Origin of the sequence: Terribacillus sp. FSL K6-0262 (assembly GCF_037977385.1) — a bacterium.
Lineage (GTDB): Bacteria > Bacillota > Bacilli > Bacillales > Amphibacillaceae > Terribacillus.
Map to the genome: position 1 here is coordinate 1,269,264 of NZ_CP150277.1, position 57,671 is coordinate 1,326,934.

Below are 57,671 nucleotides of genomic sequence, written 5' to 3' on the forward strand. Positions count from 1 at the left end.
AGCATCTTACGGCTCAGCCTTATGAATTCATTCTTTTCTTCTTCCGTCAATTTATCCAAGAAAGAGCCAAATGCTTTATCCCTTGCACCTGAGAAGCTTTCATAGAAATCGGATCCTTTTTGCGTAATCGCAAGCATGACCACTCGACGGTCCTTCTCTGAATGAATACGTTCCAAATAGCCTTCCTTCATCATGCGATTGCCTAAATTTGTCGCGCCGCTATAGCTGATACCGACTTCTTCAGCCAAATCAGACATGCGCATAGGACCATTATTTTTCAGCAGCCTCAGCAATACAAGCTGCGGACCGGAAATCTGGAAATCCCATTCCTTTCGCAACGCTTTATTGACATTGCGTACTAATTCGATAAAATCTACCATGTCTCTGTTTTCCACAGCCAAACCCCCAATTGGTGCTTTCTACTAGTATTAGTATACATCAATATTTCATACATGTGAAATAAATTTCATTAAAAAAATTCCAGCCGCCCTGACAGCAGCTGAAACTTTTCCTTAACCTCTTCTTTTACTTGTTTTTTCCGTCTGTTCATTCACTGCTTGCCTGATATGATAAAGTTCAGCATACATACCTGCTGCGAATGCCCCGATGATACTGAGCAGCACACTTACGATCATTGCCATGAAGTCTGAATCGAAGCCAAGCATAGCGACCGCGCCGATGATGAATCCGATCACCAAGCCGATGGCAGTGAATTGGAGTATCTTACCGAATGTTACGGAATGCATCTATCCCCATCCTCTCATCTGCCTTTTTATCTATTTTTCTTATACCCCAAACGCAATGAGACTATTCTTCCATTCGATCGTTTAGTATAATAAGCCAAAAAAACACTGGGGGAAATGGCATGCAATACCGTATCGCAGAAATTCATGATCTTCCTGCAATTGTTTCCATTTATAATTCCACAATTCGGGGAAGGATGGTGACAGCCGATCTGGAAGAGATATCAGTCGAAAGCAGATTGGAATGGTTCCAGCGTCATACTGAGCTGAGACCGCTTTGGGTGGTAGAAGAAGATGGGAATATATTGGGCTGGATCAGCCTGGAGCCGTTTTATGGCAGGGCTGCTTATCATAAGACTGTGGAAGTCAGCATCTATATCCATGAGGATGCCCGAGGCAAAGGACTAGGGAAAAAAATGCTGCAGTTCGTCCTTGATCAGTCCAAGGCATTGGATTTCAAGACTGTTTTAGGTTTTGTTTTCGGACATAACGAACCAAGCATCAAGCTTTTCGAGCACTTTGGATTTGAGCGTTGGGCCAATATGCCGAATGTTGCGGAACTCGATGGCATCGAGCGGGATCTAGTTATTCTAGGCAAGCGAATTCGGCCATGACAGCTATCCACTTGTGGATAAGTTCCTCTCAGCATCAATCGTCAAATTTTTCTGTGTATAACTCAAGTTACGCACAAATTATGTGAACAAACAGAATCTTTCTGTGTACAAGCATCTCCTTACCCACAAAAAAATGTGCATAGCCTCTAAGCTATGCACATTTGCCATATCTCTCATTTCGTCCTTCGAGCAAAATCGACAAAGCGGAACTTGTCAGGGCGATGTTTCGACTCCGTGTATTGGAATAAAGTCGTATCCTCCAGATAAACAGCACTGCGCACCACCACAAGCTGTTGATAACTTCCCATGTCCAATATCTCTTTATCTTTTGCATCTGCCTCTTCGACGACAACTTCCTTCCTTGCGTAGCTGATCGAAAGCCCCAATTCCTTTTCCAGATAATCATAAATAGAATCAGCGGCAATTTCTTTCGTAAGCCCCGGGGCCAGCTCCTTCAATAGCAGATCTTTATCATAAATGACTGCTTCCCCATCAAGCTTGCGCAACCGGTGCAGCTCCCATACAGGAGCACCCTCCCCGCATTGCAGCACCTGCTGCCTGAACCCACGCGCTTCCTCAGTGAGAAGCTTGATGACACTCGTTTCCACCTTCTGCGACATCGAACGGGCCAACTCCTTGAAGCTTGTCAAACCACTGACAGGCAGAGGCAGCTTGTCCTGTTCAAGCACTACCGAGCCTTTGCCTTGCAGCTTCTGGATATATCCATTTTGAGATAATAGCTGCAACGCTTTTCTCACTGTTTCCCGGGATGTTGCAAATCTTTCCGTCAATTCATTTTCAGAGGGCAGCAATTGCCCTGCCCTGATTTTCTCCGTCTGAATTTCTTTAGCCAATAAATCATAGATTGCTTGAAATTTCTTCTCCATCCCATCAGGCCTTTACGCTTTACTATGATAAATGACCGCTTCGTACGGGCGAAGCCGAATCTGTCTGTATTCCGATGGACTATCCTGATAATTGGAAAGCAGGATTTCAGCTTTTGCCGTTTGTTCTTTCGGATAGGAAAATTCGGCTTCCTCTCCGAAGAAATTCGCAACGACCAACAGTTTCTCACCGTTCCACCTTCGCTCATAACAGAAGATGCGCTCATCATCCATACATAACGGTTCATAATCTCCATGGGTAATGATAGCATACTCCTTCCGTAATCGAATCAGCTTTTGATAGTGATAAAAGATGGAATCCCCATCCTGGAGTGCTTTTTCCACATTGATGTCCGGATAGTTCGATGCGGCTTCAATCCATGGCTTCCCTTCAGTGAATCCGGCATTTTTTGAGCCATTCCATTGCATCGGGGTCCTCGAATTATCCCTGGAGCGAAGCTGGATGATCCGCAGCACCTGTTCCTCTGCCATTCCCGATTCTCTTAATGCCAGATAAGCATTATGTGTCTCGACATCCTTATAATCATCCAGCTTTGAGAATTTCGGATCTGTCATCCCTATCTCTTCTCCCTGATAGATATAAGGAGTCCCTTGCATCATATGGAGCACGGTTGCCAGCATCTTGGCGGATTCTTTCCTCCATCGACCGTCATCACCGAATCTGCTGACAATACGAGGCTGATCGTGGTTGCACCAGAAAAGCGCATTCCAGCCGCCCACTTCCTGCATACCGATTTGCCAATCAGATAAAATCTGCTTCAATTTGATGAATTCCAGTTTACCATCAGTCCATTTCCTTCCGTTTTCATAATCCACCTTCAGATGGTGAAATTGGAACGTCATATCCAATTCCTCGGCATCGGGTTTCGTATACTGCTGGCAGGCAGCCAAACTCGTGGATGACATCTCGCCGACTGTCACCAAGTCATGCGGAGCAAACACTGCTTGATTCATCTCATGCATAAATTCGTGGATACGGGGGCCATCTGTATAATATCCCTTGCCATATTGACCATCCGGAGCATTCCGATCATCAGGAAAGCTCTGTACTTTTGACACTAGATTGATGACATCCAGCCGGAACCCATCAAGACCCTTTTCGGCCCAAAAATTCATCATCTTAAATAAGTCTTGCCGTACCTTTTCGTTTTCCCAGTTAAGGTCAGCTTGGGTCTTGTCGAACAAGTGTAAGTAATACTGATTCGTATGTTCCTCCAATGACCAGGCACTGCCGCCAAACTTGGATACCCAATTGTTCGGCTCGGCGCCATTTTTGGAATCCCGCCAAATGTAATAGTCGCGATATGGATTATCGATCGAGGAACTTGCCTGGCGGAACCATTCGTGATCGGTCGATGTATGGTTAATCACTATATCCATCATCAATTTCATATCACGATCATGCAATTCGCTGATTAACCGTTCCACATCTTCCATCGTGCCGTATGCTGGCTCGATCCTGTAATAATCGCTGATATCATATCCATTGTCTTTCTGCGGTGATTGATAGATAGGGGTCAGCCACACCATATCCACACCCAGCTCCTTCAGATAATCAAGCTTCCCGATGATACCTTGTAAATCTCCCACTCCATTGCCTGTCGTATCAAGGAAGCTTTTTGGATAGATTTGATAAACCGTACTTCTTTTCCACCATGGTTCGTGCATTATCACTTCTCCTCCTGTTTACACATTCCTTTTCTTTTTCGCCACTAAATAGGTTGTGACGAATGGCACAACAATGACAATCACCATCCCGATAGCAAATGCTCCCCAGCTTCCGGGAAGAATCGAAAAGATACCCGGCACGCCTCCGATCCCCACCGAGCTAGCCTCCACGCCTCTCCAGGCAATGAACATTCCAGCTATGGCCGAAGCTCCCAGTGCCAGGAAGAAGGGGTAGCGAAAACGCAGGTTGACACCGAATACCGCTGGTTCCGTGACACCGAGCCAAGCGCTGATCCAGGATGTCAGCGACAATCCGCGCAGCTTCTCATCCTTTGTTGCCAGCATCACACCAAGTGTGGCTGACCCTTGCGATATATTGGACAAGGCTAATATCGGCCAGAGGAATGTGGCACCTGTATTGGCGATCAGCTGTAGATCGAGCGCCAGGAATGTGTGATGCAAACCGGTAACGACCAATGCTCCGTATAATGCCCCGTACAGCAAACCACCAAGCGGGGCGACCATATCAAAAACAGCAACGAATCCATCAGTGATGGCATTTCCGACGATGAACATGATCGGGCCGATCACGACGAAACTCACAATTCCAGTAAGCAGGAGCGCCACAGGAGCTACAATGAGGAGCTGGAAACTGTCAGCCACTTTACGCCGCAGGAATATTTCTATCTTTGCCAGCACCCATGCTGCAAATAGTACCGGCAGGACCTGCCCTTGATATCCGACACGCTGGATTTCCAGTCCAAACAGATTCCAGACCGGTGCATTTCCTTCCAGGGCCGCACTGGCATAATCAGTCGGATTCAATAGGGATGGATGGATCAAGGCCAATCCCAGCACCATACCGAGCAGCGGACTGCCGCCGAACTTTTTGACAGCCGACCAGCCGATCAAAGCCGGCAGGAAGGCAAACGCCGTGTTAGCGATTACATAAATCATATCGGCAATGCCTGCCCACTGCGGATAAACCTGTATGATCGATGCTCCATCGAAGATGATGCCTTCATTATTCAAGATGTTATGAATGCCCAGCAAAAGACCCGCTGTGACGATGGCTGGCAAAATCGGGATGAAAATATCGCCAAGTGTTTTCAACGCTCGCTGCAGCGGGTTCCCTTTACCGCTTACAGATTCTTTGACCTCCTCTTTGGTGGATTCGCCGATATCGGCAACCCGGATGAAATCCTTGTATACTTTATCAACCGTACCTTGTCCGATGACAACCTGATACTGGTTATTTGCCGAAAAAGACCCTTTTACAACATCGATCTTCTGCAATGCCTCTTTGTCCACTTTTCCTTCATCCATCAACGCTAACCGCAGCCGCGTGACACAATGCGTCGCAGCTTGGACGTTCCCTTTGCCGCCAAGGGCCGCCAGTATTTCCTCCGCCTGCTGTTTTAAATCCACTTCGGACACCTCACCTTTTGTATGATGTAAGCGAATACATTTTCATCATAACTTGTATATACAAGTCATGCAAGCTATTACTACCATTCTATACCCCAAGATTCCACTCTGGATTATTGAATTTTGTCGTAGTAAAATGGAAAAGTATTTGTAAACGTTTTTACTTGGCACACTAATTCTCAAATTCGCAGACAAAAGTTGAGGGTAATCATGCATACATACAAACCTTACTATCATTTTTCCCGGGAAGCGTGGGCTGCTCTTTCGGAAACTGAAACACCGCCCCTGACGCAATCAGAACTTGAAGAAATCCGCGGAATCAATACACGGATTTCCCTGCCCGAGGTGGAGAGTGCTTATATGCCGCTGACGAAGCTCATTTCTTTTTATCTTGAAGCGGCAGAAACACTCCACGCCAAAGCAGGTGCTTTCCTTGGAACAAGCGAGAAAAAAGTACCTTTCATAATCGGCATCGCTGGAAGCGTGGCAGTCGGCAAAAGTACAATTGCACGATTGCTTCAATTACTGCTTTCCCGTGTACTGCCTCATAAGAAAACGGAGCTCGTGACGACAGATGGCTTCCTTTATCCGAATGCAGTCTTGCAGGAAAAACAGCTGATGAAACGGAAAGGTTTCCCGGAGAGCTATGATATCAAGGCATTGATCGATTTCATGGGGCAGGTGAAGGCGGGCACGACGAATATCATGGGCCCGCAGTACTCCCATCTAACCTATGATGTCCTGCCGGAGCAGGCAGAATTGGTATCCGATCCAGACATCCTGATCGTCGAAGGAGTGAATGTGCTGCAAGTGAAGGAAGAATATCAGTTCTTCGTCAGCGACTTCTTCGATTTCTCGATATATATCGATGCCGAAGAAACCAACATCGAGAAGTGGTATAAGGAACGCTTCCTTATGCTGCGGGCAACGGCATTCCAGGATCCGAAATCCTATTTCCGCCATTATGCGGAAGTTTCCCTTGAAGAAGCACTGAAATCAGCGGATACGATATGGAAAGAGATCAATGCAAAGAATCTGCACGAAAACATCCTGCCGACTAAAGGCCGTTCCGATCTCATCCTCCGCAAGGGAAATAATCACGAAGTCGAAGACGTATATTTACGTAAACTCTGAAGCGAAAGGGGTCTTTTTCCGTCATGCCGGATATATACCACCGTATTTCCAGTCAGCGGGAGCAGATGTCAAAGTCCCAAAAGAAAATTGCTAATTTCATCATCGAACATCCGAATCAAGCACCCTTCCTCAATGTGGAAGGCTTGGCGAATGCAGCAGGGGTCAGTGATGCGACAATCGTACGCTTTGCCGCTTTTATGGGGTATCGCGGCTTTCCCGAGATGCAGCTCGCCTTGCAGAATGCCATGCAGGAGCAGCTGAATGCAACGGAACGATTCAAGCATCCTTCGGAGGAAATCGAGACAGAGGATCAGGATTTATATGCCATCTTCCTGCGTGACCAAGCGAATATCCAGGAAACGATGGAGGGAATCGATATGCAAGCATTCCATGAAGCTGCCGATACAGTCATCAATTCCAAACGAATCTTCATCCTGGCGAATCGGAGTGCAGTCAGTGTAGCGGATTTGCTGCATTATCATCTCTCCTTCATATTCGAGAATGTGGAGATCGTCGAACCTTCCGACAGGGCAATAGACCAAATCTCCACCATCCGGGAGGAAGATGCGCTGATAGCCTTGAGCTTCGTCCGTTATTCGAATCACACACTGCGATTATTCCAGATGGCCAAGGATCGCGGCGCAAAAGCCATTGCCATTACAGATGGTTTATCATCGCCTCTGCTCACAGCAGCCGATTATTCGTTCATGGCTTCCAGCAAATCTCCTTCGCTGACGCATTCCCTGACGGCCCCGATCAGCCTGATTCATGCTTTCATCGCTCTGATCGGAAAAGAAAAGGCCGATGACGTAAAAAAACGCCTTCGCACAATCGAACAGGCGTGGCGTGATTTTAAAGTGTTTTCCAATTTCAAACCCCCGACATCTTGATCGGGGGTCATTTTTTATTTATAAGCAGCCTCTGCTGCCGGCAAGTAACTATAGACGGCTTTTACATAATGAATATCTCCGTAACATGCATCCAATTCCTCCGATTCCGGACGTATACAGCGATAATCTTCCGGATTGTCGAGCTTTGCATATTGTTCTTGAGAAAATTGAATTGCCAGCTCTTCACTGAATACCCCGCCATTCTCATTGACAAAACCAATGAATCCCGGACCGAAATTATAAGCCTGGATCGCAACATCCTGTTCTCCATTTGCTTTCTTCAGCATATCAAGGAAGTGGTCGATACCATAGGCGATGGACTCTTCTGGATCCTGTATACAGCCCGGCTCTCCACACTTGCTTTCAGAAGCTTGCATCGGGTCGTCTCCCCTGCCGCCCGACTCCTGCATCATGATGGAGAGCACAAGCGGCGCCAGCGATTCCTGACCTGCTCCGGCTAATTCCTGCTCGATTGTATCCCGATAAGCTAATACATCCTCGGAAAGCATCCTCCCCTCTTTCTGCTCCCTGCCGCTGTTGTCCACCACGACAGACAGGAAAAACAGAAAAAAGAATAAGCCCAAACCGAATAAAAGCACTGTACCGAAAGCATATAAAAGTGATTGCTTTTTCCTGTTACGCTTCTTTTTCACCCTTCTCACCCGCCATATGACGTTTTCGCAGAAGCCATCCCCATCCCAGTGAAAGAAGGAGGCTTCCCAGACAGAGAACAATCAGTATATTCCAAAACGGCGGTCTGTATGTGAAGACTATATGGTTTTCCCCATCCTGGAGCTTCACTCCCAGAAACGCATAATCAGCCTTCAGGAGTTCCTGCTTCTCGCCATTCACCGATACTTGCCAGCCCTTTTCGTATGGCACAGGTATTTTCAAATAGTCCTCACCATTCTGCTGATTATCGTAGTCTACTATCACCTGGTTATTATGGATCAAAAATGGTATCTCCTCAGCTTCCGCTGCAGTCTCTTCAAGTTTTTGGTAGTCTTCATGCTGCAGCTGAAAGTCTTTGATGGTATAATTCCCCTTCGGCAGTCTTATCCGAATCGTATCAGCTGCCTTGACCCGAATGGTCAAGTCATCGACTTTCGTACGGTAAATCGATTGCTGGGATTTCCGGTCTGTTTTGAACTCATTGACTGCCAAATCATATAATGGCGCACTCGGATCATTATTCTTCAGGTAGAAGCTGATGTAATAATCCCCTGTCTGTGGCAATCCTTCATCGAGCCGCAGATCGAGACCGCCTTCCTCTTCATCCACCTGGAGCTGTCCATCCTGGTAAGTGCCTCCTGCAGCCTCCACCGTCACCTGATCCATCAGATCCGGAAGTGAATCTGCATCTTCACTCGATTCACCATCAGCGAGGACGATCCCATCAAGCATTGCATGCTCCCGCTCCAGCGGTGTATGACTTTCCAGATCCTTCTCCTGGAACACATCATCAGAAACCTTCGCAAATGGTAGCATATTGTCATTCCGATAAACGACATAATTGCTGCTGGCCATGTACGGCTCAAATCCGTAAGGCGCATCAATCGGTTCCTGTTTATCGTACATGATGTATTTCCCATTCAGCAAACCGTACAGATTCGCTCTGTTTCCAAAGCCTGAATAGCGGCTCACGCTTTCTCGTTTCATATCAATATTCAGGTCATAATAATAGAAAAACAGCAGTTCCTTATTCAAAATGCTCGAATAGATACTGACACCCGGAAAACTTTGAACCAAATTCGTATTATTCCGATTATCCGTCTTCCATTCGAGTCTGGTAAAGGTCCCATCCGATTCGAGTACATCCTGAATCAATTCCTGCTGTTCGCTGCTGGCATACTTGTCACTTTTCAGGAATTGGAGCGTGGAATCCTCCACATTGCCAGCACCGGACAGCTGCTTTTCCTGATGGGCATTGATAAGGGGAATGTAAGTCGCAAAGACAACAATAAGACAAAGTCCCAGCATCCATGCTTTCCTTTTGAACGTATAAATAAGGAAAGCAGCCATTACCAGCGCAACACCCCTCCAGACGTACCTCGCCCAGTCGTCCTCCCAATCCAGCGTCACATCATGGCGCAGATGGAGGCCGTACAATAGCACCGCAAGTCCAATCGCCAATAGCAGATGCGCTTTCCTCACCTTAGGCAAAAGTGTCAGACCGACAGCAATGGTTCCGGCAATGACAAACATGGACAAATATTCGAAACGATATTGCGGAGCGGAGAAGCCATTGAAAATGCTCGCGATACGGGGGCTTCCCTGGAAGAAAATGAACAAGATGCTCAGCAGCGCAAACAATCGGAATAGCTTGTTCCTATAGAATCCTGCCACACATACAAGGATGACAAATAAAGCAGGCACAAGCAGCGTCCTGCTCGTGAACAGGATATTATCCTCATTCCCATAAAACGGAATCGGGTCGTCAAAAGCCGGCCGGTAATTATTCAAAAATGCATAGACAGACGGTATGAATGAAATCGAACCGATTCCGAAACCAAGCAGTAAAGCAGGAATGAAATAGAGCAGCTGAGACCTGATTGGCAGCTCATCCTCTGATAGCTTGATAACCCAGCGAGCTATGACATAGATTCCGATAAAAATGAAGTTTATGTATGAAAAGTAGAAATTATCGAAAACGGATATCGCCACAGCAGCAATGAACCAATAAGGTTTCCGTTCCCTGATGATTTTTTCCACCCCCAGCACAAGCAGCGGCAGCCACAAAAAGGCATTGGAGAAAAACTCCCAATATACGACATGCCGGAAATAGATGGCGCTGCCCGCATAAAAACACGCCCCGGCAAATGCCGGCAGAAACGGTATGCGAATATACCGGAAGACTGCAACTGCAAGCAAAAGCGCTGTTGTAAGACGGATGATGCTGACAGGCAGGATGGCTTTCGCCCAGGTAATGACATCCGGATTTCCGATGACATTGGCAATATCGAGAACCTTTATCACAAGCATTGTCAGCAGATACACGATGCTTGTAGAAAAATAATAAGCCAGCTGACTGTATATGCCCCCTCCGAGTCCGAAAGAGAACGAATAGAAAAGGTTCCCCTGTGTATATTGCTCATACAAGTGCTGCTTGAACGGCAGCATCTGCGCCATTCCATCATTCGGTCCGAGCATGATGCGGCCATCCAAGTATTCCCTGATGAAATGCATATGTACCAAAATAGCAAATGTGAGCGCTGCTGAAACAAGCAGCACCACTTTCCACCTACGCTTCATTTGTCACATCCTCACGTCCACTCTTCATGATTTTACTGGTGATGACAAACGTGATCGGCACAGTGAAGAAAACAGCTGCGATTGGTGCCACTGTACCATTCCAGCCGAAGCCCTCGATGAAAATGTATACGAGGACGGAAGACACTGTGATATTGACAGCCTGCGTCAGCGGAAACTGGAAGAATTTCCGCCAGGTCGGTCTTACACCGTACGTAAAGTAACTATTCAAGAAAAATGAAAAAACCATGCTGATGATGATCCCGATCCAATGGGATACAAGATAATGCACATCCGCCAGCTGATAAAAGAGCAAGTATACCAGATAATAACAGATTGTGTTCAGCACACCGACAATGATAAAACGAGTGAATTCAAGCTTCCATATTTTTTTCATAATGTTTCCTAGCCTCGATATTTGTATCTTTTACTAAGTAATGCGGTCTCCGTTTGGTTTCATTGTAGATCCGGCCGATATATTCCCCGATGACACCCAGGCTGACCAACTGCACTCCGCCCAGGAACAGGATGGCAGTGATCAAAGTGAAATAACCCGGTGTGACGACTCCGCGGACCAGCACTTCCACGAATGTATAAAGGATGTATGCCAGTGATAGGAATAACACGATGAAGCCGGCATACAAGCAGGCACGCAATGGTTTTGTGTTGAAGGATACGATACCATCTATGCCATAATCGAGCAATTTTCCAAACGACCATTTTGATTTACCGTTTTGGCGGCAGACATTATCGTAATAGACTGTTTTCTGTTCGAACCCGATCCAGGAAAATAAACCTTTCGAAAACCTATTGCCCTCACTCAGGATCAATAAGGCGTCGATAGCCCTGCGGCTAAGCAAACGGAAATCACCGACTCCATTTTGGATCCGGACATCAATGAATCGGTTGATGATTTTATAGTACATCGTCGAAATAACTTTACGCGGGAAGCTTTCCCCTTTTCTGTTTCTCCGGGCGATCACTTGATCATACCCCTCTTCAAATCCGGCCAACAACTCATGCAGCAGGGAAACAGGATGCTGTAAATCAGCATCGATGACGACCGCACAATCCCCTTGGGCATGCTGAAATCCGGCCAATATCGCCGCCTCTTTTCCAAAATTCCTTGTGAATGACAAATACCGCACATTATAATGCATATCCGCTAACTCTTTCAGTTCCAATAGCGTGGTGTCAGAACTGCCATCATCCACATAGATCACTTCATAATCATAGGATGAATATTGTAATTCCTTGGCAAGTTCATCATAAAAAACCTTTACATTTTCCGCTTCATTAAACGAAGGCACAATTACGGATAGTAATCTCCCAGCCATTCTTTTCCCTCCATTTAGGTATAAACCATTCTCTATGTATTGTTAAAATTGTGAGCGGCTTGACTCCTTATTATACTTCACTACCCTTAATTCGTCAGTTTACATCCTGTTCAAAAGAGGAAATATGTGTAAAAGATAAGTAAAAAAGCTGCCGAAGATGCGTAAATTAGCAGCAATAGACCTGGATGGAACTTATCTCCATGCTGCATGCTGATGCTGTTAAAAAATCACAGCAAAAAAGGGGCTGGAATCATCGGCAGCAAAGCATCGAGGGAAAATGCACTGAAAAACCCGCAAAGAAATTAGACTTTAGTAAAGGCGAGATCATTGCCGTCGGCGACAGCATGAATGATCGGATCGTGCTTGAGACCGCAGGGACAAAGGTCGTTCTGGGCAATGCAGCTGAAGAAGTGAAACAGCATTGCGATTAGACGACCAACACCAATGAAAAAGACGGCGCTGCCAGTATGCTCGAATGGGAAACACAAAAATAGAGGCTGATTTCAGCCTCTATTTTTGTGGTATTCGATTGTACTATATACTTGCGCGCTAGCTGATGGATCCAGATACAGCTTCGCACTATTGACTGCAGTGATCGCCTCAGCGAACCCTGTCGCAATCAGCATATTCTTATTGGGATACTGAACAGCGTCCCCGGCTGCATAGATACCTGGCACATTGGTCGCCATCGCTCGATCAACGATGACTTTATTCTTGTCCGTCTCGATTCCCCAGCTGGCAAACGGTGTTTGCGTCAGATTGACATTTTCATAATAAAGCAGGGCGTCCGTTTCATGCATCATCTGTAAACCTTCCTGATCCACCAGCAATGTATGCAATCCTCCGCTGTTCCCAATCAGCTTGGTCACTTTATGATTGTACTTGACCTGTATCGAGGTTTCCTCCAACGCTTCGATCACATGAGGAGGAGTATATAGGAAATAATCCTGCTGATTAAGTAATGTTACTTCCTTCGCTGTCTTCTCTAGTGCCATCGCCCAGTCAATGCCGGTCCTATTCATTGCATAGACAGTGACGCGCATATCACGGAATCGCTCAGCCGACTTCAAATAATAATGAAGATTCTTTCCTTCATAAAGCGGCGCCTCCGCAAGCCGCAGCGGTTTCATCTGATAAGTTCCCATTCCGCAGGCAAGGATGATTGTCCGAGCCATATACAGCTTGCCGGCAGTCGTTCCCACTTCAAAAATATCGTTTTGCTGTTTTCTCACCTGTTCGACAAATTCTCCACTCACGACTTCAGGCTCTGCCGATCTGCTTTGCTCAAGCAATTTGCCGACCATCTCCTCTCCCGTCGCGACCGGGTATGCACCTACATCATAAATTTGCTTTTCCGGATAAAACTGCGCCACTTTCCCGCCAAAATCCGATGAAGCTTCGATCAATAATGTCGTCATCCTCCGCAGCTTTGTATAAAAGGATGTATAGAGACCGGTTGTGCCTCCTCCTATGATGATCACATCGTATATAAAATCATTTCGCAATTGGCTATCCTCCCTGCTGCTTGATTTCCATGATAATTCCTCTGATAGAGGGTTACTTTTTCACACTCACACACAATGTATCCAAGCCTATTTTACTGTAAAAAAACTTAAAAGTTATTCACAAAGTATTTTGCCGGGTCGGATACTGTCACCCTTGCTGCATGCTTCCTATTCATTGCAGCTCCCTCAAGCTATATCGCAATTGAATACGCGCCCAGCAGGTTAAACTGCGCGACAGCAAGATACAAATACGGCTTTAGACTCAACTTCGGCGAATCAAAAGCCAGCCGATTACAATATATCGCAAATCATGACGAGTTGACGAATATACCGGATCGCCGCTGCTTCGAACAGCAGTTTTTCACTATTCGACAAAAGCTTACAAGTGAGCGTGCTCCACAAAAAAAGAAGACGCCTCCTGCATAACAGGGTCGCCTTCTTTAATATTCTGCTCTATCTTCCTTCTCCATCCAGGCCTTCATCGGATCTGATGTTTCCTTGTCACGGAGCTGCACCGTATGAATCTTCCGCTTCTCATATGGTTTCCCGATTTCCTGATAAATGAAATCATCATCAAAACCGATTGCAGCAGCATCCTTTTTCGTATAAGCGAAATACAACGCCTTTGGGCGAGCCCAATAAATTGCTCCCAAACACATTGGGCATGGTTCACAGCTGGAATAAATGATGCAATCCTTCAATTCGAAATGCCCAAGATTGCTCGTTGCATCGCGTATGGCCTGTATTTCGGCATGGGCGGTCGGATCATGAAGACTCGTGACCAAGTTCGTTCCTTGTCCGATGATTTCCCCATCCCGGACGATGATAGCACCAAATGGTCCTCCTTTACCGCTATTTACGTTCTCAACAGCAAGCTTACAAGCATAATCTATGTAATGATGATGATCCACTTTCATCTCCTCCTACAGCATACTTACTTTCAGTATAGAATTTTTCATAATTTTTAGCCAGTAAGTCTGGATAGAATGCCGCAGAATCAGGAACAATAAACTTGTTACTTTTCGTAACCTCATATATAATGAAACATAAAAGATTAAGTAAACAGCGCTTTTGAAGAGGTGATGATAGATGAAATCCGCAGAATTATGCCCACGCTTTGAATCAGGAATGGAGCTTCTCAGCAAACGTTGGACTGGGCTTATCATTTTCCGCCTCTTAGAAGGATCACAGCGATTCTCTGAATTGGAATCTTCCCTGCCGATCAGCGGCCGTTTGCTCTCTGAGCGTCTCAAAGAGCTGGAAGCAGCGGGTATCGCAACAAGAACAGTATATCCGGACACACCTGTCCGTATTGAATATGAACTGACAGAAAAAGGTCATGCATTGCGCCCTGTGATTACTTCTATAAGAGAATGGGCGGAAAAATGGGTTACATTGGATGAAAGCGCTCCAACAAAACACTAATTTTTTTAACAGCCTGTCCCAGACATAGGACAGGTTTTTTTGTGTGATTTTATTCCGAATTGTGAAAATATTACTAAAAATCATTTACATTTTTTCTTAACGGGTATATACTTAAGAGATCATACTGGATAGGAGGTGGGGAGGAAATGCAACGTAAAGCTGCTCTTTTGTTTATTGGCCTTGTATTGTCGATCACATTGCAAGTAATGGTGCTGCATCCGATGTTTCATTTAGGGACAAATGACATCCAACCACAGCACGTCGTCATCCATAAGGCCGATTTACCGGATGATGAAAAACATTGGTTTCCGATCATAACACAAACAGCAGTCCTGACTTTTCTGCCATTGCTGCTTGTCCCGATTATGTTACAAGCACGTATGCTGCAGACCAAGCAGGCAGTCCGGCATTTCCTGCTGGCCGTCTTCTATCAATCGAGTTATCGCTGAATAGTCCTCCTTTTGCTTTAGGTTGTTTTAGCAATCCAAAGGAGGGGACGAAAATGTTTGTGGCAAGAGCGATCATGGTCATAGCACTTTCTGTTAGCGCACTATCCATCCTTGCATACCAAGGTATTGAATTTGTGCATGCGATTTCAGACCTATTCAGCAAAAAAGGATAATAGAAAAAGAGCGTATTCTTGAGGGGGAATACGCTCTTTTTCTATATTAATCGATTAACTTGCCGGGATTCATGATTGCACGCGGATCGATCGCCTGCTTTATCGTGCGCATCAAATCGTACGCTGCCCCATGTTCCTTTGATTGATATCGCTTCTTGCCTACTCCTACCCCATGCTCGCCTGTACAGGTTCCATCATGCGCCAGCGCATAGTCCACAATCTCTTCATGAAGCTGTTTCGCTGCAGCCACTTCACTCGCATCCGCAAAATCCGCCATTGCGATGATATGGAAATTCCCGTCACCCACATGTCCTACAATACCAGCTTCCAAGCCGCTTTCATCCACTGCCCGTCTTGCATGGAGGATTGCCCCGGCAAGCTCGGATATAGGCAAGCATACATCCGTGACAAGCATTTGTTTAGTCGGCGCTCCTTGTATGTAGTAATAAGCAAGATTATGTCTTGCATCCCATAATCTCTCCTGAGCACCCATGTCTGTCTCGGCAAGGAATTCTACTACCTCAAAAGGCTTTAATAGCTCCTCCATCCGTTTAAGCTGATGCTGGAGATGCTCAGTTTCCCCGTTCAATTCGAAGAAAATCGTCGGCTGTTCGATATAGGCTGTCTTGGCGAAATGGTTGACGTGCGCTACAGAGGGTGCATCCACGAATTCAATCCGCGCCAAATCCAGCCCAGCGGTACGAAGTCTTACGACAGCCGTGACTGCTTCTTCAAAATCACGGAAGACTGCACGTGCAGCCACTGTCGCCTCCGGTATCGGATACACACGGAGTGTAAGCTCCGTAATGATGCCAAGGGTGCCTTCCGAACCGGTAAATATCCCCGTAAGATGTAATCCTGAAGAAGATTTCAGCGCTTTTGAACCTGTATGGATGATTTCCCCGCTTGGCAATACTACCTCCATATCCAGTATATTATCCCGCATTGTGCCGTATTTCACTGTATACGAGCCGCTCGCATTCGTTCCAGCCATTCCCCCAAGCGTCGCTTCCGCCCCGGGATCGACACTGAAGAATAATCCATGCTTCTTCAGGGCATCATTCAATTGGAACTGCGTCAGCCCTGCTCCGACGACAACGTAACCGTCTTTATCTCCAATGGCCTTCAGATCATTCATCAAACCAAGGTCCAGGGAGATTCCTCCGTCATAAGGAATTGCATGTCCCTCCAAGCTGGAGCCTTTCCCAAAAGGAGTGACAGGAATCCCATATTCGTTGGCAAAAGAAAGGATCGCGCTGACCTCTTCCGTGTTTTGAGGGAAGACAACAGCATCGGGATCTGCCGCAGGGTGATAGGATGCATCATGATTATGCTGACCGATGACTGCAGCCGCTGTCGATATCCTCCCTGGATTCACAATCTTACTCAGTTCTTTCACAATGTCCATACCTAGCTGCACCTTCTTTCCATATATAAATAAGCTTAACATGAAGGCTGCGAATTAAAAAGCAGAATAGTTAGAATAAACAAACGCATTATAAAAAAACGTTCATGTATATTTTTCTAAGTAAAAAAAACAATAAAAAAGTAAAAATCAAATTTATTTCACATCTGTAAAATACTTTGATGCCGCGGTTTTCCGGAACGCCAATCAGTATGTGAAATATCACACAAACTCGATAAATGCAATAGTTATTTTAAATACTTTGTTAAAATTGATTAACAATTGATTAGTGATAGAATTATTTATGGCAGTTACAAAAGGTAAGTAATCATTCGAAAAGGTGGAATCTGATATGAACACATATCGCAATAATGAAGATGGATCCATTTCCACTTCTCTAAGAGGTAAGAACTTAATTTCAAATCCTTTTCTAAATAAAGGTGTCGCTTTTACAAAAGAAGAACGGGCAGAGCTTGGTCTTGAAGGCGTATTGCCAGCGACCGTATTGACATTGGATGAGCAAGTGAAGCGTGCTTACGAACAGTTCAATGCACAGCCTAACAACTTGCTGAAAAACAATACATTGAACCAGCTTTACAATCGTAACGTGGTTCTTTACTATCGTCTTTTGACTGATCATCTAAGCGAAATGCTTCCTGTCGTTTATACTCCGACTGTAGGACAAGCCATCCAGGAATACAGCCATGAGTACACACGCCCAGGCGGTGTTTATCTTGATATCAACAATCCGGACGGCATCGAGCAAGCATACGAAAATAATTTGCTTAATTCAGATGAAATCGACTTGATCGTAGTCACTGACTCCGAAAGCATCCTTGGAATCGGCGACTGGGGTGTCGGCGGCCTGAATATCTCCATCGGTAAATTGGCTGTATACACAGCAGCTGCTGGCATCGACCCTAACCGTGTACTTCCAGTCGTAATCGATGCTGGTACAGATAATGAAAAATTGCTTAACGATCCGCTTTATGTCGGTAACCGCCATAAACGTGTACGCGGCGAGCAATATGATCAATTCATCGATGCTTTCATCAGCAAAACAGTAGCGAAATTCCCTAACGTACTTCTACACTGGGAAGACTTCGGCAACCGTAACGCTCGCAACATCATTGATAAGTATGGCGACAAGATCCTTACTTTCAACGATGATATCCAAGGAACTGGCGCCATTACACTTGCAGCTGTGATGAGTGCTTGCAAAGTAGCTGGCACACCAATCAGCGAGCAGCGCGTCGTTGTATTTGGTCCTGGTTCTGCAGGTATCGGTAACGCAGACCAAATCGCTGCTGCCATGGTACTTGATGGCATCTCCAAAGAAGACGCATTGAAAAACTTCTGGGCTATCGACCAACGCGGTCTTTTGACTGATGACATGGATGGCATTGCTGATTTCCAGAAACCATACCTTCGTTCTGCTGATGAAGTAAAAGACTGGAATAGAGAAGATGGCATCATCGGACTAGCTGAAGTCATCCGCCAAGTGAAACCGACTATTTTGATTGGTACTTCCGGTCAAGCTGGTGCATTCAGTGCCGAAATCATCAAAGAAATGGCAAAACACGTAGAGCGTCCAGTCATCATGCCTATGTCCAATCCGACTCCGCTTGCTGAAGCAATTCCGAAAGACTTGCTTGAGTGGACTGACGGTAAAGCATTGATCGCAACAGGAAGCCCGTTCGACCCTGTTGAATACAAAGGTACGACTTACCACATCGGTCAAGCGAACAACGCCTTTGCTTTCCCTGGTCTTGGACTTGGCTCCATTGCTGTAAAAGCAAGCCGCATCACTGATTCCATGTTTGCCGCTGCAGCCAATGCAATCGCGGACATGGTTGAAAGCAATGTACAAGGCGGTTCCTTGCTTCCAGCAATCGACGAACTTCAACCTGTTTCAACCGCTGTTGCAGAAGCAGTTGCCAAAGCTGCAATCGAAGACGGCGTATCTGATGCAAAACCTGAAGAAATCAAAGACCTTATTGCTAAATCTGTATGGAAACCAGAATACAAAACCATCAGAGGCTAAGATTTTAAAGAATTTCTCATGGTGCAGGTGACTCCTTCATAAGGAGGCACCTGTATTAATTTTGACAATTCGAGCAAGATAACTACTGTAGGGAGTGGAATGAACATGAGTTTTGGTGAAATTTTCATCATTCTAATACCGATCTTCTTCGTAATCCTTCTTGGATTCATCGCAGGGAATCGGGGCATATTCAACAAAGAAACATCCAAAGGGATCAACACACTTGTAACAAAAATCGCATTGCCAGCACACTTATTCGTCGGGATCACAACTACTTCCCGTGAAACGATTTTCGATAAAGCTTCTTTCCTTGGAGCATTGATCATCGGTGTTATCGGATTCTTCATCGTTGTACTTCTTGTCACTAAATGGACTACTAAATACGATTTCGTACAATCAACGATGCTTTCCTTGAACTCGACTCAGCCAACGTTCGCCTTCATGGGTATCCCGGTTTTGGGAAGTCTGTTTGGCGCCGAAGCAATCGCTATTCCAATTGCTTTGATGGGTATCATCGTTAACGCATTACTTGATCCACTGTCCACCATCCTTGGTACAGTAGGTGAACGTAACCGCGGTACAGGATCAGATGAAAAACAAGAAAGCTTGTTCAAAGTAACAATGAAATCCATCCTGCATGGTCTCAGCGAGCCGCTTGCTTGTGTACCTATCATCGGTTTGCTTCTTGTGCTTATCTTTAACTTCCATCTGCCTGAATTAGGCGAAAAATCACTAGATCAAATCGGTGATGTCGTATCCGGTGTTGCATTGTTTGCAGTCGGTGTCACAATCGGTATCAATAGAATCAAACTAAGCTTCTCTGCATTCTCGATCGCAATCCTGAAAGCAGTCGTTCAGCCGCTTGCTATGATTGTCATCGCGCTTGCACTTGGTTTGAAACATGATGATCTTGTAATGGCAGTATTGCTTGTATCCTTCCCAGGTTCCGCGGTTGCATCCATGATCGCAATTCGCTTCAAAAGCTTGGAAACAGAGGTTGCTTCCGCTTTCGTAATCAGTGCCATTATGTCCATCATCACCTTGCCGTTCCTGATCACGGCGATAATGTAAAAATAAAAGGAGTATCCCCTGATAGAGGGGATGCTCCTTTTTTTATTTGACGGCAGGAAGGTCATCTGATTTCGACATTTCGTCTCGCAAGTAATCCATGTATCGTTCCAGAGTGGTCAGAATTTCATCTCGTTCATCATCCGACAAGTCACCGGCATGCTGCAACTTTTTATATGGATATGCACTCACTTTACTTCCTTCCTTTCATTATAAGTTGATTATATTTATAACTACTGTATACCCCGCTCCCAAGGCAAGAAACATATGTAATACAAATGTAACGGAATTTTCAAATAATTATATCTAAACAAAGCGCTATTGTCCACTTCAGACAATAGCGCTTTGTTTTCGTCTTATTTAATGATCCTTACACGCTCTTCCAATGGTTTGAATTCTTTATCACCAGCTGGCATTGTCGGTTTACCGAATGGCATCTGTCCACGAAGCTTCCAGTTGGATGGGATATCCCACTCTTTTTGAATCGCTTCATCAACCAATGGGTTATAATGCTGCAGGCTCGCGCCAAGTCCTTCCATTTCCAGCGCAGTCCAGACAACAAGCTGATGCATACCAGAGGTCTGTTCAGACCAAATCGGGAAGTTGTCTGCATAGAGTGCGAATTGCTCCTGCAAACCTTTTACAACCGTCTCATCTTCGAAGAATAGCACTGTGCCATATCCATTGCGGAATGATGCGATTTTCTCTTCTGTTGGTGCAAAGTTGTCAGCCGGCACGACTGCACGAAGCTGTTCTTCTGTTATATCCCAGAAACGGTCATGCTTGTCTCCAAGAAGTACGATGGCACGTGTGCTTTGGGAGTTGAACGCAGATGGCGTGTATTTAACTGCAAACTCCACAATCTCCTGAATACGCTCATCAGAAATAGGAGACTCCTTAGCTAATCCATAAATGGATCGTCTGTTTTCTAATGCCTTGAAAAAATCCTGAGTCATTACTTATCCCTCCAAAAAATTGTATTACCGTTAGATAGCTTACCCTTTTTGATAACCAACCATTAGTTACCTATGATAATGGGGTTACTTTCAGTAATTAATTTAACCCATTCCAAAGAATCCGTCAATAAAAAAGCGCTGCAAACAAGCAGCGCCCGACTTCCTATAAATGAATATCGACACCAGGACCAACCTGCAGTCCAAGCAAACTCCAAATAACGAACATAATGATCCATGCAGCCAAGATGATGACCGCAAATGGCAGCATGAGCGACATCAGCGTACCTAGACCAGCCCGTTTATCATACCGTTTCATGAAGCCAAGCAGCATGACCACATAAGGGCTCATCGGGGATAAAATATTGAAAGCCGAGTCCCCGATACGGAAGGCTACCTGCGTATAAGCGGGGTCATATCCCAACTGGTAAAACATCGGTACGAATACTGGCGCAAGCAGCGCCCACAGCGCGGAACCGCTTGTGATGAACAGATTGACGATGGCACTGATCAGCGTGAAGCCGACCATAGCCCCTACACCTGTCACATTCATATTCTCCAAAGCCACACTGCCATTGACAGCAATAATCGTACTGATATTCGTCCATTCAAAGTATGCAATGAATTGAGCAGCTGCAAATACCAGGACGATGAATCCGGACATCTCCTTCATTGCAATGCCCATCTTTTCCGGAATGTCCGAAACCTTCTTCAATGTACCAGTAGTAAATCCATAGGATACCGCCAGGATGATGAAGAGGATCAAAATCAAAGGAACGATATTACTCAAAAACGGTGATGGGATGACTGTCCCCTCTTCTCCGCGCAGGATACCGTTGGAAGGGACGATAAGCAAAGAAACCAGAATGACATAAATCCCCGCAGCAATCAATGCATTCCGGACACCGCGTTTCTGCTCCGGCCGCAATTTTTCAATCTGTGCATTGAGTATGCCTTTGTCGGCAAAGGCAGGATCATAATCACCAAGCCGAGGTTCGATCAATTTCTTGGAAACGAACGCTACGACGAAAACGAGCATGATGGTAGATGCAGCCATGAAATACCAGTTATCTAGCGGGGAAACTGCCCGCGCATCACTATACTGTCCTTGGATGACTTCCGTGGAAATGCCTGACAGCAAGACATCTGTTCCCGCTATCAAGAAATTCGCTGTAAAACCAGCAGATACAGCGACGAACGATGTCAGCAGTCCCGCAATCGGATGCTTGCCGATGGAATAATAGATCATTGCGGCAAGCGGCGGTATGATTACCATTGCAGCATCCGAAGCAATGTTTCCCAAAACACCGGTAAAGATGATCATATATGTAACAAGACTCTTCGGGATATTCATCACCATCCCGCGCATGACCACTTCAAAGAATCCGACGTGCTGCGCAAGCCCGATACCGAACATCATGACCAGCACAAGACCTAACGGGGCAAACCCAGTGAAGTTTTCAAGCATAGAGGATAAAGCAAATGTCAATCCCTCTGTCGATATCATGTTGTTAACTTCCACAACCTCATTTTCCGGTGTGGTGACGGATACGCCAAGCATGCTCATGATCCAGGAAACAATGGCGATGATTACTGCCAGGTAAATGAAAAGCATGAATGGATCAGGCAGCTTGTTCCCAGCCCGCTCTATTGCCGAGAGAAATCTCAGAACCTTCCCCTCTTCCTTTCCAGGCTTTTGCGAGCCGCCATTTCGAACCTGATTTTCCATCTCTTTACCCCCGATCTGTTAGTTAGGTTAATATAGTCGGCTTCACACCATCTGGAATAGGGTTTGTATATCCATTCGGTCCCAGTCGCCTTTGCATTTCAAGCTTTGCAGCTTCCAGCTGCTCTGGCTTTTCGAATAAAGATAGTGCTGTAGCAGCCATCACTTCGCTTGCATACAGCATTCCTTTTTGGGCCAGTGATGTTTTCCCTTGTGATACCACTTGCCATGTATGCAATGGCGTCCCAACAGCGAAGCAGGCCGCATGGAACTGAACAGTTGGTGTGATTCTGCTCACATCGCCCACATCAGTCGAACCATATTGAAAATTCTCCGAATCATGGTATGGAATCGGCCTCGCAAGGATTGGCGAAGCATCCATTTCCTCTTCCCATAATGGTGCATCCTTTCCGATCAGCTGCAGAATCGATCGTTTATCGGAAGCAATATCTTCTTCACTCAAGGTCATCTGAATACCTCTGGCAAAATCAAGCTCCTCCGTTGTATAGTCAGGGACTTTGATACGCTCCACCTGTTCCTGCATGATTTGCTCAAGGACTGTATTGCGGATGAATCCGGAACAAGCTTTATCGAATGTTATCTCCAGCTCGGTTTCTGTCATCAGTGCTGCCCCCCGGGCGATCTTTACGACCCGCTGATAGATGCTCTCCACCTGTTCCGCCTCTGGTGCCCTGACTAAATAAAGGACCTCAGCTTCAGGCTGGACAACATTTGGAGAGACACCGCCTGCATTCGTAATCGCATAATGCAAACGCGCGTCCTGCACAACATGCTCACGGAGGAAGTTAGTGCCGATATTCATCAGTTCGACAGCATCCAGTGCGCTCCTGCCTAAATGAGGCCCTCCTGCTGCGTGTGCACTTTTCCCCTTGAACTTGAAATATACTTGATAATTGGCCAGCGTCTCCGCTCTTTGCACCCCGCTGTGCGTATAAGGATGCCATGTAATGGCTGCATCGGCATCATCGAAAATCCCCTCTTTCGCCATGAAGGTTTTACCTGATCCACCTTCTTCTCCCGGACAGCCGTAATAACGGACAGTTCCTCTCAATCCGTTTTCCTTCATATATTCCTTGACTGCCAATGCAGCTCCAAGCGCACTTGTACCAAGCAGATTATGTCCGCATCCATGACCCGTCCCTCCCGGAACGATTGCTCTTTGTTCAATGACTCCTGCCTCTTGGCTTAAATCCGACAGTGCATCGAATTCCCCCAAAAAGGAAATGACCGGCTTGCCTGCACCGAAATTCGCCACAAAAGCCGTCTCGATTCCCGCAATACCGCGCTGGACTTCAAATCCTTCTTCCTCCAGCACATCCGCAAGGAGAGCAGCAGATTGTTTTTCTTGAAAGCGCAATTCCGCGAACTCCCAAATCCGTTCACTTACCGCGCATAGCTTTTTTGCTTTATCCTTTAAAAGGCCATCGATCGAAATTGTCTCCATTAACTATTCCTCCTTGGTACGCGAATCACATGTTAGCTTTCCTCACCTGTGATGTTACATGTAGATGAGGGAATTCGCAATAGAATATCGTCAAAAAAGTCTAATAATTCAATTTTTATTGTAAGTTATCTTAACATACCTTAAGGAAAACGCTTACATATTCGACAAAAAAACAGGAAGTCTCCTCTTCCTTTTGGAAGAAAACTTCCTGACCTGCACATCAATGAGTGAATTGCGCATCATAAAGACGGCGATATGCACCTTCTTTTTCTAATAGCTCACTATGCTTCCCTTCTTCTGCAATGCCTTGCTTTGTGACCATGATTATCTTATCAGCGTGTTTAATTGTAGCCAGCCGGTGCGCGATGACCAATGTCGTCCGCCCCTCCGACAGCTCATCCAGCGCTTCCTGTATCTTCACTTCCGTCTCTGTATCCAGCGCAGATGTCGCTTCATCCAAAATAAGGATCGGGGGATTTTTCAGGAATACACGCGCAATGGATATACGCTGTTTCTGTCCGCCGGAAATCATCACGCCGCGTTCGCCGATGACGGTATCCAAACCATCCGGCAGTTCTGCAAGGAAATCTGTCAGCTGCGCCCTTTGCGCCGCTTCCTCTATCTCTTCATCCGTTGCATCAAGCTTACCGTAAGCAATATTCTCTTTGATCGTGCCACCGAACAAATAAACATCCTGCTGCACAATCCCGATTTGACCGCGGAGGGAGGCAAGCGTCATCTCATCGTTCGGTATACCGTCGATGGTGATCTGGCCTGCATTCCGTTCATAAAATCGCGGCAGCAAGCTGCATATCGTCGATTTACCGGCTCCTGATGGACCGACAAAAGCGACGGTTTCTCCAGCATTGATGGAAAAACTGATATCTTTCAGGATCGAGCTCCCCTCTTTATATCCGAAAGATACATTCTCATAGCGGATATTCCCGGCCAATGAATCCACATGCTTGGCATCTGGGGCGTCTTTTATATCCGGATCAAGCCGCATGATATCCATATAACGCTGAAAACCAGCAATCCCCTTCGGATACAGCTCAATGATTGCACCGATTTTCTGAATCGGCTGGAAGAATACATTCGTCAGGAGGATAAAGGCTACCAAATCGCCATATGACATCCTGTCCTGGATGATGAACCATGCCCCAGCCACCAACTGGAATACTGCTATGAATCGCATCAACATATAAGTAACGGATAAATTCAATGCCATGATCTTATAGGATAGCAGTTTTGTCAGGCGGTAGCGTTCATTATTGACCTTGAACCGTCCTTCTTCATGCGCTTCATTGGTAAAAGCCTGGACAACACGGATACCGCCGACTGTGTTTTCGATACGGGAACTGAAGTCCGCTGTATCTTCATTCATCCTCCTGGAGGCTTCTGTCATTTTCTTATTACAATAAAGGACAATCCAGAATAAAATCGGTACAACAAGCATTGTCATCAATGCAAGCGGCCAATTGATGAAGAACATGATCAACAGCGCACCAGCAATGGTCATCACCGCTATGAACAAATCTTCCGGTCCATGGTGGGCCATCTCACCGATCATGAATAAATCGTTTGTCAGACGGGAAATCAAATTCCCTACCTTTGTATTATCGAAGAAGCGGAAACTCAATTTCTGCATATGTGTAAACAGCTGCTTCCGCATATCACGTTCAATATTGATACCAAGCTTATGTCCCCAATAGGTTACGATGTATTGCATGACTGTACTCAAGCCATATACGATGAACAGCAGGATACATGCAGTTACGATCCAGCTCCAGTTCTCCGTCGGAAGCAATCGGTCCACCATCATATTTACACCGATCGGAAAACCAAGCTCCAGTATAGCTACAAAGACTGCGCTGCCGAAATCCAGCATGAACAGCCGTTTATACGGTTTATAAAAAGCAAAAAAATCCTTTAACAAGAACCAACACTTCTTTCCAGGAATGATTATCACTCTATTTTACATAAAACAGCCCGACAGCGCATCCATTTATCAGAATTCAGTACACAAAAAAACCGGCGCACCCGTGCACCGGTCTCCCCCTCATACTCCTTCTTCGACTCGCCGGAGCTCTTCTTGCTCCCCGGCAATCAATTTATCCAGGAAGTAAGCAACGCCCAGATCATCGTTTGATTTCGTAACATGCGTGGCAATTTCCATAAGCTCTGTCATCGCATTTTCCATGGCAACACCGTTGCCGGCAACCTCGAACATACTGATATCATTCGGACTGTCCCCAACCGCATAGATATCTTCCTTTTGGATTCCATACTTTTCAGCAAGCATGGTAACGGCATAGCCCTTACCTGAATTACTTGGTAATATCTCCAAAATATGCTCTCCGGAAGAGGTCACTGTGATTTTGGAATTCTGGCTGATTGCCTTATACACTTTAGCGAGATTTTGAAGATCGAAACTGAAGCAAAGGATCTTGAAAATCGTATTTTCATCAGTGAAAATATGATCTATATTCGGTACAAAGCGAATGCCGGATTGCTTGAATTGAGACATGGCACCGATCCAGAGCTGCTCCAGGTTTTCATCCGGATTGGCCGAAACCACCTTATCCAATTCCGCTTTCAGCTTCTCTTCCCCATTATATGGAGACAGCAGCTCCGTTTCTGTATACACTTCAAAATAGATGTCCTGTTCGACAAGGAAATCAGCAATTTCCTTCGCCAATTCTTTCTCAAAGATAATCTTGTTAAGTAATCTATAGCCTGTGTCATGAATCGTGCCGCCATTGGATGCGATGATCGGGATGTCCAAATCATCGCCTACAAGGGATTTTACATCGAATGTCGCACGGCCGGTACTGATGGCTACCAGCATATCGGCATCCACGGCGCGTTTGATGGCCGCTTTATTTTCTTCGGGGATTTGACTCTCGGTATTCAATAATGTTCCATCCAAATCGATCGCGATCATTTTTTTAGCCAAGTAAAATCCTCCTAATAAGATTTTTATGTAGTCATTCCTGCCATTATTAAATTATAATGGTTTATTGTGGGACTTTTCAATCGAGAGCAGATGAAGAGGTTTCATCTTATAACGAAAGAGGAAAAGGCTTACATATTATAACACAATAATCATACAACTCAGGAGGTACAGAATATGCAGAAAAAACAATCAAGCAGCTTATTGTATTTTTTTGGTGCATTAGGCGGCTTGCTTTATGGCTATGATACCGGAGTCATTTCTGGTGCGTTGCTGTATATTGATGAAGATCTCGGCCTTACTTCCTTTACAGAAGGATTAGTCGTCAGTTCCCTTTTGGTCGGCGCCATCATCAGTGCCGCAATCACTGGAAGAGTCACGGATAAAATAGGACGTAAAAAGACGATAATCAGCGCCGGTATCCTGTTCCTTATCGGTGCATTGACTGCTGGATTGGCTGTCAATGTAACGATGATGGTCATTGCCCGTGTCATTCTTGGTTTAGCCGTCGGATGTTCCACTACTATTGTACCACTATATTTATCAGAGCTTGCTCCGAAAGAAAAGCGCGGCTCTCTTGCTTCATTGAATCAGCTGCTGATCACAATCGGTATTTTATCCTCATACCTGGTGAACTACGCTCTATCCGATGCAGGCGCATGGCGCTGGATGCTTGGACTGGCCGTCATTCCCGCAGCGATCCTGATCATCGGCATGATTTTCATGCCAGAAAGTCCGCGTTGGCTTTTAACGACCGGTAAAGAAGATCAAGCACGCGCCATCCTGAAACGTGTGCGCGGTGAGAATGCTTCCATTGATGAAGAGGTTGCCGAAGTCATGAAAACAGAAGAAGAAGACGAAGGCGGTATGAAAGAATTGCTCTCCAGCTGGGTGCGGCCTGCATTGATTGCCGGCGTGGGAATTGCCTTTTTCCAGCAGTTCATCGGCATCAATACAATCATCTATTACACTCCGATAACGTTGGAGAATGCTGGCTTTGGAGATTCCGCCGCCATACTTGGTACTGTCGGCATCGGGGCAGTCAACGTATTGATGACGATCATCGCCATCCGTTTTGTCGACAAGATCAACCGTAAGACTTTGCTTATGGCAGGTAATATCGGTATGGTTGCCAGCTTGATCGTCCTATCCACCGTCAACTTGCTTGCACCTGATTCGACAGCTGCAACATGGGCAATCATCGTTTGCCTCGGCACATTCATCATCTCTTTCTCGACAACCTGGGGACCAGTCGTCTGGATCATGCTGCCGGAACTATTCCCTACCAGCGTCCGCGGAATCGGAACAGGTGTGGCTACCTTCGCTTTGCACGGGGCTAACTTGATTGTTTCCTTGCTATTCCCGATTTTGCTCCGCACAATCGGTATCAGCTCCCTATTCTATATTTTCGCCGTCATCGGTATCCTAGCCTTCCTGTTCGTGAAATTCTTTACTACGGAAACACGCGGGAAGAGCCTGGAACAAATCGAGGAAGATTTGCGCAAACGCAGTGCAGTTTAATCCAAACGAAAAGCCGCCCAGCCTGGGCGGCTTTTACTTCGATAACTTTTTCTTTTTAAATGTAAGGAGGGTTACCGCCAAAGCCGCAATGGTCCATCCCCCAAGCCAAAGGATATCTCCGCGATAGGAGGAGAATGCCTCGCCATTGATCGCTCCCATACAAGCTTCCATTATATAGTTACCAGGCGAATAGCCTAAGATGTCAGCTATCACACTATCCGAAAAATACATCTCAATCATCGGACTGAAACCGAAAAGGAAGCTAAGCGGCAAAATATACATTGACGTTTGTACCAGATTTTCACTTAGTAAGCCAACCAAAGTGCCCATTGCAGCAAAGAAAATTACAGCCAATAGCAAGATGATACAAAATAGGAGCGGACTTTCCATTCGAACGTCTATGATCAGTATAGGTACAACAAAAGTAATGACGGTCAAGATAACCGAGATTATACTTTTTCCGATCATGATCTCAGCGGCTGTTGCAGGTGAAAGCAATAAAACTTGCAGTGTATTCTTCTCTTTCTCTTCCCCAATCAGGACTGCCTGTGCATACATCGTTACAAACGCAACGGCCTCTAAAAAAATAAACGAAAGTGCGAAGTCTTGCTCCCCATCCAGCCGGCTAAAAATCACAGCCAAAAATAGAGGCACGAATAGGACAGATAATATTGTGAAATTCGACTTTATATCGTGGTATTCCTTTACAAGCATGGCGGATAAACGAGCCGTATTCATGCTAATTCCCTCCCTGTCACTTCGATGAATATATCTCCCAGAGTCGGCTGATCGGAGTGAACGGCAGCTACTTCTTCTGCCTGCATATACCTATATAGGCGATCTGCACCGACAGGATCATTTTTGATTATTTCTTTACGTCCATCTTTCAGCTCAAGATGTATGGTGTTTTTTGCATACTTACGCTGAAGCAGACACGGTGCATCCAATTCCCGGATTTGTCCTTCATTCAGGAATGCAACTCGATCACAAAGCTGCGCGGCTTCTTCCATATTATGTGTTGTCAGGAAAATCGTCGTCCCCTCCCGGTTCAAATCCCGCAAAAGGTCATGCATCTTCTGCACATTACCTGGATCCAAAGCCGATGTCGGTTCATCCAGAAAGAGTATTTCCGGCTTGTGCAGGACAGCCCGGGCAAGCAGTACACGCTGCTTCATTCCTTTGGACAGTTTTTTTACTTGCTTTTTCTTATCATTTGCCAATCCCACCAGGTGCAGTACCTGTTCCACTCTTCCTGCAGCAACATTATAAAGCTTTGCATAGAAATCCAGATTGCGCTGTACAGTCAACCGGTCATACAACCCACTGTTATCCGTCAAGATACCTATCCTTCCTAAATCTGCGTCTTTTATTTTAGCTGCCGGCTTGCCCAAAATAGTAACATCTCCAGCAGTTTGCAGAAGCTGACCTGTAAGGATCTTGACAGTCGTTGTTTTCCCAGATCCACTTGGGCCCAGGAAACCAAAGACCTCCCCTTTTTTCACATTGAATGAGACTTGCTGCAGTGCACGCTGCTGGCCGAAGACCTTGGATAAATCATTTACCTGTAATGCGTACTCCATGTTGCTGCTCCTTTCCGTTTGTAACGGTTGATAATCACAGCTTAACGCCCTTTACGGAAAAACGCTGTAAAATCAAGCTTAATGGAAACCTAAAAAGACGAATGGAGCAAATGAAGGGATGAATGCTGCAATATCCAAGCTGAGTGGGGCACTTACAGACCGAGCATTCCCTTCAATTCCTCAAAGCGGTTTTTGGATAGCGGGACCGAGCTGCGTGAATGATCATCCAGAATCAAACTGAAGCTATTCCGTGTCCAGGTGACCACTTCCTTCACCTGCTGCAGATTCACCAGATAGGATCTGTGACAGCGAAAGAATCCGAATGCCCTTAGCCGCCCTTCTAATTCCTGAAGCGTATATGTACATGGAAATACTCCATCTTGAAGGTGCAGCTGTGCCATTCCTTCGCTGCTTTCAATAAAGTTGATATCAAACGGATTGAAGAGAATGATCTTATCATCGATTTTTGCTGGGATCTTTTCCAATTTGACTGGCTGAAGCACCTCTTCTTCTGCGGCATCTTCATCCTCTTTCTCTTCGATAGCTATTCGTTTACAGCTTTTATCCGTCAGCGAATAGACATGATCTGTCAACGCCAATGCATTTTCCAAATCTATAGTGGTAAGGAGGATGGTTTTATCTTTCTTTTTGAGCTCATCGATGATGCGATGGATGATCAAGCTCGTTTCCAGGTCTACATTCTGTTCCGGTTCTTCCATGATGACTATTGGCTGATCCTGCACAATCAGCCTTCCGATCTGCAGTCGGCGTTCCTGTGAAAAAGTCAGCTTGCCGATTTTGGTCGTTCGCCATTCGCGCAAGCCGACTTGCTGCATCACTTCTTCCAGATCCACCTTGCTTCCATGGATTTTCCGAAAGAAAGCAAGGTAATCCTTCACTCTCATCCTCGTGTAAGCTGCATCTTCCAGATACAGAAAGCCGATTCTATCATTCACGGAATGCAGGTTTTCGATATTTTCACCGAATAGTAGTACACTACCGGTAGAAGGATTTTCTTTTTTGTTAATTATTTTAAGAAGCTGATTCCCGATCACTTTATTGCAGCGAATCACATAGCACTCCCCTGCTTTCAGCTCTATATCGATTGGAGGCAGGAGCATCGTATTACGTGATGTCTTGCTGAGATTTGCAAATTGCAATGTCGTCATTTATGTATCGCCCCCCATTTTACTTTTATTGTAAAGCTAACGTCATGAATTGGAAATACCGAATCGGAGGTGAGGAGCATTGAAAAAGAATATTGATGATTACCTTAACGAAGGCATATATGGAACAAAAGAAACAAAGGCAAGTGAAAGGAAGGAATATCTGGGAACTTTGCGGGAGCGGACCATTCTGGCAATGACTGAAGGGGAGGTCGTCCAGCAAAAGGGACTGCAGCAGCTGGAAACAGCGATGAAAAGCTATCCGGATGCATCCTTGCGTTTATCTGGCGAAGTGAATATGCGCTTCTTCAAGCCCTATAAAACACTCGCGTCATCCTACCGTATCCCCTACACATCCGTCACCAATCAAGGAGTCGATGTGGATATTGCACTCGTGCTGCATGTCGACCATGCAATAGATAAGCAGGAAATCTTCTTGGAAGAAAAAGAAGCCCCTGCAAAGAGCATCGAAAAAACGGACCATTCTTTTTCTTCCATGCTTAAGAATATCTTTAAAAGGTAATAGAACTGTTAAGCGCTAGTAAGATTCATGTGATAGCCCGACCGAAAGGAGTAATAAATTTGTATACATTCCATGCAAAAGATCTATCCACCAAGACACATTATAAAATACTCACAGGAAGCATCATCCCTAGACCGGTAGCCTTCATCACAACCAAGTCCGAGGAATCGGATGCCGTGAATGCTGCACCTTTCAGCTACTTTTCAATCGTCAGTGCAGCGCCTCCGATCATCAGTATTTCCATACAGCGCGCAGAGGGCAGACAGAAAGACACAGCACGTCATGCCATTCGCTCGGGGGAACTTGTCGTCCATATCAGCACCGAGCCGATCGCCGAGGATATCAATAAGACCGCAGCTACCTTGCCTGCCGAAGAAAGTGAGCTTGATCACACCGGTTTGACGCTTGTCCCGAGCACATATATCTCGGTTCCCGGAATCAGCGAAGCTTCCATCCGGATGGAATGCACTTTATATGATCATATCGAAATAAAGGATGAGGAAGGAGCTGTCACAGCAGACCTATTGCTCGCCAAAGTGGCAGGCTATCATCTTTCTCCGGAAGTTTATGATGACAGTACCGGGTATCTAGATGCAAAAGCAATCCAGCCAATCAGCCGTTTGGCTGGCAACGATTATAGTAAGCTTGGTGAGCTATTTACACTGAAACGCCCCAAATGACAAGGAGAGTGGAATATATCCATACGTATGCGACCTGGCATCATTCACCAGTATTCATGCCTGTGCAGAAGCGTTGAAAACACACCTTCCTGTGATCGACATACTCATCAACAATGCCGGCATCATCACACCAAAAAAGCAATATACCGCTGATGGCTTGGAAATGATGATGGGAGTGAATCACTTTGGACACTTCCTGCTGACCAATTTGCTGCTGGGACAGATCAAGGCAGCCCCACAAGGGCGGATTGTCGTCGTGTCCTCCGGTGCTTATAAAATCGGAAAAATCAACCTTCATGATTTAGACGGAACGGAATCCTATACGCCTTGGCGGAATTATGGCCACAGCAAGCTTGCCAATCTTTTGTTCACCAAGGAGCTCTCCCTGCGGCTGCATCATTCGAATGCCACAGTGAATGCGCTGCATCCAGGAGCCGTCAGTACGAGTCTAGGCGTGGACAGACACACCGGTTTCGGCAAAAAAGTCCATCAGTTGCTCCGTCCTTTTTTCCAATCACCCGCCAAAGGAGCTGATACCGCTTTGTATTTAGCAGAAAGCCCTGAGGTTCAGCATGTATCCGGCGGATATTTTTATAAACGGCGGATACAGGAAGTGAAGGGACAGGCGGATAATGAGGAATTATCCAAACAACTATGGGCAATGAGCGAAAGAAAAGTGGGATTGACTGTATAGTCAATCCCACTCTGGTACTAATAAGCCGCGCTCCCTCAACAGCTCGATCGCCTCGTCCATTATCGACTCATCATCTGCAGCCAGGGTATGGAGATGGATGCCCTCCGTCAATTCAGATAAATAGCCTGCTCTGCTGTTTGCAATCCTTTCAATGAACTTCTTGACTTCCCGGCGGCTGGAAACCATGATGGAGGCTGTTATTTGTCCGTAAACAGGATGTTCCACCCGGACATCCTTCACTGTCACTCCCAAGTCGACAAGCAATTGCAGCTCTTCCTCTGTTCGTCCAGGAGCATGCTGGCAAGCTACGATTCTTTCCACTGAATAAACTGGCTGCTGCTGCAGTATATATCCTTCACTGGTAGCAATGATCGGATGCTGCTCTGCTTTCAGGAGCGTGACATCGCCTACGATCACTTGCCTGCTGACATTCGCTTCCTTCGCCAATTCACTTCCCTTGAGCGGGCCATTTGCTGACTGCAGCTTTTCCAGCAGCCATTTTCTGCGCGTCTTCCCCAATAGCTTCTTTTTTTCTTGAACCATTCTGATCCGTCCTTTTTTCTGTTTCCTGTATTATAGCAAATAAAAAAGGCACAGCCATACCAGCTGTGCCTTAGTCTGCATACACTTCCTGTTCTTTTTGTCCCGGAAGCACTTTCCATGGGGTCTGCTGCAGGAATTCGAAGTAAAGAGGAGCAAATGGATGTCCGACATCCGAATTCCATGGTTTATTTGCACCTGTGAAGTGGACGATGGCCGGGGATTGACGCGCCTCCTTATAGCGTTTCCGTTCCGCAAGCTCCGGCGGTGTCTTGGTCTTGAGTATGATGAAGGATTGAGCGTTCCATCTTGGGTGTATCGGCTTCCACTTATCCCAAAGGATGGCATTCAAAGCATCCTGATCATGCAAGTAAAGGAACTCTGGATCATTGTTTTCATCAATGAATTGCAGTACCTTTTTTGAAATATCCTGTTCGCGCCAGCCTTCCATGTCGATGACCATCATACCGGAATTGAAATATTTACCCTCCGTCGTGATGTTCATCTTTTCCAGCCTCCGCAGCTGCCCGGCATCCTCCACTGCCGCCAGCAATTCACCATCCAAGTCCATGTCACACAACTCGGAAATGTCTGTAAGGACCAATGTATCGCAATCGATATAAATGACTCGCCCGACAGCTGGATCGGTTATGATTTCCGGAATGGAAATGCGGTAATAAGCTGTTTTATTGATATATCTGCTTTCTGTTGCATTCTTATATGATTCGGTATCTATGGTCAGAAAACGGATCGGGACACCGAATTGCATCGTCGTCTTCATCAGCCTCCGCTTATTCGGCTTGGTAATGCCTCCGTCGATTACATATAGCATGACTCGTCTGTTTCGATTGACATTTGTAAGCAGTGATGCCAGCATCACACCAAGGTGGTGGGCGTAATTATCATCCGCACTGGAAACAACATGAATTGTATCTTTGTGATGCAAGACGTTCATCCTCCTTTGAAATCGTATCTTTCTGTACCCCGCATTCCATTCCTGAAAACTTTCATCAGTGAAAATAAGCAGATAGGACCCGTTAATTATTTGATAATTAGGACAATTATCAGGTTAAAAAGAGCTATTACAACAAATGCAATTGCAATAGCTCTTAGATCAAGTTCCTGATCACGATAGCGGCTGATGGAGTTCCCATCCCAGCTTCAATATTTCTACGATATAATCTGCAACTTCTTCCGGATTCAGATCATCAGTTGTAACGCGTGCATTATGCTCTGCATAAATCGCCTGCCGTTCATCGAAAATCCGCTGAACCTCATCCACCGACTTATTATGCAGTACCGGGCGATTCTCGATCAGCAGATCCATACGTTCCTTCCACCGATCCCAGCTTAAATCAAGGAATAGCACAAGACAGCTGTCGAGGCATTTCTCACGGATGGCTTCCTGCTTGAACGCACCGCCACCGAGGGAAACGATATTGCATTGTTTATTATCACAAATATCGATGACCGTGTTCCGTTCGATTTCCCGGAAATATCCTTCCCCATGCTGAGCGAATATCTCCGGGATCGTCATGCCGCAACGGCGTTCGATCTCGATATCGATGTCGATAAAATCCCTATACAGTTTATCGGCCACCAGCTTGCCGATCGTCGTTTTCCCGACACCCATGAATCCGATCAGGACGATATTTTTCGCCCGCACGGGTATATGCTGTCTGCTCATAGTCCGCACGCCTTAACTCCCCTCTTTCATACCGTATACTTTGTGATATGTTCTATTGTATACGATAAGTCAAAAAATCGTAAGGGAGAAATGCTTTATTCCACTTTGGCATCCTCCAGCTCCAGATTCAGCCATTTCACTTCCTCCTCGGTCAATTGAATATCGATCGCCGGTAGGGCTTCTTCCAGCCGCCGCACATTTTTACAGCCGACAATGGCGCATGTCGGAAACGCTTGATGCAGGACATATGCGACAGCAATCTGGTTCGCCGTCACACCTTTCCTGTTGGCTATTTCGACAGCACGGTCATATCGTTCCCAGTTATCATCATTGTAATAGACACGCGCGATTTCTTCATCCGTCACATGATTGCGATCATATGTACCGGTGAAGAATCCTCCCGCCTGAGCTGCCCAGGAAATGACCGGCATTCCCGTGCGGCGATGCCAAGCAAGATATTCATCATCCAGCGCGACCGTCCCTGCCCATCGCACTTCATTCAGCTGCGCAAGGCTGAGATTCGGACTGTTCACCATCAGCCTGTCATATCCTTTGCTATCGGCATAGGCATTGGCCTCCTCGATACGATCCGGCTGCCAGTTGGACACTCCGTATATGCCTATTTTCCCAGCCTGCTGATGCTCATGCAGCATATCCATCAGTTCCTGGACAGATACACTGCGGTCATCCCGATGTATGAGATAGATATCGATGAAATCAGTCTGCAAGTTCCCCAAGCTCTCATGCAGATCCTTCGTAATCTCGACAGGGTCCACCCGTTTCAATTCCGGATGATGCGTGCCATCCCGATCGATATGATAATGGCCGCCTTTTGAGATGAGGATGACATCTTTGCGGGTGCCGCGCTCCTGCATCCATTGCCCGATCAGTTTCTCTGCCTGGTATTTTGCGTATTTCGGACCTGTATCGATCGTATTGCCGCCTGCCTGCAAGAAGGCATCCAAAACAGAGAATACATCTTGTTTTTTATCTTCGAAGAATTTTGTCGTTCCCAGGATCAATTTTGAGAGCGGGCGCTCGATACCTGGTATAGCTGTGTATTTCATCCTGAAAAGCCTCCCTTTTATTCTGAAAAGTAAGTCAGCAATTTGCATTCCTATTCCCTTATTCAGTGAAAAAGTATTCTTTGCTGCTGCAGAAAAAACAGAGTTCTTTGATCGGAAGAAGATATTACGAGGTTGTTTCCTATGCGGGTGTATATCCACTTTAGCATTATGTACATGCTGACAGCAAATAAAATGAGCAGGCTGTATGCCTGCTCATTTATTATCAGCCATTCATGGCTTCGGTCAAAACCGGTACGATTTGTTTCTTGCGGGATACAACACCTTTAAGTGTTGCCGTGTTGTTTGATAGTGTCACGTTGAACGCTTTTTCGACTGCTTCCGTATCTGCTCCCAAGGCAATTGCTGTGGAATCATTTGTCAGGATATTCGTGATGGCGAACAGATAGAGCTTCAGACCTTTATCCGTGATCTTCTGCTTCATCGCAGCCTCCACTTCAGCCTGACGGACAAGGACATCCTGTTCATCGACGACATTGACCTGTGCGATTTCGACAGTTGCATCGCCCATTTGGAATTCCTTCGCATCAAGTGTGATCAATTCCTCCGCGGTTTTCTTGCTGACATCGGCGCCTGCTTTCAGCATATCCAAGCCATATGTATTTACATCGACGCCTGCGATTTCTGCAAGCTCCTCCGCGGCCTTCACATCTTGTTCCGTGCATGTAGGAGATTTGAACAATAGGGAGTCGGAGATGATCGCACTCAGCATCGCACCTGCGATTTCTTTCGGGATCTCCACTTCATGTTCTTTATAGATCTTTTTGATGATGGTAGCTGTACAGCCTACTGGCTCCGCACGATAATAAAGCGGATCCGCCGTCTCAAAGTTCGCGATGCGATGATGGTCGACCACTTCGATTACGGAAACAGTATCGATGTCCGAGACACTTTGCTGCTTTTCATTATGGTCTACCAGGATGACTCGCTCGGCATCTCCGTCGATTGCCTCAATCATCCGTGGAGCCTCCAAGCCGAAAGTTTTCAAGGCGAATGCCGTTTCTTCATTCAATTCTCCCAGGCGGACTGCTTCAGCTTCCATACCTAGTTTATTTTTCAGATGTGCGTATGCAATTGCGGATGTAACCGCATCTGTATCCGGGTTTTTATGTCCGAAGACGAGTACTTTACTCACTGCCTATCTCTCCTTTTTGCATTGTCGGCTATTGCCGGACATGATGTATTCATTTTACATGATTCGAGCCGTTTTAAAAAGGGACTCACCTGGAAACATATCTATTACCGTGCACCCAGAAACGCCAAGGATAATCACGCGCTTCCTGTGCATTCGGAATTCCGATTCTCGGCCCTATCTCCACTTGCTCAGGTTTATAGCCTTGCGTAATATATAGCGGCGGTTTGGTGAAATGACCGCCATATTGCGCTTGCATGATCCCCATTGCCTGACACAGCTTGCCCGGGCCATTCGTCAGCTCTCTCGGCTTTCGCCCCGGCCTGCGCGTCTCCATGAGCGGAATCCCTTCCTTCGGTTCAAGCGCCCGGATGAGGACAGCCTCGGGTATCCCGGCATCTGCACTGACGACATTCAGCAGCACTTGCCGATGCATCGTGTACGTGTAGATATGGCCCGGGGCATGGAACATGATTTCCGTCCGTTTCGTCCGCCGATTATTGAAGCTGTGCGCAGCCCTGTCGAGTGCGCCCCGGTATGCTTCGGTCTCCACGATATATCCGGCGGTGATTCCTTCCGTTGTTTCATGTACAAGCAGGCAGCCCAACAAGCTTGGAGCCAGCTCCAATGTAGGCTGCTCATAGAATGACTGCGGCAGCGGCTGATAACTTGTCATTTAACATGCTCCTTTTTCAAAACAGGCTTCGGTTTTTGCTCCTTCCCTTTTAGCATTACCCAAACCTGGAATAAGAATGGGGCACCGATGATGACGAGGATGGCTATGATGGTGAATATCGGTATAGGATGGACAGCGCTGAAATGATCCAGCAGCATCCCTCCAACCAGCGGTCCCGCCACGCTCCCAAAACCTGTAAATCCCATTGCACCGAAATATGTCCCCTTCATATCAGGATTGGCAATCTCATCGATGAACATATCCGACATCGAGAATAACAGCACTTCTCCGATCGTGAACAAAATGACAGCTCCGGCAATCCAGATGATGTCATGCAAAAAAGCCATACTAAGCAGACTGACTGCAATCATGACATTCCCGAGCATCAAGGACAACACCAGCGAATACCGCTTCGCTACAGCGACTATCGGATATTGCACAATGAGGACCGTCAAAGCATTCAGCGTGAGCATCATGCTGAAAAGCTTAGCACCGTCCTCGATAGCGGGCGTGGCCGCAAAAAATTGCGGTAAGGTGGCGCTGAAATGTGAATACCCGAAGACACTGATCGTCACTCCTATCAGCAGGAACATAAACAATGTGTCCCTCCGCGTTACACGAAATGCTTCACGGACACTGATCCTGTTCGCTGCAGTGGTTGCTTCCACTTTGACTCGCAGGAATTGAAAGATCAAAACAAGTCCATAGACAAAATACACGGCAGCAGCTATCAGGAATGGCGCCGTGGAAGAAGCTGAACCGAAGTACAGGCCCAAAAGCGGCCCGAATACCACACCAATATTGATCGCTGTATAGCGCATATTGAAAACGAGCAAACGATTTTTTTGATCCGTCACATCCGATAAAAGCGCTTTGGATGTAGGTTCGAATAAAGAGCGGCATAATCCATTCAGTGCATTCATGACAAAAAATACCCAGATGGCATCCGCCAATGCGAATCCAACGAATACACCGCACCAGCCAAATATACTGATACCGATGATTTTCTTTCTGCCGAACCGATCGGAAAAATATCCTCCATAAAAGCTGGATAGAATACCGACCAAGGAACTGACGGCAATGATCAATCCCGTAAAACCTGCTGATGCCCCCTTCTCCTGTGTCAAATAAATGGCTAAAAAAGGAATACTCATACTAGTGGCCATCCTGCCGAACACTGTCCCTATGATGATCGTCCAGCTAAAAGGATGAAGTGAACGCAAAACCTGCATGCTGTCTCATCTCCTCGCAATCCAAATTATAGCAGATTACAAGGCTCTGTTCCCTGCTTTCCCGAACCTCAAAGAAAATAATCAAAAAGGATCAGACTCATGTCTGATCCTTCATTTTCCCTTCACTTTTCAATAGATCGCGAATTTCCGTGAGAAGTTCCTGTTCCACGGTCAGTTCCTCGACTATCTCTTCTGTCTGCGGCTGCTTACGCTTCAGCTTATTCATTACCTTGACCACCATGAACATCGCTGCAGCAATCAAAAAGAAATTGATTACAGTTTGAATGAATGCACCATACTTCACTACAGCATTGCCAACAGTGAACTGAAGCCCGCTAAAATCGTGCCCGCCTGTGATGATGCCGATAAGCGGCATGATGATATCATTGACGAGCGAAGTCGTGATGGCACTGAATGCAGCACCAATGACCACGGCAACCGCCAAGTCCACGACATTTCCCCGTAACGCAAACTCTTTGAATTCCTTGAGCATCTTTTATATCCCTCCTGCGGATAGTAACATTTTTGCGCATATATCTATCTTTTTCAGGTATGGATAACATAAAAAAAACAAGACCCGCCTGGGGTCTCATTCATTTTACAGTTCCTTCCACCAATCATCATGCATGGATGCTGGCTGCTGACGTTTATGCGTCGTTTTGAAATAACGATCCTCAAGCAGCTTGGCCGTCTTCTCGTCGATGATTTTACCTTCGAGATAATCATCGATGTCCTCGTATTTCAATCCAAGCTCCGCTTCATCTGCTTGTCCAGGCTTCTCGTCAAGCAAATCAGCAGTCGGCGCTTTTTCATACAGACGTTCCGGCGCGCCGAGCTCCATCAGCAGCTGCTTGCCTTGACGCTTGTTCAGACCGCTTAGCGGCAGAACATCCGCACCGCCATCCCCATATTTCGTGAAGAAACCAGTGATTGCTTCCGCTGCATGATCTGTACCTATGACAAGCAGCCCCTTCTGCCCGCCGATTGCATATTGGGCAATCATCCGCATCCGCGCTTTTATATTGCCTTTATGATAATCGGCAAGTTTTTCGCCAACAGCATCTTCATAGGCATCGGCAGCGTCGACTACAGGCTCCTTGATATTGAAAACATAAGATTCGGCCGGATCGATGAATTGCAATGCCAGCTGTGCATCCTCTTCATCCGCTTGCACGCCATATGGCAGACGAACAGCAGCAAAGGTCACATCCTTGCCTTCATTTTTCAATTCTTCGATTGCCAATTGCGCCAGGCGTCCGGCCAAGGAGGAATCCTGTCCTCCGCTTATACCAAGCACATATCCATTGGCACCTGTTTTCAGCAAATATTCCTTCAGGAAGTCGATTCGGCTGCGGATTTCCTGTTTTGCGTCTATTGTAGGTTTCACTTGCAGCTCTTCGATGATTCTTTTTTGATTGGACATGATTTTGCCTCCTCGATTGTCGATAGTAATACTCTTTTCCCTCTCAAGCTGGAACGTAATCTATATATGTATCATGCTCTCTTCCTCTAGTATAAACCAATCACCTGATAAAAGCCGAAAAATAAAACCCACGGGTCAGTTCTCCGCGGGTTTCCTATTCAGATATGCTTCTATTTCCTCCATCGTCTTTTCCATACGCTGGATATCTATATCAAAATCAAGATCTGTCGAACGAAAGAATGGATCGTCAAAAGTGAAAAGCTCTGCAATGTAGTCTTCATACGCACGCATCGCAACCATCTCCTTTCCATTTCCTCTTTCGTCTATTCTAGCTCAAATCCCTGCCGAAAAAAACCCATTCAAAGGAACTTATTCATCCCCTCCGCGTTTTAGAACGTCCTATTATTGTCAATAATTCCTTCTATGGAATAGAAGGAGGCAGAGTCAAGATGGATTTATATGATTTCATGAAAGAAGGCAACCCCGGAAGAAAGCAGACCCGGCAGCCTGGTATCCAGCACGAGATGGATCCCCTCCCGATTGAGGAATTCGACCATTGGAAGGGCAGCGGAAAGCTGCGCGGAAAGGTGGTCTTAATTACCGGCGGGGACAGCGGTATCGGACGCGCCGTTGCCATCGCCTATGCAAAAGAGGGGGCCGAAGTTGCCATTTCGTATTTGGATGAACACAAGGATGCGGAATACGCCAAAAAACGCATCGAGCAGGAAGGGGCCAAATGCATCCTCTATCCAGGGGATATAAGCGATGCCGCGTTTTGTGACAAACTTATCGAACAGGTTGTACAGGACTTCCATAAGCTCGATATCCTGGTGAACAATGCCGCCCGCCAGGAAGTGCAGAATGATCTGACCGACATTACGCCGGAGCAGTTCGAGCAGACGTTTCGGACAAATTTCTTCAGCTATTTCTACCTGACACGTGCTGCACTTCCGCATCTGGGGAAGGGAAACTGTATCATCAATACATCATCCGTCACCCCGTATATAGGGAACCCGACATTGATCGATTACACATCGACCAAGGGGGCCATCGTCGCTTTTACTCGTTCCTTGGCAAAAGGATTGGCTTCTAAAGGGATAAGGGTGAATGGCGTCGCACCCGGACCGATTTGGACACCGCTCATCCCGGCCACCATGCCGCAAGAGACCCTCCAAAGCTTCGGCACCCAGACACCGCTTGGCCGCCCAGGCCAGCCGGTTGATCTTATTGGCAGCTATGTATTGCTTGCTTCCGATGAAGCAGCTTATATTACCGGCCAATTCATTCACGTAAATGGCGGGGACTATATGTCATCTTAAGGAAAATAGGGAAGCTGCAGATGCAGCTTCCCTATTCTTTGCTTTTCCATGCTTGGGTTTTATCATCTTCATCGAATTCGATGATGACATCCGTGACGCCTCTATGCTTCATGATTTGAGCCTCCAGCCGATCCTTGATATCATCGGCGGCAGCCACAGTTATGGTCGGATCGATTTCCAGTTTCGCTTCGACGTGGAAAGATTCCCCTTCTTTCACCACTGTCATTTCCTGCACATCCCGCACATCTTTATCGGCAAATAAGATATTCCCGATCTTATCAGCCATCTCTTCGTCCGCTTCCCCGATGACACCAGCGGCATTATCAAGGAAAACACGCCCGACGACCAGAAACATCATGGCACCGATTATGATGGATGCGATACCTTCCGCTTGGTAAAACGGTGTATAAGCGGCAATAAGGATAGCGATGATGGCGATCAATCCCCCGCTGGTTGCAACCAAGTCTTCCATGAAGACCAGCTTTGTAGCTGGCTTTGCCCGTTTCACATGGGCAAAGCTCATAGGAATGACCGCCAGTCCCTTTGCACCCGATTCGCTCTCATGGGCAATCTCACGCATAGCTTTCAGCAGCACGTACCCTTCCAGGATGCAGCCGAGAGCAAGCACGGTGATACTGATCCATAATCCTTCCGACTCTGACGGATGAGCCAAATGGGTGATTCCCTCACGGATCGTTTCATAAGCAAGTATCCCGACGATCAGAACAGCTCCCAGGAGAACTAAGTTGACAGCCCGGCCGAACCCGCCAGGGAAACGCTCCGTCGGTGCTTTTTTACTAAGTGCGGATCCGACATAGACGAATAGCTGGTTGGCAGCATCTCCGAAACTATGCATCGTTTCTGCGAACATGGCCACATTTCCTGTCAGTAAGAAAGCTCCTCCTTTTACAAGCGCAATAACCAAATTGACCAATGCAGCCAACGCAGCTGATTTACTTCCTTGGCGCAACAGACTTACATACTCTTTCATGCTGTCTCTTCCTTCTTTGTATATTTATATGTAGCAGTTTATGGTAACAATAATTTTAGCATAGCATACATTGAATGCAACACTGCCCCTTTTGCTCTCTGTCAGGCTGTATGTTTTAGTTTTAGTAGAAACGGTTATTCCATATACATGCATTTCAATTTTTTTTACTTGCAGTCTTCGGCCTGACGTGTTAATATCTTGAACAATATACTTTTACAAAGGAAGGAGACAAAAAATGAGAAAAGTAACGCTGGAACAGATTTATACCCACCCCATTGCAGTGAAATACCTCGGGCGCTCCGGGCAGGCCCATGCGATATCGGTAGCCGAAAAAGCCTTGGTCATCAGCGATAGGGATCAAGTCGATCCAGACATGGCGGTCAAAGCCGCATTGCTGCATGATATCGGCCATTATGAATGGTACCGTGACGGGAAGTGGGACTATGATCTTTATAAACAGAATGATATCCATGCCATCAAGGGCGCTGCACGTGCACACAAGCTGCTGATCCGATTAGGTGAAGATCCTCGGGCGGCTAAAGCGATTTCCTTGGCCATCCTGCTCCATACCGACTCGTACCTGCCTGATCAAAACCTGAAGCTTGATCCCTTACAAAAAGTGGTGGCCGAAGCAGATACGGCTGATGAAGAAGCAGGCGGCGCGCATCATTATAAAAGCATTTCACAGCAAGAAGCACTGAAACGCATCCGGAAATTGGACGCAAGCATCGAGAAGCGCATGATGAGACAAGTCCAGACAAGCTGATCATGACCGCTTCCTTCCCCCTTCCTTATATCCCCTATCTTTCCTGTTAAATCTACTCTTCAAAACGTGCAATCTGCCTCTCATTCGGCTATGCTAGAGTATAGTATAAGAGATTACAAAAGGAGAATAGAGTTTGCACTGGAAAAGGATTATAGTAACCACCCTACTTATGACAGTTGCAGCGTTGATCCTATTCGGCTTTTTGCATATAGAGCAGCTTCCGCCAAATCAATCCAACCCTGCTGATTCCATGGATGCAGAAGACATCACCGGCCTTCATCCCACAGTAGAAAAGAATATGCATAAACTGATCGAAAAGTCTGCTGATATCGGAATCCCGATCATCATCACCGATGACTACCGTTCCAATGAAGAACAAGACAAGCTGTACGCTCAAGGACGGACAACAGAGGGACAGATCGTCACCAATGTCCAAGGAGGGGAATCCATGCATAATTATGGACTCGCCATTGACTTCGCCTTGGAGCCGGAACCGGGAAATGTCATTTGGGATATGGAATACGATGGGAATGGCAATGGGGAATCCGATTGGATGGAGGTAGTCGAAATCGCCAAAGAACTTGGCTTCGAATGGGGCGGAGATTGGCAAGGCTTCAAGGATTACCCGCATCTGGAAATGCATATCGACCAATGAGAGGCTGGGACAAAAGTGTTTTAGCCAAATAAAAACCGAACTATATTGCAAATCTTCATACGAAAATTTGCATAAGTTCGGTTTTTTGATTAGTTATCTCCTAGCGCAGGGAGAACACGGAGACTCCTGCGGGAACAGCGCGAGCTGAAGACCCCGCAGTGGTGACCTTTCCACGAGGAGGCTGAGGCCGGGTCCGCGGAAAGCGGTGTGTCCTGCCGAAGCAGGGCTCAAGAATAAGATTCGGTTTTAAGCACTGGGGAATTAGTTATGTCCCAACCTCTTTGTTTTCATAACGAAGAAAAATTGAAGTAAACCACTAATAACGTAATATAAATTTCTGCTATCTCTTCCTATGATAAGCTTGCTTCCTTGTGAATCGAGCTGCTCTTCCACATTAAGACGGTTCATGGTTTATGTGAAGGAGGGAGGAAATGAAAAATCTATCAATCATCTGTTTCACTATGATTGCGGAATGCTTATAGCTACCATCTTCCAAATGGATCGGATGGAGATTTCCCTTCTGGCAAGTATAATGGTTTTCGCTGTGATTTGGCTGTCATCCCTGCTCAACAGAAACGCGAATAATCAGTCAGTCATATACTATGCCTCCTATTTATAACAGCCATTCGTAAGCTCAAAAAAAGCACCCTAAAGGCGCTTTTTTAGTTAGCGATAATAAGATAGGCGCTAAAGCAGATGACGTAGATGGCAAAACAGAAAACCGCTGCGCGCATGTAATTGCTTGTCAGGTCGAACAATACCTTCAATCCATTGGATAGGATCGCAGCTGTCGTTAGTACAAAGGTAATCCCAAGCATCAGCATAGCGCTGACGAAAGTGATCTGCTCCATTTCCACCCTCTCCTTCACTATTACTTACACTCATAATAGCTGGAATCGGGGACGCACTCCTGTTTTTCCGGTAACATTATCAGCAGGGAAGTGACTATTTTGTCACCTATCACAATTCAAGCTGGGAAGGATACAGTGTCATACCGCCATCGACGAAAAGAGTCGTGCCGGTTACATAGCTTGATTCCTTGGATACCAGCCATGCCGCTGCCGCTGCAATTTCTTCTGGTTTGCCAAAGGATTGCATCGGTATCTTTTTCATTTGCTTTGCTTCATTTTCCGGCTTTGTATCTTCGTTCCGCTCCGTGGCAATCGTTCCTGGTGCAATGGCATTCACCCGGATGCCCTTGTTTGCATACTCGAGAGCCATCGTCTCCGTCAGAAGCTTGATTCCGCCTTTTGATGCCGCATAATGACTATCCGATGGCTTCGGTATCTGCTGATGAACACTGCTTATATTGATGATGCTGCCTTTGATATCATTATCCAGCATATAGCGGAGAGCCGCTTGCCCGCCCAGGAAGGTGCCCGTAAGATTCACATCCAGGACACTTCTCCACGTATCCTCATCCATTTCATGGAATGGCTCCGGTTTACTGAATCCAGAATTATTCACCATTACATCGACTCCGCCGAATTCCTCCAATGCCCCCTCAAGCAGTTGCTGCACCTCGTCTTTCTTGGATACATCCGCTTGAATGACGATAGCCTTCCCGCCTGCCTGACGGATATTTTCAGCTGCTTGTTTGGCACCGTCCTCATCTCCGCGGTAGTTGACAACAATATTCATGCCCTCTTGTCCGAAACGTTCCGCAATTGCCCGGCCGATTCCTTTGGATGAACCCGTGACGATGGCAGTCTTTCCCTTCAGATCATTGTACATATGAATAACCCTCCCGAATCGTTCTTCTCTGCTTTTCCCAAAATTCAATGGATGAAAACTTTTCTACAAATTATGACAAAATAAGACTTGAAGCGCTTCACTTCCTGGTCCTTCTTACCGATATAAGAAGAAACCATGTGCAGAGGAGATCGTTCAATGAATTCTACGATTCAGGCAGTAGTCAATATTGCCCCCATTATAAAGGACACTCTAGGACCGACAGCCGCAATGGGCGTACTGGATACCGAGAAGTTTGTATACTATGCCCCATCGACAATCTTGACTCTAGACATCGAAGCGGGAAAAACAAGACTGGATGAACATGACGTTTATCTTCGCGCCATCAAAGGTGAACAAATCGTTTTTGCGATCACTGAAGATTATGAAGAACTTGGTGCACCAGTCGTCACTTCCATAACTCCGATCCGCGATATGGAAACGAATGAAATCGTTGGCTTATTATCCTTATCCCGTACATTGGAGCATCAAGCGAAGCTGGATAAAGAGCTTAGCAAATTGAATGATGTGATCGATGCACTTCAAGGTAAGGTACAGCACGTAGCTGCCCAGGCAGAAGAGCTTTCGGCTACAAGTAGTGACATCAACGAACAAGCCAACAGCGCCAATCAAAACTCACACCAAATTGGGGAAGTGGTTCAGCTTATTGAACAAATTTCCACACAGACGAACCTTCTTGGATTGAATGCAGCCATCGAGGCAGCCCGCTCAGGGGAAGCAGGAAAAGGCTTCGGGGTTGTGGCAGATGAAATCCGAAAGTTATCCGATAACACGAAGGAAGCCGTCCAAACCATCGGCAAATCCCTATCGGAAATCCGTTCCAGCATCGAGAATCTCACACTGAGCATCAACGAAGTTTCCACTTCCTCCGAGGAGCAGTCGGCCATCATGGTCGAATTCATGGATGATATCCAGGCTTTGGACGAAAAGAGCAAACAAATCATCGAAACAATGAAAAAAGTGACGAATCAAGGTTAAGGAGGTTGACTGATAATGCATCCTACAATACAAGCAATGGTCCACTTAGCACCGGAAATCAAAAAGAATATCGGGGAAAACAATGTTGTAGCAGTGACAGACAAGGAGAATTTCGTTTATTTCTCCCCTTCCAAGGATTTGGATGTGGGCATCAAGGTTGGGGACTTTGCCTTCACAGAGGATAATGATTTGCTGCGACGGGCGCTGCAAGGCGAAAAAGTGCAGGTCCATATCCCAAAAGAACGCTATGGTATCGGCATGCAAAATACCGCCAATCCAATCCGTGATGAAAATGGGGAAATCGTCGGCGTCATCCAGATTACCAAAACCCTGAAAGATGAAGAACTTTTAGACGAAGAGCTGGATGAATTACGCGCCATTGTCAGCAGTCTGCAAGGAAAAGTACAGCAAGTGGCAGCCCAAGCAGAGGAGCTCTCCGCCACGAGCATGGATATCAATAATCAAGCATCCCATGCGAACGCCAACTCTCAGGAAATCAGCAAGGTGGTTCAATTAATCGAAGATATTTCGACACAGACGAATTTGCTAGGCTTGAATGCAGCCATCGAAGCAGCTCGCTCCGGCGATGCCGGCAGGGGCTTTGGTGTCGTGGCAGATGAGATACGCAAGCTTTCCATCGGAACGAAGGAAGCTGTCGGAACGATCGGTCAGTCGCTTCAGGAGATTCGGACAAATATGGAGAACCTGACATTAAGTATCGGCGAGGTATCCACCGCCTCTGAAGAGCAGTCCCGCGTGATGGTGGAATTCATGGAGGATATTCAAAACCTCGATAAACAAAGTAATGATATCGGACAATACATGAAAGAAATCACCAATTAAAAAATCGCCTCCGGATTGGAGGCGATTTTTTAGATGGATTGTTTATTGTTGGGAGCTGCTGGAGTTGCTGTTGCCTTATCGGTTGGCTGACTCTTTTGTTCATCTGAACCATCGGCTTCATTCTTCGGCTTTGTCATTGGGTCATCAGGGGCACTTTCCGGTTTTGCTTCCATCAGCTTAGTGGAAGCTTCCTTCGCTTTGCTGCCTGCATTCTTCAAGTCATCTTTTGCTTCTTTTACTGTGCCAAGAGCCGATTTGGAATCTTCCTGAACGTCCTGGACAGAGGACTTGATTTCATTTTGCGCTTTGTCATAGACGTTTTTTACGTCATTGGCTGCATCCTTGGCAAGCTCCGTCGCATCCTGTACCTTGCTCATGACTTGCTCTTTCGTACCCTGAGGATCTTGTTTTGCTTCTTTTACAAAGCTGACGACCGTATCCTTTGCCATGCCGACATTCTGGAATACTTTCTGACGCGTCTGTTTGTTAAGCAAGACGATTGCTGCGCCGGTAACCGCTCCAGCGACTGCGCCTGTCAATAGTTTGGAGCCAGCTTTAGCCTGTTCTTTCACTTCGTTCTTGTCTGCTGTTTGTGCTTGTACCATCATGAACACTCCTTAGACTTTTTTGTTTGCTTTATTGGTGTATACATACCCCTTCCCAATGAAAGTAAACAAAAAACAGCCTTACAACGGAAGCGATTTTTTCTGCTTTTGGACAAAGTAGACCATTTCCTTGAATCCAATATCCTTCAGTCGCACTTTCACCTTATCAAAATCCTCGCCGATACGGGATGGTATATGTGCATCTGAACCGAAGGAAATATCCACTCCATAATGCAGCGCCCGCTCAAGGATGCGATCGGAAGGGTACCACCCGCCGACTGCCTTCGTACTTCCCGATGTATTCACTTCAATGGCGACACCAGCTTCCCCGATCACTTTCAAGGTCTGTTCGATGGCATGATCTGCAGGAATATCAGAAAAAGCAGGATAGAAGCCCTTCATTGCATCGATATGGCCAAGCACTTGGAAGATGCCGCTTTTTGCCGACTGCTGGATCAAATCATAATAGGTTTCTTTCACTCTGATATGCTCTGCTTCCGATAAGCCATCCCATCTTCCTTTCTTGAAGATATTCACTTCATCCACGTAATGCACCGAGCCGATGATATAATCGAATGGATATTTACGATAGTAGTCCGCATATAATGCAGCATGCTGCGGAAAGAAATCACTTTCCACTCCCAGCAACACATGGATTTGGTCCTTGTATTTTTCTTTCAGCTGGAGCACTTCCTGCACATAAGCTTCAAAGCCGCTGATCGGCATCGCAATGCCAGGATAAAGCTGATCTTCCTCACTATAGAAATACGGAGAGTGATCGGCGATTCCGATATACTCCAATCCTTTTTCTATCGCAGCTTTGATGTAGTCTTCGATTTGACCCTCCGCGTGCCCGCATCGATAATGATGTGTATGCAAATCGAACGTCATACTCCTGCCCCCTCTGCTACTCGGCTTGTCTCTTTCAAGAATTCTTTTAGCAGCCGATTGACTATTTCCGGCTGTTCGTGATGCACCCAGTGCGTCGCATCATCGACATATACCAGCTCATAATCCGTACAGAATTTAGTGGATTCCTGTGCCAATTTCTTTAACAGGAATTGATCCTTGATTCCCCAGATGATCTTTGTCGGCACATGGACCATGACTGCATCCTTTTCGGCGTACCTGGTGAAATTGTTCTTCTCTGTCAGCGCACGATACCAGTTCAGCATACCTGTCAGCGCCCCAGGCTTAGCCCACGCCTCCTTATAATGATCCACATCCAACGGAGAAAACGTGCCTGCTTGGCTGAATTTCGTCAGCGCCATTGTCAAGCCACGATAATCATTCGCTGCCAAAGAACGTTCCGAAACGTCCTGTATCTGGAAAAAGGCCATATAGGAACTCTTGAACCATTGCAACGGCCGGGTTGCAAATATCCTCGGCATGGCAGCAGGATGGGGCATATTGATGGCTATGAATTTTTCTACATGCTCAGGTCGTGTCACTGCCAGGTGCCAGCCGACAGCCCCTCCCCAATCATGCCCGATGATGATGGCCTTTTCCCTTTGAAAAACGCGCATGACGGCCAAGACATCATCACGCAGCTCGTCCAGTACATAATGATCAGCGCCCTCCGGCTTATCACTCAGGTTATATCCGCGCTGATCGAGCGCCAGCACACGGAAACCTTGCTCTGCAAGCGGTACGATCTGTTCCTTCCACCCATACCAGAATTCCGGGAAGCCATGTAAAAGCATCACCAATTTACCATCATTCGGACCTGCTGCAGCCATATGCAAATTCAGTCCATTCGCTTTCACTGTCAAGTGCTCGACTCTCATTACAATCCTCCCTACATATGATATTAACTGCGGGTCAATCCATATTGCGCCAATGCCTGCTGTAAAGAATGATAGAAAGAAATATCCTGCACTTCCCTGTTTCCTCCTAAAATCATCACCGAATCGGGACGCAGACCCGAGATGGCACAATCAACTCCAAGCATATTCAGGATCTCCACCATCTGCTTGAGCTTTTCCCTCACACAAGTCTCCTTGAAACTTGCTCCGGACAAGTCTATGAAAAGCGTTTCGATGCCTTTCTCCTTGCAAAGCTGCGGTATATATTGAATGATCAGCTGCGCCCGCCGCTCGCTGATATGTCCAACCAGCGGAAAAACTCCCATACCTTTCATGATCGGGATGACAGGCGAACTAGTCTTATGAATTTGTTCGCGCTGACTCTTTATTTTCCTGTCGATCAGCTCATAATAAAATTTCGTAAATTTATTTAAAACTTCATCTAATGCACAATGGAGATTTTTCGACCAGCCGATGACCATGGCCGGTGTCACATCCTGCTTATGCATTTCCGTAAAGGATTCGATGAATTCCAAAATGACTGTGCCTGATTTACCGACTGCCTGCAGCACTTCATGAATCGGAGTATTCGTCTGCACTCGGCTCTTCGCCACTTTATCCACCCATGCCTTAACATTCTTCTCATATCGTTTTTCATCCCCCAGGATTGCACAGGCCACTGTATCAATGGTCATCCGATGCTGTTTCCGAAGTTTCGCACGCATCTCTTCACCAGCGTCCTCCGCATAAATCGAATTTCTATACTCATTCAGCAAAGAGGCCCAACGATCCGTTATTCGAGGAGCACTATCCATGATGTAATCGTAGAGTGCTTTATTTATGTCCGGCATGCGAATCACCTTCATCTTCATGATTTTCCTCCATTATATCCGAACAGCGTTAACGCTTCTATCGTGAATATATAAAAAAGAGCCTGCAGACGCAGACTCCTTCTATCTAACTATGCGGAAACTCCCGGACGAAAAAGGATACCCCCAAGTAGCTTTTATGCACGGTTCAGCACAGCAACCAATAATGCAAGAAAACGATCCGCTTCTACTTTCATACATACTTGGACATTCGCATGCTTACCCCATTTTCCTTGGCGATCCCAGACCGTCTGACCGTCACAGTATGTACTGTTTGTTTCCACTGCCACGGAACAGGCTGTCTTTTCAACCAAGGTTGGATCGATGAGTACCCCGACTGCCAGCGGATCATGCATGGCACAAGCCCATATCCCATTCTGTTCATAGAATGCTTTCCGATATGTAGCAGTACTCGTCTTCACAAAATCATGCAGCACCGGATCTTTAATTGCTTCCATATGCCCTTCGGCGAGCAAAGCTTTCTTCGTAACGTCCAGCCCAACCTGCGTAAGCTTCGGTATGCCGGCCTCCAGGACAATGCTGGCAGCTTCCGGATCGGCAAACATATTGAACTCCGCAACAGGCGTGACATTCCCGACTCCATTGATGGCTCCGCCCATGTAGATGACTTCCTTCACATTGTTCACAATGGCAGGTTCTCGCTGAATTGCCAGTGCCAAGTTAGTGAGTGGCCCCGTACAGACAAGGGTGATATCGCCAGGATTTCCCATGACTTGCTCGATCATGAAATCAGCTGCTTCTCCTCCTGCTATCCCCCTGCTTGAGACAACGTCCTGCAGCGCTCCGCCAATTCCATCCGTGCCATGTACCCTGTGTTCAAAATGAGGCTGTCGTTTCAACGGCACTTCACTTCCTTGGACAATAGGAATCGCTGGTGCATCGATTAAATCAAGCACCTTACACGTATTCATTGTCGCAGCTTCCAGCGAAACATTTCCGCAGACAGTGGTGATACCGATAAGCTCCAACTCTTCACTCTGGACAGCCAACAGAATCCCGATTGCGTCATCAATGCCTGTATCCACATCCAAAATCAGTTTTTTCCTCATAAAACACCCCAAACACGAACAATAATTTAGATAATACCATAATTTCACTTAAATTATACATATAATCAAGTATAAATAAAATAAAAAGTTCGTAATCAAAACCACCAGTGTGAACTGGTGGTTTGTTCTGCGGCTAAAAGCCTTTGTTACCGGCCTAGGCCTCAAAGGCCCGCTGAATGGGTTCCCTCTTGCACCACATCTACTCACCAATTCTAAAGAATTTCTTTATTTCTTCCGATTTTTTTCTCCTGTAAATGGATCGTACTCTTCGAATAATGTCAATTGATCGCCCATATAGTCCTCTTTTAGCTGATTCCTAATATATTCTTGTATTTGTTTCTTATTTCTCCCGACTGTATCAACATAGAATCCTCGACACCAAAATTTTCGATTTCCATATCTATATTTTAAATTGGCATGACGATCGAATATCATTAAACTACTTTTCCCTTTTAAGTATCCCATAAATTGTGACACACTTAATTTCGGCGGGATACTTATCAACATATGAATGTGATCCGGACAAGCATTTGCTTCATGGATAATCACACCTTTCCGTTCACATAAATCCCTAATAATTTGTCCGATACTCTTTTTGTATTTTCCGTAAATAACCTGCCTTCTGTACTTTGGCGCAAATACTACGTGATACTTACAATTCCATGTTGTATGTGCTAAACTGTTCATGTCCTTCATAGGGCACTCCTCCTTCTATGGCGAGATAAAGTGGTCGGGAAACCAACTTTATCCTACCATGAAGTGAGGTTTTTTTATTACCACGCTTGAAGCTTTCTGGAACCCCCGGCATAGCCAGGGGTTTTCTAATACATATAAAAAAAGGATGCAGATTATCTGCATCCTTTCAGGCTGTCGAGAAAGTCTCGACAGCCTTTTTATTTTGAGTTCACTTCTTTTTCTTACTTTTTTATAATAGAAGAAACGACTAAAAGGCGGTGCCAAGATGTTAAATTCCAGAGAGAATGACCAAACAGCTCTTGAAATCGTAACTATAGAAGAACTTGTCCCTGAAAACCACCTATTGCGTAAGATAGAAACCCACATAGATTTCTCCTTCATCCGTGAAAAAGTTCGTCCTTATTATTCGGCGGACAATGGCCGTCCTTCCCTAGATCCTCTTGTCCTCTTTAAAATGATCTTTATCGGCTACCTTTTCGGTATCCGTTCCGAAAGGCAATTAGAGAAAGAAATCCAGACAAACATTGCTTACCGTTGGTTTTTAGGACTTAAACTCACGGACCCAGTCCCTCACCACTCTACAATAAGCTGGAATCGTTGTAATCGATTCAAGGGCACAGATATCTTCCAACAAATCTTTGATGAAATTGTAGAACAGGCAATGAAGCATCGTATGGTTGGAGGACGCGTCTTATTCACTGATTCCACCCACTTAAAAGCCAATGCGAATAAAAGAAAGTTCATCAAGAAGGAAGTACAGGAAGCTACTCGTTCATATCAGGAAGAATTGGATAAAGCAATCCAAGAAGAACGTACAAAACAAGGAAAAAAGCTTTAAAGTCACGAGAGGAGGTGACAGAAACGAAAGTAGTGAAAGAAAGCACGACTGATCCAGAGAGTGGCTATATGTATCGAGAAGGAAAGCCTGAAGGCTTTTTCTACTTAGATCATAGAACTACGGATATGAAATATAATATTATTACCGATGTCCATGTCACGGCCGGAAATGTGCACGATTCACGGCCTTATTTGGAGCGCCTTGAACGACAGAAGGAACGCTTTAATTTTGATGTGGAAGCTGTCGCTCTGGACTCCGGTTATCTCACTACGCCAATCTGTCACGCCTTGAATGAACAGAATATTTTCGCTGTCATCGGTCACCGACGTTTTCATCCTACTAAAGGATTAATGCCTAAATGGAAGTTCAAGTATGTCCCAGAGAAAGATCATTATGTTTGTCCAAACGGACAAACATTACCTCTGCGAACAACAAATCGAGAAGGGTATAAAGAATACGCATCTGACCCTAAACAATGTACTGCTTGCCCACTGTTGGCCACATGTACGAAATCAAGAAATCATCGAAAAGTTATCACAAGGCATGTTTGGGAAGGTAGTAAAGATTGGGTGCGGGAAAATCGCCTGAGCCACTCAGGAAAGTTATTATATAAATTGCGAAAAGAAACGATAGAGCGAAGCTTTGCGGATGCGAAACAACTCCACGGGCTTCGCTATTGTAGGTTACGAGGAAGAGAAAAAGTGCAGGAACAGGCGCTGATGACAGCGACCTGTCAGAACATAAAAAAGATAGCCAACCACCTAGCAAAGCTAGGATAGGTAGGTGGCTGGCTATCTTTTTTATAAAACAGCCCTTTAAAGAAAGCAGAAGAGTATCGAATAAAAAAAGATTGTAGAGAAACTGGGATTTCTCTACAATCTGAAAGGATGCAGATTATCTGCATCCTTTAAATACACTCCATTCTCTCCCGCTGCAGCTTTGCTTGTTTAACAGCAGCTTTAGCGCGGTATAGCCTTGTTTTCACTGTTGCTTTCGGCAGGGATAAAGAAGCAGCGATCTCATTCTCTTTCATATCTTTCCCATAGCGCAGCGCCAGTACTTCCCGAAGCTTCGGCTTCAATTGCCGGATATCCTGCTGGAGTTCCTGTTTGGTCTCCCGCAGCTCCACTTCCTCGATGACGATATGCTCTAGATAGTGCTGCTCCAATTCCCAGCTGGCCAGCTCGATACTGATGAACTTTCTCTTCCCTTCTTTCCGCAGCATATCGATTGCCGTGCGGGAAGCGATCGTTGCCAGCCACGCACCCGCTTTTGCCATATCACCCAGCTTGTCCAGATTCCGGTAAGCTTTGATGAATGTTTCCTGCGCCGCATCCTCCGCCAGCTGCGGATCACGCAGCACCTTCCGTGCCGCGCGATATACCCGCCGATGGTAGAGCGAATAGATATGCTGAAATACCGAGTCCATCACATATACACATTCGCTTGCCACGTTTTATTCCTCCAGTTGGTTTTTGATTGATTCAGGAAGGTCGTCGTATTCAATCGACAGTTCATCCTGCATGCTTTGTCCTCTGTTGAGGCTGAACCTTACATAATAAGAATCTTCGTTTTCACTATAGTAAATGACGTGGTTCAGGATATACTCGATATCCTTTCTATTCTCTACCGTCACTGTATTGTTTCTTTCAAAATCTTCTAATTTGATGCTGGATATATCATCCGGATACACGCGTAAATCTTCATACACTCCCGCATCTTCCAATACGTTGATTGTATTTTTATAACTATCGTCAAATTCGAGATAATAGTAGCCTTGATCTTTATTTGTCAATAGGTCCATGGAATAAGTACGCACTTCTTCCAGATCAGTTTGTGGATCCGCAAGCTCAATATCCTTTCTAACAGCTTCTATAAGCCTGTCAATCAACTCTGGATCTGATATGGTAGTACTGCTTTGTTTAATATTATTTGATTGTACATCCACACCATACACTTCACTCGACGCTATATTGAAGACCGGATTATTCGCATGCTTATACGCATTCAATCCCTCGATTTCATACTGGAGTTTTTTCAGCTCCGGATCATCATCAAGTGAATACGTATAAGATCGGACTACCTTACTTCCGTTTTTCATCTCATATACAAAGAACGCGGTACGTAAATCACCTTCATACCACCCATCTATTTCAGGAGCTTCTATGGCCTGTCTATGCAGCTCCTGAACCAATTCGATATCTTTCTTGTCAGTGAAATATAGTGGTTTGATGCCTGGGTCTCCCATTTCTCCCGTGTAGTTATAGAAGTCCCCAAAATACACTTGTTTTACAGCATCAGCTGAAGGAATCCTATTTTCATAGTTTCCTTTTGCAAGGTTAGCAGCAACCATCACAACGACCAAGAAGATCACGAAAGCCAGATATGATTTATAGCTATTGTATATACGCCATGTCTTGCTCAGTATTGCTTCGGCGATGATGAAACCAATCAGCGATCCCACCGCATAGCCGAATAACACCCAACCGAAAGAAGACGATGCCACATGAAAATAGTATCCCCCTGCCATCATAAAGCAGAAAGTCACACCATATCGGAAGACAGGCTGCATAAAAGGATACACGATTGCCTGAGATGTTGCTTCTATCCGCCGGTGGACATACAGCCATAATGCAGCAAGATACAATAGGATGCCCGCCACCGTATAGGCTGACATAACAATCCAAGATAGATTCAAAGTAGCAGTGAAGTTAACAAAGAAATAAGAGATTGGCGAAAATTTGTGAATTGCCAATTCCAAGTAATATTCAACTGGGAATCCGACGAATAATATGCTCATGTTTGCCAGCACCAGCAGAACAAGACCGGCAGGCAGCAACACAAAGATATAAGTGAGTATGAAATGCATGGAAAACATGCCCGTGATCATCCCTGTGAATACTGTGGCAAGCAGCATGAGAGTATTCAGGAATAACAGCACACCCAGCCAGGCTAAAACATGCATGGCAGTGAAATAATCCCCTATATCAGCAAAAGCACGTAAAGCCAAAAGAAGTAGCGCATTCAGTAAAATGGGAATAATCAACAATACCATACCCGTGATCAAATGATGATGGAACAAGGACACCCTTTTGATAGGCATACTGTGAACGAAATCGGATACCTGTTTTTTATGCAAGTAACGAAACAGCAATATTGCCAAAAGGACCGGCACTGTTATGGAGAGGATCCATTGGATATCAGGAGAATATACGAATAAATCTCCTTTTTCCATATACTGTCTCGACTGCGGATCCGTATACTGGATGATTATTTGTAGTGGCAAAATGAAAAACAGCGCCAAGAAATACAGCACACTGAGCCAGCCGACCTGTCGAATATCAAAGTTAATAAGCTGTTTCTTAATCAAGGACGTTTTCAATGGCATAGCCGGCACCTCCCATTTCATAA

At 45.9% G+C, this 57,671-nt stretch carries 61 protein-coding genes (2 of these 61 cut by a window edge); 18 read left to right on the forward strand and 43 right to left on the reverse strand.

Annotated features, from left to right (window positions below):
- Together MHI54_RS06565 and MHI54_RS06570 are read right to left on the reverse strand one after the other, a co-directional pair.
- Window positions 1-395, reverse strand: the 5' portion of a protein-coding gene (locus MHI54_RS06565) for a MarR family transcriptional regulator (RefSeq protein WP_095216747.1). The gene continues 10 nt to the left of window position 1, outside the view; only the first 395 of its 405 coding nucleotides appear in the window; its start codon is at window positions 393-395; its stop codon lies off the left edge, out of view.
- A gap of 117 nt (window positions 396-512) precedes the next feature.
- Entirely contained in the window at window positions 513-746 is a 234-nt protein-coding gene (locus MHI54_RS06570; protein WP_095216748.1) for a hypothetical protein, read from the reverse strand.
- 119 nt (window positions 747-865) lie between these two features.
- Between MHI54_RS06570 and MHI54_RS06575 the strand changes: the two genes are divergently transcribed.
- A complete protein-coding gene (locus tag MHI54_RS06575; RefSeq protein WP_095216749.1) occupies window positions 866-1,357 on the forward strand; it encodes a GNAT family N-acetyltransferase in 492 nt (163 codons plus the stop codon).
- Between the two features lie 173 nt (window positions 1,358-1,530).
- Here MHI54_RS06575 and treR read toward each other — a convergent pair whose 3' ends face one another.
- The 3 genes from treR to treP are packed head-to-tail and all read right to left on the reverse strand — an operon-like array spanning window position 1,531 to window position 5,358.
- The gene (gene treR, locus MHI54_RS06580) at window positions 1,531-2,244 is read right to left on the reverse strand and encodes a trehalose operon repressor (RefSeq protein ID WP_095216750.1); all 714 of its coding nucleotides are present in this window, start codon (window positions 2,242-2,244) and stop codon (window positions 1,531-1,533) included.
- Between the two features lie 12 nt (window positions 2,245-2,256).
- Entirely contained in the window at window positions 2,257-3,930 is a 1,674-nt protein-coding gene (gene treC / locus MHI54_RS06585; RefSeq protein ID WP_095216751.1) for an alpha,alpha-phosphotrehalase, read from the reverse strand.
- A gap of 18 nt (window positions 3,931-3,948) precedes the next feature.
- Window positions 3,949-5,358, reverse strand: a complete 1,410-nt coding sequence (treP, locus tag MHI54_RS06590; protein WP_095216752.1) for a PTS system trehalose-specific EIIBC component — start codon at window positions 5,356-5,358, stop codon at window positions 3,949-3,951.
- 210 nt (window positions 5,359-5,568) lie between these two features.
- On the opposite strand from treP, the gene coaA reads away from it, so the two are divergent.
- Window positions 5,569-6,492 carry a type I pantothenate kinase gene (gene coaA, locus MHI54_RS06595; RefSeq protein ID WP_095216753.1) on the forward strand — a complete coding sequence of 308 codons (924 nt, stop codon included), beginning with the start codon at window positions 5,569-5,571 and terminating at the stop codon, window positions 6,490-6,492.
- Window positions 6,493-6,515: 23 nt separating this feature from the next.
- Window positions 6,516-7,382, forward strand: a complete 867-nt coding sequence (locus tag MHI54_RS06600; RefSeq protein ID WP_095216754.1) for a MurR/RpiR family transcriptional regulator — start codon at window positions 6,516-6,518, stop codon at window positions 7,380-7,382.
- Window positions 7,383-7,396: 14 nt separating this feature from the next.
- On the opposite strand, the gene MHI54_RS06605 is transcribed toward MHI54_RS06600, so the two are convergent.
- Genes MHI54_RS06605 through MHI54_RS06620 form a run of 4 tightly spaced genes read right to left on the reverse strand, consistent with a single transcriptional unit; the run spans window position 7,397 to window position 11,968 of the window.
- The gene (locus MHI54_RS06605) at window positions 7,397-8,035 is read right to left on the reverse strand and encodes a lysozyme family protein (RefSeq protein ID WP_095216755.1); all 639 of its coding nucleotides are present in this window, start codon (window positions 8,033-8,035) and stop codon (window positions 7,397-7,399) included.
- Window positions 8,019-10,634: a YfhO family protein gene (locus MHI54_RS06610; protein ID WP_340082692.1), complete on the reverse strand. Its 2,616-nt coding sequence runs from the start codon at window positions 10,632-10,634 to the stop codon at window positions 8,019-8,021. The genes MHI54_RS06605 and MHI54_RS06610 overlap by 17 nt, the downstream gene beginning before the upstream one ends.
- Window positions 10,624-11,028: a GtrA family protein gene (locus tag MHI54_RS06615; RefSeq protein WP_095216757.1), complete on the reverse strand. Its 405-nt coding sequence runs from the start codon at window positions 11,026-11,028 to the stop codon at window positions 10,624-10,626. Before MHI54_RS06615 ends, MHI54_RS06610 begins: the two co-directional genes overlap by 11 nt.
- On the reverse strand, window positions 11,006-11,968 hold the full coding sequence (locus MHI54_RS06620; RefSeq protein ID WP_095216758.1) for a glycosyltransferase family 2 protein: 963 nt from the start codon (window positions 11,966-11,968) through the stop codon (window positions 11,006-11,008). The genes MHI54_RS06615 and MHI54_RS06620 overlap by 23 nt, the downstream gene beginning before the upstream one ends.
- Window positions 11,969-12,168: 200 nt before the next feature.
- Between MHI54_RS06620 and MHI54_RS06625 the strand changes: the two genes are divergently transcribed.
- Window positions 12,169-12,399: an HAD hydrolase family protein gene (locus MHI54_RS06625; RefSeq protein WP_340082693.1), complete on the forward strand. Its 231-nt coding sequence runs from the start codon at window positions 12,169-12,171 to the stop codon at window positions 12,397-12,399.
- A gap of 72 nt (window positions 12,400-12,471) precedes the next feature.
- On the opposite strand, the gene MHI54_RS06630 is transcribed toward MHI54_RS06625, so the two are convergent.
- Window positions 12,472-13,473 carry an NAD(P)/FAD-dependent oxidoreductase gene (locus MHI54_RS06630; protein ID WP_095216760.1) on the reverse strand — a complete coding sequence of 334 codons (1,002 nt, stop codon included), beginning with the start codon at window positions 13,471-13,473 and terminating at the stop codon, window positions 12,472-12,474.
- Window positions 13,474-13,913: 440 nt separating this feature from the next.
- A complete protein-coding gene (locus MHI54_RS06635) occupies window positions 13,914-14,384 on the reverse strand; it encodes a nucleoside deaminase (RefSeq protein ID WP_340082694.1) in 471 nt (156 codons plus the stop codon).
- 178 nt (window positions 14,385-14,562) lie between these two features.
- On the opposite strand from MHI54_RS06635, the gene MHI54_RS06640 reads away from it, so the two are divergent.
- A complete protein-coding gene (locus MHI54_RS06640; RefSeq protein ID WP_095216762.1) occupies window positions 14,563-14,898 on the forward strand; it encodes a helix-turn-helix domain-containing protein in 336 nt (111 codons plus the stop codon).
- 146 nt (window positions 14,899-15,044) lie between these two features.
- A complete protein-coding gene (locus MHI54_RS06645; RefSeq protein WP_095216763.1) occupies window positions 15,045-15,347 on the forward strand; it encodes a hypothetical protein in 303 nt (100 codons plus the stop codon).
- Window positions 15,348-15,566: 219 nt separating this feature from the next.
- Here the strand turns inward: MHI54_RS06645 and MHI54_RS06650 are convergent, their stop codons facing one another.
- The gene (locus MHI54_RS06650) at window positions 15,567-16,928 is read right to left on the reverse strand and encodes an FAD-linked oxidase C-terminal domain-containing protein (RefSeq protein ID WP_095216764.1); all 1,362 of its coding nucleotides are present in this window, start codon (window positions 16,926-16,928) and stop codon (window positions 15,567-15,569) included.
- Window positions 16,929-17,277: 349 nt separating this feature from the next.
- Between MHI54_RS06650 and MHI54_RS06655 the strand changes: the two genes are divergently transcribed.
- Window positions 17,278-18,969, forward strand: coding sequence for an NAD-dependent malic enzyme (locus tag MHI54_RS06655; RefSeq protein ID WP_095216765.1), 1,692 nt, complete (start codon window positions 17,278-17,280; stop codon window positions 18,967-18,969).
- Between the two features lie 105 nt (window positions 18,970-19,074).
- On the forward strand, window positions 19,075-20,040 hold the full coding sequence (locus MHI54_RS06660; protein WP_340082696.1) for an AEC family transporter: 966 nt from the start codon (window positions 19,075-19,077) through the stop codon (window positions 20,038-20,040).
- Between the two features lie 42 nt (window positions 20,041-20,082).
- Here the strand turns inward: MHI54_RS06660 and MHI54_RS06665 are convergent, their stop codons facing one another.
- The 6 genes from MHI54_RS06665 to MHI54_RS06690 all read right to left on the reverse strand — a co-directional run bounded on the left by MHI54_RS06665 (window position 20,083) and on the right by MHI54_RS06690 (window position 27,125).
- A complete protein-coding gene (locus tag MHI54_RS06665; RefSeq protein ID WP_158221569.1) occupies window positions 20,083-20,229 on the reverse strand; it encodes a hypothetical protein in 147 nt (48 codons plus the stop codon).
- Between the two features lie 164 nt (window positions 20,230-20,393).
- On the reverse strand, window positions 20,394-20,993 hold the full coding sequence (locus tag MHI54_RS06670; protein WP_095216767.1) for a nitroreductase family protein: 600 nt from the start codon (window positions 20,991-20,993) through the stop codon (window positions 20,394-20,396).
- Window positions 20,994-21,156: 163 nt separating this feature from the next.
- Window positions 21,157-22,719: an AbgT family transporter gene (locus MHI54_RS06675; RefSeq protein ID WP_095216768.1), complete on the reverse strand. Its 1,563-nt coding sequence runs from the start codon at window positions 22,717-22,719 to the stop codon at window positions 21,157-21,159.
- 22 nt (window positions 22,720-22,741) lie between these two features.
- Window positions 22,742-24,181 carry a M20 family metallopeptidase gene (locus tag MHI54_RS06680; RefSeq protein WP_340082697.1) on the reverse strand — a complete coding sequence of 480 codons (1,440 nt, stop codon included), beginning with the start codon at window positions 24,179-24,181 and terminating at the stop codon, window positions 22,742-22,744.
- A gap of 220 nt (window positions 24,182-24,401) precedes the next feature.
- Entirely contained in the window at window positions 24,402-26,117 is a 1,716-nt protein-coding gene (locus tag MHI54_RS06685) for an ABC transporter ATP-binding protein (RefSeq protein ID WP_095216770.1), read from the reverse strand.
- A 123-nt stretch (window positions 26,118-26,240) separates the two neighbouring features.
- Window positions 26,241-27,125 (reverse strand): Cof-type HAD-IIB family hydrolase, encoded by an 885-nt coding sequence (locus tag MHI54_RS06690; RefSeq protein ID WP_095216791.1) that lies wholly within the window; start codon window positions 27,123-27,125, stop codon window positions 26,241-26,243.
- A 186-nt stretch (window positions 27,126-27,311) separates the two neighbouring features.
- Here MHI54_RS06690 and MHI54_RS06695 point away from each other — a divergent pair, with 186 nt between their 5' ends.
- Window positions 27,312-28,655 (forward strand): sugar porter family MFS transporter, encoded by a 1,344-nt coding sequence (locus MHI54_RS06695; RefSeq protein ID WP_095216771.1) that lies wholly within the window; start codon window positions 27,312-27,314, stop codon window positions 28,653-28,655.
- A gap of 33 nt (window positions 28,656-28,688) precedes the next feature.
- Here the strand turns inward: MHI54_RS06695 and MHI54_RS06700 are convergent, their stop codons facing one another.
- The 3 genes from MHI54_RS06700 to MHI54_RS06710 all read right to left on the reverse strand — a co-directional run bounded on the left by MHI54_RS06700 (window position 28,689) and on the right by MHI54_RS06710 (window position 31,404).
- A complete protein-coding gene (locus tag MHI54_RS06700) occupies window positions 28,689-29,393 on the reverse strand; it encodes an ABC transporter permease (protein WP_340082699.1) in 705 nt (234 codons plus the stop codon).
- Complete coding sequence (locus MHI54_RS06705; protein WP_095216773.1) at window positions 29,390-30,235, reverse strand: ABC transporter ATP-binding protein; 846 nt, start codon at window positions 30,233-30,235, stop codon at window positions 29,390-29,392. The genes MHI54_RS06700 and MHI54_RS06705 overlap by 4 nt, the downstream gene beginning before the upstream one ends.
- Before the next feature lie 152 nt (window positions 30,236-30,387).
- Window positions 30,388-31,404, reverse strand: coding sequence for a LytTR family transcriptional regulator DNA-binding domain-containing protein (locus MHI54_RS06710; RefSeq protein ID WP_095216774.1), 1,017 nt, complete (start codon window positions 31,402-31,404; stop codon window positions 30,388-30,390).
- 79 nt (window positions 31,405-31,483) lie between these two features.
- On the opposite strand from MHI54_RS06710, the gene MHI54_RS06715 reads away from it, so the two are divergent.
- From MHI54_RS06715 to MHI54_RS06725, 3 genes are read left to right on the forward strand one after another with little or no spacing between them, the layout of a single operon-like run.
- The gene (locus tag MHI54_RS06715; RefSeq protein ID WP_095216775.1) at window positions 31,484-31,924 is read left to right on the forward strand and encodes a YueI family protein; all 441 of its coding nucleotides are present in this window, start codon (window positions 31,484-31,486) and stop codon (window positions 31,922-31,924) included.
- Between the two features lie 59 nt (window positions 31,925-31,983).
- Entirely contained in the window at window positions 31,984-32,604 is a 621-nt protein-coding gene (locus MHI54_RS06720; protein ID WP_095216776.1) for a flavin reductase family protein, read from the forward strand.
- Between the two features lie 13 nt (window positions 32,605-32,617).
- Window positions 32,618-33,298: an SDR family NAD(P)-dependent oxidoreductase gene (locus MHI54_RS06725; RefSeq protein WP_095216777.1), complete on the forward strand. Its 681-nt coding sequence runs from the start codon at window positions 32,618-32,620 to the stop codon at window positions 33,296-33,298.
- Here the strand turns inward: MHI54_RS06725 and MHI54_RS06730 are convergent, their stop codons facing one another.
- The 10 genes from MHI54_RS06730 to MHI54_RS06775 all read right to left on the reverse strand — a co-directional run bounded on the left by MHI54_RS06730 (window position 33,299) and on the right by MHI54_RS06775 (window position 41,364).
- Window positions 33,299-33,841, reverse strand: coding sequence for a transcription repressor NadR (locus MHI54_RS06730; RefSeq protein ID WP_340082700.1), 543 nt, complete (start codon window positions 33,839-33,841; stop codon window positions 33,299-33,301). It abuts the gene before it with no gap.
- 70 nt (window positions 33,842-33,911) lie between these two features.
- The gene (locus MHI54_RS06735; RefSeq protein WP_095216779.1) at window positions 33,912-34,784 is read right to left on the reverse strand and encodes a glycosyltransferase family 8 protein; all 873 of its coding nucleotides are present in this window, start codon (window positions 34,782-34,784) and stop codon (window positions 33,912-33,914) included.
- Between the two features lie 180 nt (window positions 34,785-34,964).
- A complete protein-coding gene (locus MHI54_RS06740; protein WP_095216780.1) occupies window positions 34,965-35,525 on the reverse strand; it encodes a shikimate kinase in 561 nt (186 codons plus the stop codon).
- Between the two features lie 95 nt (window positions 35,526-35,620).
- The gene (locus MHI54_RS06745) at window positions 35,621-36,592 is read right to left on the reverse strand and encodes an aldo/keto reductase (protein WP_095216781.1); all 972 of its coding nucleotides are present in this window, start codon (window positions 36,590-36,592) and stop codon (window positions 35,621-35,623) included.
- Window positions 36,593-36,815: 223 nt separating this feature from the next.
- Window positions 36,816-37,745, reverse strand: coding sequence for a manganese-dependent inorganic pyrophosphatase (locus MHI54_RS06750; RefSeq protein ID WP_340082701.1), 930 nt, complete (start codon window positions 37,743-37,745; stop codon window positions 36,816-36,818).
- 85 nt (window positions 37,746-37,830) lie between these two features.
- A complete protein-coding gene (locus MHI54_RS06755; RefSeq protein WP_095216783.1) occupies window positions 37,831-38,418 on the reverse strand; it encodes a DNA-3-methyladenine glycosylase in 588 nt (195 codons plus the stop codon).
- Window positions 38,415-39,650 carry an MFS transporter gene (locus MHI54_RS06760; protein WP_095216784.1) on the reverse strand — a complete coding sequence of 412 codons (1,236 nt, stop codon included), beginning with the start codon at window positions 39,648-39,650 and terminating at the stop codon, window positions 38,415-38,417. Before MHI54_RS06760 ends, MHI54_RS06755 begins: the two co-directional genes overlap by 4 nt.
- A gap of 97 nt (window positions 39,651-39,747) precedes the next feature.
- The gene (gene mscL / locus MHI54_RS06765; RefSeq protein ID WP_095216785.1) at window positions 39,748-40,143 is read right to left on the reverse strand and encodes a large conductance mechanosensitive channel protein MscL; all 396 of its coding nucleotides are present in this window, start codon (window positions 40,141-40,143) and stop codon (window positions 39,748-39,750) included.
- 105 nt (window positions 40,144-40,248) lie between these two features.
- A complete protein-coding gene (nadE, locus tag MHI54_RS06770; protein WP_095216786.1) occupies window positions 40,249-41,073 on the reverse strand; it encodes an ammonia-dependent NAD(+) synthetase in 825 nt (274 codons plus the stop codon).
- A 135-nt stretch (window positions 41,074-41,208) separates the two neighbouring features.
- Window positions 41,209-41,364 carry a hypothetical protein gene (locus MHI54_RS06775; RefSeq protein WP_158221588.1) on the reverse strand — a complete coding sequence of 52 codons (156 nt, stop codon included), beginning with the start codon at window positions 41,362-41,364 and terminating at the stop codon, window positions 41,209-41,211.
- Window positions 41,365-41,522: 158 nt separating this feature from the next.
- On the opposite strand from MHI54_RS06775, the gene MHI54_RS06780 reads away from it, so the two are divergent.
- Window positions 41,523-42,392 carry an SDR family oxidoreductase gene (locus MHI54_RS06780; RefSeq protein ID WP_340082702.1) on the forward strand — a complete coding sequence of 290 codons (870 nt, stop codon included), beginning with the start codon at window positions 41,523-41,525 and terminating at the stop codon, window positions 42,390-42,392.
- A 31-nt stretch (window positions 42,393-42,423) separates the two neighbouring features.
- On the opposite strand, the gene MHI54_RS06785 is transcribed toward MHI54_RS06780, so the two are convergent.
- Window positions 42,424-43,383, reverse strand: a complete 960-nt coding sequence (locus MHI54_RS06785) for a cation diffusion facilitator family transporter (protein WP_340082703.1) — start codon at window positions 43,381-43,383, stop codon at window positions 42,424-42,426.
- Window positions 43,384-43,618: 235 nt separating this feature from the next.
- On the opposite strand from MHI54_RS06785, the gene MHI54_RS06790 reads away from it, so the two are divergent.
- Together MHI54_RS06790 and MHI54_RS06795 are read left to right on the forward strand one after the other, a co-directional pair.
- Window positions 43,619-44,149, forward strand: a complete 531-nt coding sequence (locus MHI54_RS06790; protein ID WP_095217132.1) for an HD domain-containing protein — start codon at window positions 43,619-43,621, stop codon at window positions 44,147-44,149.
- A 133-nt stretch (window positions 44,150-44,282) separates the two neighbouring features.
- Window positions 44,283-44,804, forward strand: coding sequence for a M15 family metallopeptidase (locus MHI54_RS06795; RefSeq protein WP_340082706.1), 522 nt, complete (start codon window positions 44,283-44,285; stop codon window positions 44,802-44,804).
- A 662-nt stretch (window positions 44,805-45,466) separates the two neighbouring features.
- Here the strand turns inward: MHI54_RS06795 and MHI54_RS06800 are convergent.
- Both MHI54_RS06800 and MHI54_RS06805 read right to left on the reverse strand, forming a co-directional pair.
- A complete protein-coding gene (locus MHI54_RS06800) occupies window positions 45,467-45,655 on the reverse strand; it encodes a hypothetical protein (protein ID WP_095217130.1) in 189 nt (62 codons plus the stop codon).
- Window positions 45,656-45,764: 109 nt separating this feature from the next.
- A complete protein-coding gene (locus MHI54_RS06805) occupies window positions 45,765-46,538 on the reverse strand; it encodes a glucose 1-dehydrogenase (protein WP_340082707.1) in 774 nt (257 codons plus the stop codon).
- Window positions 46,539-46,694: 156 nt separating this feature from the next.
- Here MHI54_RS06805 and MHI54_RS06810 point away from each other — a divergent pair, with 156 nt between their 5' ends.
- Both MHI54_RS06810 and MHI54_RS06815 read left to right on the forward strand, forming a co-directional pair.
- On the forward strand, window positions 46,695-47,534 hold the full coding sequence (locus tag MHI54_RS06810) for a methyl-accepting chemotaxis protein (protein WP_304442502.1): 840 nt from the start codon (window positions 46,695-46,697) through the stop codon (window positions 47,532-47,534).
- 15 nt (window positions 47,535-47,549) lie between these two features.
- Entirely contained in the window at window positions 47,550-48,377 is an 828-nt protein-coding gene (locus tag MHI54_RS06815) for a methyl-accepting chemotaxis protein (RefSeq protein WP_095217127.1), read from the forward strand.
- A 29-nt stretch (window positions 48,378-48,406) separates the two neighbouring features.
- Here MHI54_RS06815 and MHI54_RS06820 read toward each other — a convergent pair whose 3' ends face one another.
- The 6 genes from MHI54_RS06820 to tnpA form a co-directional block, all read right to left on the reverse strand.
- Window positions 48,407-48,985: a hypothetical protein gene (locus MHI54_RS06820; RefSeq protein ID WP_158221587.1), complete on the reverse strand. Its 579-nt coding sequence runs from the start codon at window positions 48,983-48,985 to the stop codon at window positions 48,407-48,409.
- Window positions 48,986-49,063: 78 nt separating this feature from the next.
- Window positions 49,064-49,873 carry a histidinol-phosphatase gene (locus MHI54_RS06825; protein ID WP_095217125.1) on the reverse strand — a complete coding sequence of 270 codons (810 nt, stop codon included), beginning with the start codon at window positions 49,871-49,873 and terminating at the stop codon, window positions 49,064-49,066.
- Entirely contained in the window at window positions 49,870-50,769 is a 900-nt protein-coding gene (locus MHI54_RS06830) for an alpha/beta hydrolase (protein WP_095217124.1), read from the reverse strand. The genes MHI54_RS06825 and MHI54_RS06830 overlap by 4 nt, the downstream gene beginning before the upstream one ends.
- Before the next feature lie 23 nt (window positions 50,770-50,792).
- A complete protein-coding gene (locus tag MHI54_RS06835; protein ID WP_095217123.1) occupies window positions 50,793-51,659 on the reverse strand; it encodes an STAS domain-containing protein in 867 nt (288 codons plus the stop codon).
- A 134-nt stretch (window positions 51,660-51,793) separates the two neighbouring features.
- Window positions 51,794-52,726 (reverse strand): nucleoside hydrolase, encoded by a 933-nt coding sequence (locus tag MHI54_RS06840; RefSeq protein WP_095217122.1) that lies wholly within the window; start codon window positions 52,724-52,726, stop codon window positions 51,794-51,796.
- Window positions 52,727-52,951: 225 nt separating this feature from the next.
- The gene (gene tnpA / locus MHI54_RS06845) at window positions 52,952-53,422 is read right to left on the reverse strand and encodes an IS200/IS605 family transposase (RefSeq protein WP_093727170.1); all 471 of its coding nucleotides are present in this window, start codon (window positions 53,420-53,422) and stop codon (window positions 52,952-52,954) included.
- 265 nt (window positions 53,423-53,687) lie between these two features.
- Here tnpA and MHI54_RS06850 point away from each other — a divergent pair.
- A protein-coding gene (locus MHI54_RS06850) for an IS1182 family transposase (protein ID WP_340081544.1) occupies window positions 53,688-55,039 on the forward strand; the annotation gives its coding sequence in 2 pieces (ribosomal slippage) (window positions 53,688-54,255 and window positions 54,255-55,039; 1,353 coding nt in all).
- A gap of 128 nt (window positions 55,040-55,167) precedes the next feature.
- Here MHI54_RS06850 and MHI54_RS06855 read toward each other — a convergent pair.
- The 3 genes in view from MHI54_RS06855 to MHI54_RS06865 are tightly spaced (at most 3 nt apart) and all read right to left on the reverse strand, a layout consistent with a single transcriptional unit that may run on beyond the window.
- Window positions 55,168-55,713: an RNA polymerase sigma factor gene (locus MHI54_RS06855; RefSeq protein WP_095217121.1), complete on the reverse strand. Its 546-nt coding sequence runs from the start codon at window positions 55,711-55,713 to the stop codon at window positions 55,168-55,170.
- A 3-nt stretch (window positions 55,714-55,716) separates the two neighbouring features.
- Window positions 55,717-57,648 (reverse strand): DUF6449 domain-containing protein, encoded by a 1,932-nt coding sequence (locus MHI54_RS06860; RefSeq protein ID WP_095217120.1) that lies wholly within the window; start codon window positions 57,646-57,648, stop codon window positions 55,717-55,719.
- Window positions 57,623-57,671, reverse strand: partial view of an ABC transporter ATP-binding protein gene (locus tag MHI54_RS06865; protein ID WP_095217119.1) — the final stretch only. Its footprint extends 848 nt past the window's final position; the window shows 49 of its 897 coding nt (coding positions 849-897); its start codon lies off the right edge, out of view — the gene reads right to left on this strand; its stop codon occupies window positions 57,623-57,625. The genes MHI54_RS06860 and MHI54_RS06865 overlap by 26 nt, the downstream gene beginning before the upstream one ends.

Bases quoted from the DNA above. Each gene is read 5' to 3' on its own strand.
- MHI54_RS06570 (WP_095216748.1), bottom strand. From the start codon at position 746: ATGCATTCCGTAACATTCGGTAAGATACTCCAATTCACTGCCATCGGC.
- MHI54_RS06575 (WP_095216749.1), top strand. From the start codon at position 866: ATGCAATACCGTATCGCAGAAATTCATGATCTTCCTGCAATTGTTTCC.
- treR (WP_095216750.1), bottom strand. From the start codon at position 2,244: ATGGAGAAGAAATTTCAAGCAATCTATGATTTATTGGCTAAAGAAATT.
- treC (WP_095216751.1), bottom strand. From the start codon at position 3,930: ATGCACGAACCATGGTGGAAAAGAAGTACGGTTTATCAAATCTATCCA.
- coaA (WP_095216753.1), top strand. From the start codon at position 5,569: ATGCATACATACAAACCTTACTATCATTTTTCCCGGGAAGCGTGGGCT.
- MHI54_RS06600 (WP_095216754.1), top strand. From the start codon at position 6,516: ATGCCGGATATATACCACCGTATTTCCAGTCAGCGGGAGCAGATGTCA.
- MHI54_RS06610 (WP_340082692.1), bottom strand. From the start codon at position 10,634: ATGAAGCGTAGGTGGAAAGTGGTGCTGCTTGTTTCAGCAGCGCTCACA.
- MHI54_RS06615 (WP_095216757.1), bottom strand. From the start codon at position 11,028: ATGAAAAAAATATGGAAGCTTGAATTCACTCGTTTTATCATTGTCGGT.
- MHI54_RS06620 (WP_095216758.1), bottom strand. From the start codon at position 11,968: ATGGCTGGGAGATTACTATCCGTAATTGTGCCTTCGTTTAATGAAGCG.
- MHI54_RS06625 (WP_340082693.1), top strand. From the start codon at position 12,169: ATGCTGCATGCTGATGCTGTTAAAAAATCACAGCAAAAAAGGGGCTGG.
- MHI54_RS06640 (WP_095216762.1), top strand. From the start codon at position 14,563: ATGAAATCCGCAGAATTATGCCCACGCTTTGAATCAGGAATGGAGCTT.
- MHI54_RS06645 (WP_095216763.1), top strand. From the start codon at position 15,045: ATGCAACGTAAAGCTGCTCTTTTGTTTATTGGCCTTGTATTGTCGATC.
- MHI54_RS06650 (WP_095216764.1), bottom strand. From the start codon at position 16,928: ATGGACATTGTGAAAGAACTGAGTAAGATTGTGAATCCAGGGAGGATA.
- MHI54_RS06655 (WP_095216765.1), top strand. From the start codon at position 17,278: ATGAACACATATCGCAATAATGAAGATGGATCCATTTCCACTTCTCTA.
- MHI54_RS06660 (WP_340082696.1), top strand. From the start codon at position 19,075: ATGAGTTTTGGTGAAATTTTCATCATTCTAATACCGATCTTCTTCGTA.
- MHI54_RS06670 (WP_095216767.1), bottom strand. From the start codon at position 20,993: ATGACTCAGGATTTTTTCAAGGCATTAGAAAACAGACGATCCATTTAT.
- MHI54_RS06675 (WP_095216768.1), bottom strand. From the start codon at position 22,719: ATGGAAAATCAGGTTCGAAATGGCGGCTCGCAAAAGCCTGGAAAGGAA.
- MHI54_RS06680 (WP_340082697.1), bottom strand. From the start codon at position 24,181: ATGGAGACAATTTCGATCGATGGCCTTTTAAAGGATAAAGCAAAAAAG.
- MHI54_RS06690 (WP_095216791.1), bottom strand. From the start codon at position 27,125: ATGATCGCGATCGATTTGGATGGAACATTATTGAATACCGAGAGTCAA.
- MHI54_RS06695 (WP_095216771.1), top strand. From the start codon at position 27,312: ATGCAGAAAAAACAATCAAGCAGCTTATTGTATTTTTTTGGTGCATTA.
- MHI54_RS06700 (WP_340082699.1), bottom strand. From the start codon at position 29,393: ATGAATACGGCTCGTTTATCCGCCATGCTTGTAAAGGAATACCACGAT.
- MHI54_RS06705 (WP_095216773.1), bottom strand. From the start codon at position 30,235: ATGGAGTACGCATTACAGGTAAATGATTTATCCAAGGTCTTCGGCCAG.
- MHI54_RS06710 (WP_095216774.1), bottom strand. From the start codon at position 31,404: ATGACGACATTGCAATTTGCAAATCTCAGCAAGACATCACGTAATACG.
- MHI54_RS06730 (WP_340082700.1), bottom strand. From the start codon at position 33,841: ATGGTTCAAGAAAAAAAGAAGCTATTGGGGAAGACGCGCAGAAAATGG.
- MHI54_RS06740 (WP_095216780.1), bottom strand. From the start codon at position 35,525: ATGAGCAGACAGCATATACCCGTGCGGGCGAAAAATATCGTCCTGATC.
- MHI54_RS06745 (WP_095216781.1), bottom strand. From the start codon at position 36,592: ATGAAATACACAGCTATACCAGGTATCGAGCGCCCGCTCTCAAAATTG.
- MHI54_RS06755 (WP_095216783.1), bottom strand. From the start codon at position 38,418: ATGACAAGTTATCAGCCGCTGCCGCAGTCATTCTATGAGCAGCCTACA.
- MHI54_RS06760 (WP_095216784.1), bottom strand. From the start codon at position 39,650: ATGCAGGTTTTGCGTTCACTTCATCCTTTTAGCTGGACGATCATCATA.
- mscL (WP_095216785.1), bottom strand. From the start codon at position 40,143: ATGCTCAAGGAATTCAAAGAGTTTGCGTTACGGGGAAATGTCGTGGAC.
- nadE (WP_095216786.1), bottom strand. From the start codon at position 41,073: ATGTCCAATCAAAAAAGAATCATCGAAGAGCTGCAAGTGAAACCTACA.
- MHI54_RS06775 (WP_158221588.1), bottom strand. From the start codon at position 41,364: ATGCGTGCGTATGAAGACTACATTGCAGAGCTTTTCACTTTTGACGAT.
- MHI54_RS06780 (WP_340082702.1), top strand. From the start codon at position 41,523: ATGGATTTATATGATTTCATGAAAGAAGGCAACCCCGGAAGAAAGCAG.
- MHI54_RS06785 (WP_340082703.1), bottom strand. From the start codon at position 43,383: ATGAAAGAGTATGTAAGTCTGTTGCGCCAAGGAAGTAAATCAGCTGCG.
- MHI54_RS06790 (WP_095217132.1), top strand. From the start codon at position 43,619: ATGAGAAAAGTAACGCTGGAACAGATTTATACCCACCCCATTGCAGTG.
- MHI54_RS06800 (WP_095217130.1), bottom strand. From the start codon at position 45,655: ATGGAGCAGATCACTTTCGTCAGCGCTATGCTGATGCTTGGGATTACC.
- MHI54_RS06805 (WP_340082707.1), bottom strand. From the start codon at position 46,538: ATGTACAATGATCTGAAGGGAAAGACTGCCATCGTCACGGGTTCATCC.
- MHI54_RS06810 (WP_304442502.1), top strand. From the start codon at position 46,695: ATGAATTCTACGATTCAGGCAGTAGTCAATATTGCCCCCATTATAAAG.
- MHI54_RS06815 (WP_095217127.1), top strand. From the start codon at position 47,550: ATGCATCCTACAATACAAGCAATGGTCCACTTAGCACCGGAAATCAAA.
- MHI54_RS06820 (WP_158221587.1), bottom strand. From the start codon at position 48,985: ATGATGGTACAAGCACAAACAGCAGACAAGAACGAAGTGAAAGAACAG.
- MHI54_RS06825 (WP_095217125.1), bottom strand. From the start codon at position 49,873: ATGACGTTCGATTTGCATACACATCATTATCGATGCGGGCACGCGGAG.
- MHI54_RS06830 (WP_095217124.1), bottom strand. From the start codon at position 50,769: ATGAGAGTCGAGCACTTGACAGTGAAAGCGAATGGACTGAATTTGCAT.
- MHI54_RS06835 (WP_095217123.1), bottom strand. From the start codon at position 51,659: ATGAAGATGAAGGTGATTCGCATGCCGGACATAAATAAAGCACTCTAC.
- MHI54_RS06840 (WP_095217122.1), bottom strand. From the start codon at position 52,726: ATGAGGAAAAAACTGATTTTGGATGTGGATACAGGCATTGATGACGCA.
- tnpA (WP_093727170.1), bottom strand. From the start codon at position 53,422: ATGAAGGACATGAACAGTTTAGCACATACAACATGGAATTGTAAGTAT.
- MHI54_RS06860 (WP_095217120.1), bottom strand. From the start codon at position 57,648: ATGCCATTGAAAACGTCCTTGATTAAGAAACAGCTTATTAACTTTGAT.